The 57,671-nt window shown below is 39.8% G+C and carries 59 protein-coding genes and 3 pseudogenes (2 of these 62 running past the window's edge); 49 read left to right on the top strand and 13 right to left on the bottom strand.

What is annotated here, in order from left to right; genetic code table 11:
• A protein-coding gene (gene gcvPB / locus MKX73_RS18535; RefSeq protein ID WP_340718725.1) for an aminomethyl-transferring glycine dehydrogenase subunit GcvPB crosses the window boundary here: on the top strand, nt 1-1,270 show its 3' portion. Its footprint begins 212 nt before the window's first position; only the last 1,270 of its 1,482 coding nucleotides appear in the window; the start codon falls outside the window, past its left edge; the stop codon is at nt 1,268-1,270.
• A 170-nt stretch (nt 1,271-1,440) separates the two neighbouring features.
• On the opposite strand, the gene MKX73_RS18530 is transcribed toward gcvPB, so the two are convergent.
• Complete coding sequence (locus MKX73_RS18530; RefSeq protein ID WP_079527702.1) at nt 1,441-1,824, bottom strand: rhodanese-like domain-containing protein; 384 nt, start codon at nt 1,822-1,824, stop codon at nt 1,441-1,443.
• 153 nt (nt 1,825-1,977) lie between these two features.
• Here MKX73_RS18530 and MKX73_RS18525 point away from each other — a divergent pair, with 153 nt between their 5' ends.
• The 9 genes and pseudogenes from MKX73_RS18525 (at nt 1,978) to MKX73_RS18485 (ending at nt 10,005) form a co-directional block, all read left to right on the top strand.
• Complete coding sequence (locus tag MKX73_RS18525) at nt 1,978-2,757, top strand: lipoate--protein ligase family protein (protein ID WP_340718942.1); 780 nt, start codon at nt 1,978-1,980, stop codon at nt 2,755-2,757.
• A 261-nt stretch (nt 2,758-3,018) separates the two neighbouring features.
• Nucleotides 3,019-3,801: pseudogene (locus MKX73_RS18520) on the top strand (ribonucleotide reductase N-terminal alpha domain-containing protein); the annotation flags it as partial.
• 218 nt (nt 3,802-4,019) lie between these two features.
• Complete coding sequence (locus MKX73_RS18515; RefSeq protein WP_340718724.1) at nt 4,020-4,196, top strand: hypothetical protein; 177 nt, start codon at nt 4,020-4,022, stop codon at nt 4,194-4,196.
• 174 nt (nt 4,197-4,370) lie between these two features.
• Nucleotides 4,371-5,021 (top strand): annotated as a pseudogene (locus MKX73_RS18510) (vitamin B12-dependent ribonucleotide reductase); the annotation flags it as partial.
• A gap of 248 nt (nt 5,022-5,269) precedes the next feature.
• Nucleotides 5,270-6,406, top strand: a pseudogene (locus tag MKX73_RS18505) (hypothetical protein); the annotation flags it as partial.
• Between the two features lie 222 nt (nt 6,407-6,628).
• The gene (locus tag MKX73_RS18500; protein WP_340718723.1) at nt 6,629-7,321 is read left to right on the top strand and encodes a response regulator transcription factor; all 693 of its coding nucleotides are present in this window, start codon (nt 6,629-6,631) and stop codon (nt 7,319-7,321) included.
• Between the two features lie 80 nt (nt 7,322-7,401).
• Complete coding sequence (locus tag MKX73_RS18495) at nt 7,402-8,325, top strand: ABC transporter ATP-binding protein (RefSeq protein WP_340718722.1); 924 nt, start codon at nt 7,402-7,404, stop codon at nt 8,323-8,325.
• Nucleotides 8,318-9,067, top strand: a complete 750-nt coding sequence (locus tag MKX73_RS18490) for an ABC transporter permease (protein WP_340718721.1) — start codon at nt 8,318-8,320, stop codon at nt 9,065-9,067. Before MKX73_RS18495 ends, MKX73_RS18490 begins: the two co-directional genes overlap by 8 nt.
• 20 nt (nt 9,068-9,087) lie before the next feature.
• Nucleotides 9,088-10,005 (top strand): sensor histidine kinase, encoded by a 918-nt coding sequence (locus MKX73_RS18485; protein WP_340718720.1) that lies wholly within the window; start codon nt 9,088-9,090, stop codon nt 10,003-10,005.
• Nucleotides 10,006-10,081: 76 nt separating this feature from the next.
• Here MKX73_RS18485 and MKX73_RS18480 read toward each other — a convergent pair whose 3' ends face one another.
• The 3 genes from MKX73_RS18480 to MKX73_RS18470 all read right to left on the bottom strand — a co-directional run bounded on the left by MKX73_RS18480 (nt 10,082) and on the right by MKX73_RS18470 (nt 12,095).
• Complete coding sequence (locus tag MKX73_RS18480; RefSeq protein WP_445783318.1) at nt 10,082-10,855, bottom strand: YqjF family protein; 774 nt, start codon at nt 10,853-10,855, stop codon at nt 10,082-10,084.
• A 33-nt stretch (nt 10,856-10,888) separates the two neighbouring features.
• Nucleotides 10,889-11,548 (bottom strand): 2OG-Fe(II) oxygenase, encoded by a 660-nt coding sequence (locus MKX73_RS18475; RefSeq protein WP_340718719.1) that lies wholly within the window; start codon nt 11,546-11,548, stop codon nt 10,889-10,891.
• 397 nt (nt 11,549-11,945) lie between these two features.
• Nucleotides 11,946-12,095, bottom strand: a complete 150-nt coding sequence (locus MKX73_RS18470) for a hypothetical protein (RefSeq protein WP_340718718.1) — start codon at nt 12,093-12,095, stop codon at nt 11,946-11,948.
• A gap of 185 nt (nt 12,096-12,280) precedes the next feature.
• Here MKX73_RS18470 and trhO point away from each other — a divergent pair, with 185 nt between their 5' ends.
• The 15 genes from trhO to MKX73_RS18395 all read left to right on the top strand — a co-directional run bounded on the left by trhO (nt 12,281) and on the right by MKX73_RS18395 (nt 26,450).
• Nucleotides 12,281-13,237 carry an oxygen-dependent tRNA uridine(34) hydroxylase TrhO gene (gene trhO / locus MKX73_RS18465; RefSeq protein ID WP_340718717.1) on the top strand — a complete coding sequence of 319 codons (957 nt, stop codon included), beginning with the start codon at nt 12,281-12,283 and terminating at the stop codon, nt 13,235-13,237.
• 418 nt (nt 13,238-13,655) lie between these two features.
• Complete coding sequence (locus MKX73_RS18460; protein ID WP_340718716.1) at nt 13,656-14,486, top strand: phosphate ABC transporter substrate-binding protein; 831 nt, start codon at nt 13,656-13,658, stop codon at nt 14,484-14,486.
• Nucleotides 14,487-14,507: 21 nt separating this feature from the next.
• Nucleotides 14,508-15,422 carry a phosphate ABC transporter permease subunit PstC gene (gene pstC / locus MKX73_RS18455; RefSeq protein WP_340718715.1) on the top strand — a complete coding sequence of 305 codons (915 nt, stop codon included), beginning with the start codon at nt 14,508-14,510 and terminating at the stop codon, nt 15,420-15,422.
• A gap of 1 nt (nt 15,423) precedes the next feature.
• Nucleotides 15,424-16,248 (top strand): phosphate ABC transporter permease PstA, encoded by an 825-nt coding sequence (gene pstA, locus MKX73_RS18450; protein WP_340718714.1) that lies wholly within the window; start codon nt 15,424-15,426, stop codon nt 16,246-16,248.
• 16 nt (nt 16,249-16,264) lie between these two features.
• Nucleotides 16,265-17,077 carry a phosphate ABC transporter ATP-binding protein PstB gene (gene pstB / locus MKX73_RS18445; protein WP_340718713.1) on the top strand — a complete coding sequence of 271 codons (813 nt, stop codon included), beginning with the start codon at nt 16,265-16,267 and terminating at the stop codon, nt 17,075-17,077.
• Between the two features lie 15 nt (nt 17,078-17,092).
• On the top strand, nt 17,093-17,746 hold the full coding sequence (gene phoU / locus MKX73_RS18440; RefSeq protein WP_340718712.1) for a phosphate signaling complex protein PhoU: 654 nt from the start codon (nt 17,093-17,095) through the stop codon (nt 17,744-17,746).
• Nucleotides 17,747-17,959: 213 nt separating this feature from the next.
• The gene (locus MKX73_RS18435) at nt 17,960-18,670 is read left to right on the top strand and encodes a response regulator transcription factor (RefSeq protein ID WP_340718711.1); all 711 of its coding nucleotides are present in this window, start codon (nt 17,960-17,962) and stop codon (nt 18,668-18,670) included.
• A 130-nt stretch (nt 18,671-18,800) separates the two neighbouring features.
• Entirely contained in the window at nt 18,801-18,983 is a 183-nt protein-coding gene (locus MKX73_RS18430; protein WP_340718710.1) for a hypothetical protein, read from the top strand.
• Between the two features lie 105 nt (nt 18,984-19,088).
• Nucleotides 19,089-19,565 (top strand): RNA polymerase sigma factor, encoded by a 477-nt coding sequence (locus MKX73_RS18425; protein ID WP_340718709.1) that lies wholly within the window; start codon nt 19,089-19,091, stop codon nt 19,563-19,565.
• Nucleotides 19,558-20,439: a signal recognition particle gene (locus MKX73_RS18420; RefSeq protein WP_340718708.1), complete on the top strand. Its 882-nt coding sequence runs from the start codon at nt 19,558-19,560 to the stop codon at nt 20,437-20,439. Before MKX73_RS18425 ends, MKX73_RS18420 begins: the two co-directional genes overlap by 8 nt.
• A 110-nt stretch (nt 20,440-20,549) precedes the next feature.
• Nucleotides 20,550-21,809 (top strand): kynureninase, encoded by a 1,260-nt coding sequence (gene kynU, locus MKX73_RS18415; protein ID WP_340718707.1) that lies wholly within the window; start codon nt 20,550-20,552, stop codon nt 21,807-21,809.
• 11 nt (nt 21,810-21,820) lie between these two features.
• Complete coding sequence (gene kynA / locus MKX73_RS18410; protein WP_340718706.1) at nt 21,821-22,681, top strand: tryptophan 2,3-dioxygenase; 861 nt, start codon at nt 21,821-21,823, stop codon at nt 22,679-22,681.
• Between the two features lie 150 nt (nt 22,682-22,831).
• A complete protein-coding gene (locus MKX73_RS18405; RefSeq protein WP_340718705.1) occupies nt 22,832-24,178 on the top strand; it encodes a sodium-dependent transporter in 1,347 nt (448 codons plus the stop codon).
• 10 nt (nt 24,179-24,188) lie between these two features.
• A complete protein-coding gene (kynB, locus tag MKX73_RS18400; protein WP_340718704.1) occupies nt 24,189-24,809 on the top strand; it encodes an arylformamidase in 621 nt (206 codons plus the stop codon).
• Between the two features lie 159 nt (nt 24,810-24,968).
• Nucleotides 24,969-26,450 (top strand): methyl-accepting chemotaxis protein, encoded by a 1,482-nt coding sequence (locus MKX73_RS18395; RefSeq protein ID WP_340718703.1) that lies wholly within the window; start codon nt 24,969-24,971, stop codon nt 26,448-26,450.
• 58 nt (nt 26,451-26,508) lie between these two features.
• Here the strand turns inward: MKX73_RS18395 and MKX73_RS18390 are convergent, their stop codons facing one another.
• Nucleotides 26,509-26,958, bottom strand: a complete 450-nt coding sequence (locus tag MKX73_RS18390; protein ID WP_340718702.1) for a cAMP-binding protein — start codon at nt 26,956-26,958, stop codon at nt 26,509-26,511.
• Between the two features lie 878 nt (nt 26,959-27,836).
• Between MKX73_RS18390 and MKX73_RS18385 the strand changes: the two genes are divergently transcribed.
• Entirely contained in the window at nt 27,837-28,577 is a 741-nt protein-coding gene (locus MKX73_RS18385; protein WP_340718701.1) for a class I SAM-dependent DNA methyltransferase, read from the top strand.
• Nucleotides 28,578-28,632: 55 nt separating this feature from the next.
• Here MKX73_RS18385 and MKX73_RS18380 read toward each other — a convergent pair whose 3' ends face one another.
• The 4 genes from MKX73_RS18380 to MKX73_RS18365 form a co-directional block, all read right to left on the bottom strand.
• Nucleotides 28,633-29,208 (bottom strand): PepSY domain-containing protein, encoded by a 576-nt coding sequence (locus MKX73_RS18380; RefSeq protein WP_340718700.1) that lies wholly within the window; start codon nt 29,206-29,208, stop codon nt 28,633-28,635.
• 90 nt (nt 29,209-29,298) lie between these two features.
• On the bottom strand, nt 29,299-29,847 hold the full coding sequence (locus tag MKX73_RS18375) for a PepSY domain-containing protein (protein WP_340718699.1): 549 nt from the start codon (nt 29,845-29,847) through the stop codon (nt 29,299-29,301).
• Nucleotides 29,837-31,189, bottom strand: a complete 1,353-nt coding sequence (locus tag MKX73_RS18370; RefSeq protein WP_340718698.1) for a sensor histidine kinase — start codon at nt 31,187-31,189, stop codon at nt 29,837-29,839. Before MKX73_RS18370 ends, MKX73_RS18375 begins: the two co-directional genes overlap by 11 nt.
• Nucleotides 31,179-31,883: a response regulator transcription factor gene (locus MKX73_RS18365; RefSeq protein ID WP_340718697.1), complete on the bottom strand. Its 705-nt coding sequence runs from the start codon at nt 31,881-31,883 to the stop codon at nt 31,179-31,181. The genes MKX73_RS18370 and MKX73_RS18365 overlap by 11 nt, the downstream gene beginning before the upstream one ends.
• 162 nt (nt 31,884-32,045) lie before the next feature.
• Between MKX73_RS18365 and MKX73_RS18360 the strand changes: the two genes are divergently transcribed.
• A complete protein-coding gene (locus tag MKX73_RS18360) occupies nt 32,046-32,918 on the top strand; it encodes a CPBP family intramembrane glutamic endopeptidase (protein WP_340718696.1) in 873 nt (290 codons plus the stop codon).
• An 82-nt stretch (nt 32,919-33,000) separates the two neighbouring features.
• Here MKX73_RS18360 and MKX73_RS18355 read toward each other — a convergent pair whose 3' ends face one another.
• From MKX73_RS18355 to MKX73_RS18345, 3 genes are all read right to left on the bottom strand, one after another.
• Nucleotides 33,001-34,797 (bottom strand): ABC transporter ATP-binding protein, encoded by a 1,797-nt coding sequence (locus MKX73_RS18355; protein ID WP_340718695.1) that lies wholly within the window; start codon nt 34,795-34,797, stop codon nt 33,001-33,003.
• Entirely contained in the window at nt 34,797-36,512 is a 1,716-nt protein-coding gene (locus tag MKX73_RS18350; RefSeq protein ID WP_340718694.1) for an ABC transporter ATP-binding protein, read from the bottom strand. The genes MKX73_RS18355 and MKX73_RS18350 overlap by 1 nt, the downstream gene beginning before the upstream one ends.
• A gap of 165 nt (nt 36,513-36,677) precedes the next feature.
• Entirely contained in the window at nt 36,678-37,565 is an 888-nt protein-coding gene (locus tag MKX73_RS18345) for a DUF1385 domain-containing protein (RefSeq protein WP_445783331.1), read from the bottom strand.
• Between the two features lie 229 nt (nt 37,566-37,794).
• Here MKX73_RS18345 and MKX73_RS18340 point away from each other — a divergent pair, with 229 nt between their 5' ends.
• From MKX73_RS18340 to MKX73_RS18260, 17 genes are all read left to right on the top strand, one after another.
• Nucleotides 37,795-38,202 carry a DNA helicase gene (locus tag MKX73_RS18340; RefSeq protein ID WP_340718692.1) on the top strand — a complete coding sequence of 136 codons (408 nt, stop codon included), beginning with the start codon at nt 37,795-37,797 and terminating at the stop codon, nt 38,200-38,202.
• A 253-nt stretch (nt 38,203-38,455) separates the two neighbouring features.
• Nucleotides 38,456-39,514: a M24 family metallopeptidase gene (locus MKX73_RS18335; protein ID WP_340718691.1), complete on the top strand. Its 1,059-nt coding sequence runs from the start codon at nt 38,456-38,458 to the stop codon at nt 39,512-39,514.
• Between the two features lie 17 nt (nt 39,515-39,531).
• Nucleotides 39,532-40,089, top strand: coding sequence for an elongation factor P (gene efp / locus MKX73_RS18330; protein ID WP_339171774.1), 558 nt, complete (start codon nt 39,532-39,534; stop codon nt 40,087-40,089).
• Between the two features lie 151 nt (nt 40,090-40,240).
• Nucleotides 40,241-41,245, top strand: coding sequence for an NAD(P)H-dependent flavin oxidoreductase (locus MKX73_RS18325; protein ID WP_340718690.1), 1,005 nt, complete (start codon nt 40,241-40,243; stop codon nt 41,243-41,245).
• A 105-nt stretch (nt 41,246-41,350) separates the two neighbouring features.
• Complete coding sequence (locus tag MKX73_RS18320; protein WP_008404269.1) at nt 41,351-41,557, top strand: hypothetical protein; 207 nt, start codon at nt 41,351-41,353, stop codon at nt 41,555-41,557.
• Between the two features lie 4 nt (nt 41,558-41,561).
• Nucleotides 41,562-41,939 carry a hypothetical protein gene (locus MKX73_RS18315; RefSeq protein WP_008404267.1) on the top strand — a complete coding sequence of 126 codons (378 nt, stop codon included), beginning with the start codon at nt 41,562-41,564 and terminating at the stop codon, nt 41,937-41,939.
• Nucleotides 41,939-42,850, top strand: a complete 912-nt coding sequence (locus tag MKX73_RS18310) for a stage III sporulation protein AE (RefSeq protein WP_340718689.1) — start codon at nt 41,939-41,941, stop codon at nt 42,848-42,850. Before MKX73_RS18315 ends, MKX73_RS18310 begins: the two co-directional genes overlap by 1 nt.
• Nucleotides 42,847-42,981, top strand: coding sequence for a hypothetical protein (locus MKX73_RS18305; protein ID WP_303047327.1), 135 nt, complete (start codon nt 42,847-42,849; stop codon nt 42,979-42,981). The genes MKX73_RS18310 and MKX73_RS18305 overlap by 4 nt, the downstream gene beginning before the upstream one ends.
• A gap of 66 nt (nt 42,982-43,047) precedes the next feature.
• Complete coding sequence (locus MKX73_RS18300) at nt 43,048-43,425, top strand: hypothetical protein (protein WP_340718688.1); 378 nt, start codon at nt 43,048-43,050, stop codon at nt 43,423-43,425.
• Nucleotides 43,422-43,955, top strand: a complete 534-nt coding sequence (locus MKX73_RS18295; protein ID WP_339171764.1) for a SpoIIIAH-like family protein — start codon at nt 43,422-43,424, stop codon at nt 43,953-43,955. The genes MKX73_RS18300 and MKX73_RS18295 overlap by 4 nt, the downstream gene beginning before the upstream one ends.
• Nucleotides 43,956-44,148: 193 nt before the next feature.
• Nucleotides 44,149-44,652: an acetyl-CoA carboxylase biotin carboxyl carrier protein gene (gene accB / locus MKX73_RS18290; RefSeq protein ID WP_340718687.1), complete on the top strand. Its 504-nt coding sequence runs from the start codon at nt 44,149-44,151 to the stop codon at nt 44,650-44,652.
• 15 nt (nt 44,653-44,667) lie between these two features.
• Complete coding sequence (gene accC / locus MKX73_RS18285; protein ID WP_251687032.1) at nt 44,668-46,032, top strand: acetyl-CoA carboxylase biotin carboxylase subunit; 1,365 nt, start codon at nt 44,668-44,670, stop codon at nt 46,030-46,032.
• Between the two features lie 261 nt (nt 46,033-46,293).
• On the top strand, nt 46,294-47,802 hold the full coding sequence (locus MKX73_RS18280) for an SH3 domain-containing protein (protein WP_340718686.1): 1,509 nt from the start codon (nt 46,294-46,296) through the stop codon (nt 47,800-47,802).
• Between the two features lie 251 nt (nt 47,803-48,053).
• On the top strand, nt 48,054-49,355 hold the full coding sequence (locus MKX73_RS18275; protein WP_340718685.1) for an NCS2 family permease: 1,302 nt from the start codon (nt 48,054-48,056) through the stop codon (nt 49,353-49,355).
• A 152-nt stretch (nt 49,356-49,507) separates the two neighbouring features.
• Nucleotides 49,508-50,275 (top strand): polysaccharide deacetylase family protein, encoded by a 768-nt coding sequence (locus MKX73_RS18270; protein WP_340718683.1) that lies wholly within the window; start codon nt 49,508-49,510, stop codon nt 50,273-50,275.
• Complete coding sequence (locus tag MKX73_RS18265; RefSeq protein WP_340718940.1) at nt 50,275-51,270, top strand: M23 family metallopeptidase; 996 nt, start codon at nt 50,275-50,277, stop codon at nt 51,268-51,270. The genes MKX73_RS18270 and MKX73_RS18265 overlap by 1 nt, the downstream gene beginning before the upstream one ends.
• Nucleotides 51,271-51,416: 146 nt before the next feature.
• Nucleotides 51,417-52,412 carry a VanW family protein gene (locus MKX73_RS18260; RefSeq protein ID WP_340718682.1) on the top strand — a complete coding sequence of 332 codons (996 nt, stop codon included), beginning with the start codon at nt 51,417-51,419 and terminating at the stop codon, nt 52,410-52,412.
• Nucleotides 52,413-52,444: 32 nt separating this feature from the next.
• Here the strand turns inward: MKX73_RS18260 and MKX73_RS18255 are convergent, their stop codons facing one another.
• Nucleotides 52,445-52,789: a nuclear transport factor 2 family protein gene (locus tag MKX73_RS18255; RefSeq protein ID WP_340718681.1), complete on the bottom strand. Its 345-nt coding sequence runs from the start codon at nt 52,787-52,789 to the stop codon at nt 52,445-52,447.
• Nucleotides 52,790-53,009: 220 nt separating this feature from the next.
• On the opposite strand from MKX73_RS18255, the gene tnpA reads away from it, so the two are divergent.
• The 5 genes from tnpA to MKX73_RS18230 form a co-directional block, all read left to right on the top strand.
• Nucleotides 53,010-53,408, top strand: a complete 399-nt coding sequence (gene tnpA, locus MKX73_RS18250; protein ID WP_340718680.1) for an IS200/IS605 family transposase — start codon at nt 53,010-53,012, stop codon at nt 53,406-53,408.
• 4 nt (nt 53,409-53,412) lie between these two features.
• Entirely contained in the window at nt 53,413-54,510 is a 1,098-nt protein-coding gene (locus tag MKX73_RS18245) for a transposase (protein ID WP_340718679.1), read from the top strand.
• Nucleotides 54,511-54,696: 186 nt separating this feature from the next.
• Nucleotides 54,697-55,770, top strand: a complete 1,074-nt coding sequence (locus tag MKX73_RS18240) for a mechanosensitive ion channel family protein (RefSeq protein ID WP_340718678.1) — start codon at nt 54,697-54,699, stop codon at nt 55,768-55,770.
• 132 nt (nt 55,771-55,902) lie between these two features.
• Entirely contained in the window at nt 55,903-56,307 is a 405-nt protein-coding gene (locus MKX73_RS18235; protein WP_008404246.1) for an Asp23/Gls24 family envelope stress response protein, read from the top strand.
• 171 nt (nt 56,308-56,478) lie between these two features.
• Nucleotides 56,479-57,671 carry the 5' portion of a glycerol-3-phosphate dehydrogenase/oxidase gene (locus MKX73_RS18230; protein WP_340718677.1) on the top strand. The gene runs 448 nt beyond the window's last position, so only the first 1,193 of its 1,641 coding nucleotides appear in the window; the start codon lies at nt 56,479-56,481; its stop codon lies beyond the right edge, outside the window.

The following is a 57,671-nucleotide window of genomic DNA, read 5'->3' as shown; positions in this document are numbered from 1 at the left end:
TTCAGGCTTCTACCCACTGGGTTCATGTACGATGAAATACAATCCGAAAATCAATGAAACGGTTGCACGCTATGCTGGTTTTGCCAATGTTCACCCATTACAGGATGAATCGACAGTACAAGGTGCAATGGAATTATTATATGACCTGCAGACGTCCCTTCAGGAAATTACCGGTATGGATGAAGTGACATTACAGCCGGCAGCAGGCGCACATGGTGAATGGACAGCATTAATGATGATCCGCGCATTCCATGAGGCAAATGGGGAAGGCCACCGTAACAAAGTAATCGTACCGGACTCGGCTCACGGTACAAACCCGGCTTCTGCAACAGTTGCAGGTTTTGAAACAATCACAATCAAATCAGGTGAAGACGGCTTAGTTGATCTTGAAGATTTACGCCGTGTTGTCGGTCCTGATACAGCAGCGCTTATGCTGACAAACCCGAACACGTTAGGCTTATTCGAAGAAAACATTTTAGAAATGGCTGAAATCGTACACGGTGTCGGCGGTAAAGTTTACTATGACGGCGCGAACTTAAACGCTGTTATGAGTAAAGCACGTCCTGGTGACATGGGCTTTGACTGTGTTCACCTAAACTTACACAAAACATTTACAGGTCCACATGGTGGCGGTGGTCCGGGTTCAGGTCCAGTAGGGGTAAAAGCGGATTTAATCCCATTCCTGCCTAAACCAGTATTAGTGAAAAAAGAAGATGGTACATTCCACTTCGATTACAACCGTCCGCAATCAATCGGCCGTGTGAAACCTTACTACGGAAACTTCGGCATTAATGTCCGTGCATATACGTATATCCGTTCAATGGGTCCGGATGGCTTAAAGGCTGTAACAGAATATGCTGTATTGAACGCAAACTACATGATGCGCCGTTTGGAAGAGCACTTTGATTTACCGTATGACCGTCATTGTAAGCATGAATTTGTGCTATCAGGCCGTCGTCAGAAAAAATTAGGTGTTCGTACATTGGATATCGCAAAACGTCTTCTTGACTTTGGCTACCATCCACCGACAGTATACTTCCCGTTGAACGTGGAAGAAGGTATTATGATCGAGCCAACAGAAACAGAATCAAAAGAAACATTGGATGCATTCTGTGATGCGATGATTCAAATTGCTCAAGAAACAATCGATAACCCATCGATCGTGCAGGAAGCACCACATACAACGGTAATCAGCCGTTTAGATGAAACACGTGCTGCACGTACACCTGTATTACGCTATACAAAAAAAGAAGAAGTAACTATTTCTTAATTTGTGACAAAAAGGTCAGAGCTGTTTTCTGACCTTTTTTCATTGAATAAGGTTAGACTTCTTACTTGTCACTATATAATAGTAGAAACTACTGGTAATCGGCAATTTTATATCTCAGTGGCGGTGCATGAAAAATTAAAAAGCCCTCTACATTGTAGAGAGCTTTAGAATTAGTTTTTTGATTTAACTTTACCTGTCCAAGTTTTGAAACCGCCTTGTAATTGGAACAGTTGGCTATAGCCCTTTTTCTTTAATGTCAGTGCAGCTCGGGCACTACGACCAGAGTTTTGGCAGTAAAGGTATACAGGCAGGTCCGGACGGATTTCTTTATGACGTGTATTAAGTTGCGTCATCGGAATGTTTCTTGCACCTAAAATGTGTCCCGCTTCAAATTCTTTAGGTTCGCGTAAATCGATTAATTGTGCTTTACGATAACCTTCAATAAATTGCTCCTGTGTTAAATTTGTTACGGATTTTTTTAAGCGCATTGAGTTGATTACTACGTAAGCAACGATTACTACTAAAATAACTAGAATCGTATATAAAATTGTCACTGCGATATTACCCCTTTCTTTCTGTACTATCTATTATAAGAGATGAACTAGAGTTAGTCGAGCGAGTTTGTTAAAATGAATTGGTGGAGGCGAGAAATTGTGAAAAAACAATGGTATTTTATAAATTCGGGTCCGTGCAGCCCGGCCTATAACATGGCACTGGATGAAGCATTGCTTGATTGGCATAGTCAAGGGGAAATTCCGCCGGTTATCCGTTTTTACGAGTGGAATCCTGCAACATTATCAATCGGATATTTCCAGCAAGTACATAAGGATATTAATTTAGAAGCGGTAAAAAAACAAAACTTAGGTTTCATCCGTCGACCTACAGGCGGACGTGCCGTTTTACATGACCAGGAGCTCACTTATTCAGTGATTGTGACAGAAAGCTACCCGAATATGCCGGAAACCGTTACAGAGGCATACCGTGTCATCAGCGAAGGGATTTTACAAGGGTTCCGTCTTTTAGGACTGGATGCTTATTTCAGTGTGCCGGAGACGAAAGAACAGCTGGATGATCTGAAGAAACCGAAAAGTGCGGTATGTTTTGATGCGCCGAGCTGGTATGAGCTAGTTGTGGAAGGTAAAAAAGTTGCCGGGAGTGCCCAGACACGTCAAAAAGGTGTGATTTTGCAGCATGGCGCTATTTTACTGGACCTGAACGAAGAACTGCTGCTATCGGTATTTAATTTCGCTACGGAAGAGGCAAAAGAAAGAATGCGTAAAAAGTTACCAGAAAAAGCGGTTGCGATGAATCAGTTTGTCGATACACCATTTACTATCGATCAATGTGTGAATGCATTCTCTAAAGGATTTGAAGTAGCTTTGGACATAGAACTAATTCCTTATGAATTAACAGAGCAGCAAACCCAATATGTAGAACAATTGATGCAAAATAAATATTTAACAGATGACTGGAATTTCAGAAAATAGATTACGAACGTGTGTTTTTATTTTTTGTAAAAAAATTTTTATACCCGAAACGTTGATATAGATGGATTTAACAAAAAGAAAAAAAAATCAACCCCTTGTTTGAAAAAAAGATTTATTGTAATCTTTTTAAATGAAATCATTTAACCCTACATATAGAATAAAAATATCCAATAAAACACAATATATTGTATATAAAAGTGTTTATTGGAGAAAAATGTAGGGAATGGAATTTACAAAATCGTTCAAAGGGGGGCTTACGCGGTGGCAAGTGTTTTAGAACAATCCATCCAAGTCAATCAATTAAATCAAGATATTGAGCAATTTCCTCAAGTGCACCCGATCACACCGGATATGCATATTACGCATAAAGGTGTATCTCGTCTTGTAATGATTGACCGTTATTCTTTTAAAGATACGGAAAAGAAAACATTAAAAACAGGGGATTTTGTCGTTTTGACAGTAAAACAAGATCCGAAATTCCCGGCGCGTGGACTTGGCATTATTCATTCGATTAATCAGGAAAAGAAAACCGCCCTTATTAAAATTGATGAAGATTACCGTCACGTATTAGAAGGCGAAGAACAAGAGACTGGCATTATCGAACGGTCATTGGATATTATTGAAAAGCCGCTCGAAATTTTTTATGAGCAGATTGCGAAACGGAATGCGACAGGCTTGGCTTCAGTTGAAAAAACAGAAGAAAAGCGTCAGGAATGGTTCGGGAAGTTTTACGAAGAGCTTGTGTCGATGAACTTTATCCCCGCAGGACGTGTAATTTACGGGGCAGGTTCGGAAACAGAAGTAACATTCTTCAACTGTTATGTAATGCCGTTTGTAGCCGATTCCCGCGAAGGCATCAGCGATCACCGCAAGCAAGTGATGGAAATTATGAGCCGTGGTGGCGGTGTCGGTACGAACGGTTCGACCCTTCGCCCACGCAATACATTGGCGCGCGGTGTAAACGGTAAATCAAGCGGATCGGTAAGCTGGCTTGATGATATTGCCAAGCTGACACATCTTGTTGAGCAAGGTGGGTCACGTCGTTAACTACTCGGCGACGTAATCTCGCGAATTGCTGGAACACCCTTAGAGCTTTCTTCACTACAACATGACTGGAAACGGTGAGTGTGAATGTTCAAAAAGAAGAAAGATTGGGCAATCAGCAGCCAAGCATCTTTGGAAACAAAGGTGAAGGTTCAACGACTATTGAAATTTCCTAAAGTTTTTATTAATGATCTTTTGCAAGTTAGGAGGATTTAATATTGAAAACAATGGAGAAAGTAAATTGTATCAAACGGCAACGTAGATACAAGGCGCGAGACAAAGAAGAATTAATATTTTCGATTATTCAACTTCATAACCAAGGATATAGTCAAGTCAATATTGCTAAAAAAAGAATGTATATGCAATTTCTGACAAACAAGGTTGTGCAGATTTAATGATTTCTAGAAAATCTGATGTTAAAGCAATTTATGAAAAGTTATATTCCTATGGTGATATTAAATTAAATCGAAAATATGAAATACTATCTTCTTTGATGATATAGTCTGATCTCATGTGAAAGCATGAGAGTACGGCAGAAATGACCGTACCTCTTATTAAAAGAGTAACAAAAAATGGGAGCACAAATGATTATGCTGGCAGATTGGCATCCGGATATTGTGGAATTTATCATTTCAAAAATGCAAAATCCGCGTATTCTGCGTTATCTGATCGAGAATACAGAAGATGAATCAATTATTCGCCTGGCAAAAGAAAAATTAAAATTCAAGCCTTTAACACAGCAGGAAGATGCGATGTATCAAGGCATTGTGAACTATAAAAATATTGAAGGTTTTGGCGGCTTTAACGAAGCGATTATCCGTGACGCTGAAACAAAGCTACGAGATGGCGGTACGTATTCAGTCCATAATCCGGATTTCCTGACAGGCGCCAACATTTCCGTTACATTAACGAAAGAGTTTATGGATGCTGTAGAAAATGACCAGGACTTCGAATTACGCTTCCCGGACGTAGAAAACTACACTCCGGCTCAAATGCTGGATTACAATGAAAAATGGCATGAAGTTGGCGACGTTCGCGAATGGGAGAAACTTGGTTATCCGGTTCGTACGTATCGCACAATCAAAGCAAAAGAACTGTGGAATCTAATCAATGTCTGCGCAACATATGCAGCAGAACCTGGTATTTTCTTCATTGATAACGCAAATGACATGACAAACGCAAAAGCGTACGGTCAGAAAGTTGTTGCGACGAATCCGTGTGGTGAAGTTCGCCTCACGTTAAACATCGCGGGATGAAGCGGGAAGGCTGAAATGCTAATCCGAACCGAAGACGAATTGTAAAATTTTTGTCAGGGGCAACGCATAGATAGTGAACCTCATCATTTGAGAATATAATCTATCCACGAGACCGCGACACTGCAACTTGCAGTGAAAATGTATGCTGAACTTGCACGAATAACAAGTGTAAGAACCTTAGGATAAAAAGCCTGAGGGTTAACAAAAATTTGGAACAACCATTAGCACCATATTCCGTTTGTAACTTGGCTGCTGTTAACTTGGCGAAGTTTGCAAACAAAGAAACGAAAACAGTTAATTTTGACGCGTTACGCAAAACGGTAAAAGTTGGCGTACGTATGCAGGATAATGTTATCGATGCAACACCATACTTCCTGGAAGATAACAAAAAGCAGGCACTAGGTGAGCGCCGAGTTGGTCTTGGTGTAATGGGTCTTGCCGACTTGTTGATCTACTGTGAAAAAGAATACGGCTCTGAAGAAGGCAATGCACTTGTTGATGAAATCTTCAAAACAATTGCAGTTGCAGCGTATGAAGAGTCAGTTGAACTGGCAACAGAACGTGGCAGCTTCCCATTCCTTGAAGGACAAACAGAAGCTGAAACAGCACGTTTACGTGAAGCATTCATTAACACAGGCTTCATGAAAAAAATGCCGCAGCATATTCGCGAAAATATTGTGGCAAACGGTATTCGTAACTCGCATTTATTGACGGTTGCACCTACGGGATCTACTGGTACAATGGTCGGGGTTGCAACAGGGCTTGAACCATACTTCAGCTTCACATACTACCGTTCAGGTCGTCTAGGGAAGTTTATTGAAGTGAAAGCTGAAATTGTAAAAGAGTATTTAGATGCGAACCCGGGTGTGGATGAAAATAATTTACCGGACTGGTTCAAATCATCAATGGAGCTTTCTGCTGAAGCACATGCAGATGTTCAGTGCATCATTCAAAACTGGATTGATTCATCGATTTCAAAAACAGTAAACGCACCAAAAGGCTATGGCGTAGAGCAAGTACAAAAAGTGTACGAGCGTCTATACCGAGGCGGTGCTAAAGGTGGTACAGTGTATGTCGATGGATCTCGTGATACACAAGTACTGACTTTAAAAGCTGAAGAAGCAAATTCAGATGAACAATTAGAGTTTGAAGAATTAAAACAATCGGAAGACCAGGTGAAACGTCAAGTGGTGTTGGTGGATACAATCAAGCCATTAACAGATACAGACGTGACAATCGGTTCGGAAGTTGGCAATACATGCCCGGTTTGCCGTCAAGGTACGGTAGAGGAAATGGGCGGCTGCAACACATGTACAAACTGTGGTGCACAGCTGAAATGCGGTTTATAAAAAATAATATAGTTTGATAAAAAATAACCTCTTCGGTAAGATGACCGTAAGAGGTTATTTTTTTCGATTATTAAGCAGGGATTGCTACAGGCAATACCCGAATAAAGTTGTCCATAAATTATATTCTTATTCGTTCGACTAATGGGCGCTATCCGATTTATAGGAGTAGCGCTTATTTTCTTTTTACGGTTATTATATTCTAAATGAAGGGAGAGGCAACTTATGGAGGAACAAGTAAGGATTCTAGTAGTAGAGGATGACGATGCGATAAACCAGTTACTTTGTGATATTGTCAGAAAAAATGGTTACATCGCACAGCCGGCCTTTTCCGGGACGGAAGCGCTACTCTATCTGGAAAATAAGGACTGGGATATGGTATTGCTTGATCTGATGCTTCCGGGGATGTCTGGAGATGAAATACTTTCAAAAATAGCTGATCAAAGTAATATTCCGGTAATCATCATTTCTGCAAAATTGGATCAGCAAACAAAAGTAGGCATGCTGAGAACAGGAGCAGACGACTATATTACAAAGCCTTTCGACAACGAAGAAGTTTCTGCCCGAATAGAATCTCATCTAAGAAGATACCAGCGTATTAATAAGTTCTCAAACAAGACGAAACTGCATTATAAAAATATTGAAATTGATTCGGAAGCAAGAACGGTATATGTACAAGGGGAGGAACTAAGTTTTACAGCCCGTGAATATGAGATATTGGTTCTTTTATTATCATCTCCGAAAAAAGTCTTCACAAAGAAAAATTTATTTGAAAGTGTTTGGAAAGAGGTATTCTATGGGGATGACAATACAATCAATGTCCATATAAGCAATATACGAAACAAGTTGGCATCCATCAACCCAGATGAGCAATATATCGAGACGGTCTGGGGAATTGGCTATCGGCTCAAAACTTAAGACTTTCTTTAGATTTTTCTTAAGAGACTGTTAATGTTTCCTTTCTATACTGAGTGTATCAAGTTGAGGAGGGAAGTTTTATGAGCGATTACGTACTAAAAACAAGTAATTTAACAAAACAATTCAAAAATCAGATTGCGATAAATAAAGTGAACCTATCCATTAAAAAAGGCTCCATTTATGGTTTTATCGGAGCAAATGGAGCGGGGAAATCTACACTTATACGAATGGTTACGGGTCTGGCCAGTCCAACTAGCGGGTCCATTGAATTGTTGGGGCACAGCAACAGTCAGGAACTGGTTAAGGCGAGGAAAAGAATCGGCACAATTATAGAAGGACCGGCATTATATCCGCATATGACCGCTGCTGAAAATTTAGAAGCACACCGGCTATTGAAAGGCATTCCGGGGAAAGATTGTGTAGAAAGAACGCTTGCGATAGTGGGCCTTCAGCAGACCGGGAAAAAGAAAGCGAAGAACTTTTCATTAGGTATGAAACAACGGCTTGGAATCGGCATTGCGTTACTTGGAGATCCTGAATTTTTAATTCTTGATGAACCGATCAATGGCCTGGATCCGATGGGCGTTGTTGAAATACGTGAGTTATTGAAAAAATTAAATCAGGAATATGGGATGACGATTTTAATTTCCAGCCATATATTGAGTGAATTACATTTACTTGCGACCCATTATGGAATCATTCATCAAGGTGATTTACTGGAACAAATAACGGTCGATGAGCTAAATGAAAAATGTCAGCAATATTTGCATATTAAAGTGAATAATCCTGAAATGGCTGCCACTGTTATTGAAACGATGCTTTCGACAAATAACTTTGAAGTCATGCCGGATGGCTGTATTAAACTCTACCACTATGTAGATACCCCCGGAAAGGTTTCCACGGCTCTTGTTAATGAGGGATTGGTCATTGAACAATTCATGCCAATAGGACAAGATCTGGAATCTTATTTTATGAACCGTATTGGGGGTATGCAAAATGGATAATTTAATGAAAGCTGAATGGTTTAAATTGAAGAAAGACCGTTCGCTATGGACTTTGATCATCATTCTGACTGCTGTTAGTCTTTTTTATCCGTTGTTAATTGTATTTGATGACGGAGCCGATTCAATTAAAGTGATGGATTTTTATCAAAATACAATCCTGCAGGGAAACAATTATGTTATAAGACTTGTTCCATGTATATTAGCCGGCTTCTTTATATCCAGCGAATATTCAATCGGTACGATGAAAACGATTGCTGCTTCAGGAAATAGCAGGTTCCACCTTTATTTTGCAAAGTTGATCATCTACTCCATTGGTACGGTTTTAATCTCATTGATATTTCCTGTTATTTTTACGGGAGCTGCCTCGGTTGCCTTGAATTTCAATGGGATGCCGGAGTTCGGGTACTTTATAGGAACAATCGGATTGACGATTCTTTATGCAATCGCATTTGCATCAATGATGGCTTTGTTTGCCACAATCTTTACGGATAGCGGTAAGGCAATCGGCTTCATGCTGATCTTCTTCATTATTTTTGATAGTGCTTTATATTTATTGAGCAGTGTATCCCCAATATTTGAAGTCATTTTCAACTATTCTGTATTTAAGTTATTCTTGGATATTGTCAATTACGATACTATTCACAGTGCTGAAATGGTGAAACTGATTGCAGTTCCTGTTATTACTTTTACAGCTTTCGGAATTTTAGGGAGCATCTTATTTTATAAAAAAGAAATAAAATAAATGAAGGGCGGGTGAGGAAAATGATTTATGTGGCGATAATTTCTGTATTAATCACAGTAATGATCCTCATCCGTTTTCTATTTCTGAAAAAAGAAATACGTCGTGTTACTGAACAATTACAGGAGAGAAGCACTCTCGGTATAGATAGGAAAATCAGTCTTGCTTTTTTCGATAACGATTTAGAGAAACTGGCCGAGGAAATTAATGTTCAGATTGACGAGACAAAGAAAGCCGATGCACAAAAAAGACGTACAGAAAATGAATTAAAGCAGGCAATTTCAAATATCTCACATGATATTCGTACACCGATGACTTCAATATTGGGGTATATTCAATTTTTGGAGGATGATAATACCCCATCTGAAAAAAGAAGAGAGTATATTTTGATTGTGAAAAATGGAGCGTTGCGACTAAAAGTGTTACTGGAAGAGTTTTTTGAGCTGACCGTAATTGAGTCGGCAGATTATCCGTTAAAGGTGGAATCCGTTCAATTAAATGATTTGGTTTTGGAAGTCTTGGTTGGATTTTATGAAGAATTCAATCGAAGGAATATCGAGCCGACCATTCATATTCCTGAGCAGGAAATTATTGTAAAGGCCGATTCTTCTGCAGTAAAGAGGGTAATAGAAAATTTAATTACAAACGCTTTAAAACATTCCACTGGCAATGTAACAATTACGCTTAGAAGTACCTTGTCATCTGTCGAGCTTATAATCAGCAATCCCGCTTCTCAATTAAAAACAGAAGATCTTTTTTTCCTGTTTGACCGTTTTTATAAAGTGGATCAATCTAGAAAGGGAAAAGGTACAGGACTTGGTTTATCTATTGCAAAAAGCTTAATGGAAAAAATGAACGGAAGCCTTACTGCAGAACTGAAGGAAAACCAGTTATTGATGATATGCAGATGGGACCCTCACGAAACCAAATATATGAACTAGGAAAAATAATCGAGCAATAATTAAAAGAACCCATTTAATATTTAAACGGGTTCTTTTTGTGGTGACTTTTATCACTTTAAAAACGTAATCGGCCGGTAGCAGGATTTACTAATGGCCATGCGCGGACATCGATCTTTTTGGAGAAGTGCAGGATCGGCTGGTCATTTTCCACAATAATCCCTTGCTTGGACAACATTGTATTAAGAATGATTTCACCTTCTGCTTGTTGTAAAATCCATGGATGGTGCAAAATATCACAGCGCACCGGGACATCTGAAGCATTTAATGTGTAGAAGCAGTAACGCTCGGCCATCCATTCTTCAAAGCTCCCTTTTACCGCAAGAAATGGTTCTGAGACCGGTTTATAACGGGCTGCGAAAACAATGTCTGTTTGATCACGTCTTTTGCTTTCAAACAATACGGTATCCCCAAAGTTTTTAATATCCATCTTAGCGTAATGGTAAGGTAAATGGAAAAATGTGCGGGCCCCTTTTACTGCCGGCCAATTATCCGCATCCAAACTGAAAAAGTATACGCCCGGTTTTCCATCAATCGTTACATAGGTACGCACATTAAGTTCCGGAAATACGTCGGTACCGGGAACTGGCGGCAATCCCCGAAGTCTCACACCGGACATGCGAAACGGAACAACCCCAACCCAGCACACACCGTCGAACGTATCCAATTCCATTGCATTTGGAACTAACTTCCGCAAAACCTCGTATTTAACCGGGTAATGGGCGAATAACAGATCGCTCCACGTTTGTTTCATCCCCCAAGGCAAATTTGGCAGCGGCCAAGGACGATGACTGTCATCCCATTTATTTTCTTGTGTGTTTAGGAGTTCCATTATAGTTCGTCACTTCCTTCACATCTATCGTATTTAATATAAATTCTTTTGAAAAGGATTAAAAACGTCGCGGATTTGTTTTTTCCGCATCCATTGGGTAGCAACCCATTTTTCGCCTCGTATTACGGGCTCACCACTATGAAGGGTTAATTCATTTATTTTTTGATCATTATAGAAATATTCAAAGTAAACTGCTGAACCTCTTTCCGGTACAGTTACGATACCCAAATTAGGAAACGTTGTAACGCCTCCTTCTTCTACATCATTTAAGTAGACTACTAACGTACTGATGCGATTATTACTGCTTGAAGGGTGATTTGGACCGAAGAAATCAAAGTGAGCTTTAAATTCCTGACCGGGTTCGTAATGTAAAACTTGCAGACCCTCGGCATGTTCGATAGGAAGGTGCATCAGGCTGCTAATCCGTTTTTCGATTACTGAAATAAGCGGATTTTCATTTTCCTCAAAAAACATACCACTGCTCGTACGAATCGGACTTACTTCTTTTTTTGCCAGTTTGGATCTTTTCAAACGGGAAGAAGCACAATCGATTAAATTCTGACATTCCTCATCACTTAAAACATTCGAAAACTTTACAATGAGCGGTTCCTCATGAAGAACCTCTGCTGTTATCATTCGATCGTCAATTAAAAAACCGGATTGAATAGGTAAAATCGAAACTTCTGTTGTCATATGTTATGTCCTTCCGCAAATGCTTCTAAGTTAGTACAAAAACATTACTCTCACTCTTTTATGTAGGTTAAGAATGTATTTCTACTCCAATACATATAATACCATTTAATTGAATTTAATGGTATTTAAGTAATAGGATAATAATGAAAAAATTTTACAACTAATCCCTAAGTGCTAGTATTTGTAAAATTTAACTAGCATTTAAGAAGGATAAGAAAAAGTTATAGATTTACATAAATAACCTGTCATTTTGTTTATGTCTTATAAAGAGTAAAATTATGGGAGGATAGAAAACTATGGAAAATGATATTGAGATTTTGAACTCCGTACCTATCCCTGATTATGAACGGTTTGAGCTTAAAGACCCTTTCGGAAATAGAGTAGAGATGATTCAATACTACTGCACTCTATTATTCTGATCGTCATCAGCTTTTGATAATAGTTCAATGATTTCCTTGTTCTGTGATTGTATATCTTTTAGGATTCTTTCAATTGCCAATGCAGTAAAGGTAATGATTATTAGTACTGCAAAAATTAATAAGCCCACAAAAATTCCTCCATTCTAATTAACATTTCATCTATTATACTAATGTTAATTAGAATAGGTAATAATTTCTAAAAACCTCCTTCTAATTTAATGATGGCAATTTTACCGGAAATCACGTATCATTGTAAGGTAGTTTTAAACTATCAGGTATATCCTGCAAATATATTGAATGATAGGTGAAAAAAATGAATTATCAAGTATTATTGTATTATCATTACACAACGATTGAAGATCCAGCTGCTTTTTCAGAAGAGCATTTAGCTGCATGTAAGGAAATGGGTTTAAAAGGTCGTATTTTAGTTGCCCGTGAAGGAATTAATGGTACGGTTTCAGGTACGATTGAGCAAACACAAAGCTATATAGATATGATGGAAGCACATCCATTGTTCAAAGGGATTGTTTTCAAAATTGATCCAGCAGAAGGTCATGCGTTCAAAAAAATGCATGTACGTCCACGTCCAGAGCTTGTACACTTAGGCTTGGAAGAAGATGTGAACCCGCATGAATTGACAGGCCGCTATTTATCTCCTGAGCAATTCCTGGAAGAAATGCAAGATGAAAACACAGTCGTACTAGATGTACGAAACACATATGAATATGATGTCGGTCACTTCCGTGGCGCAATTCGTCCAGAAGTAAAGAATTTCCGCGATACACCGCAATGGGTACGCGAAAACCGTGAATTATTCGAAGGTAAAAATGTATTAACTTATTGTACAGGCGGAATCCGCTGTGAAAAATTCTCAGGTTGGATGAAGCGTGAAGGTTTCGGTGATGTTGGTCAATTACATGGCGGCGTTGCGACATACGGTAAAGACCCGGTTGCTAAAGGTCAGCTTTGGGATGGTCAAATGTACGTATTTGATGAGCGTCTGACAGTGCCGATCAACCAGGTGGAACACGTGATTGTTGGTCGTGACCACTTTGATGGAACACCATGTGAACGCTATATTAATTGTGCAAACCCTGAATGTAATGAGCAAATCATTGCATCAGAGGAGAACGAAGCGAAGCATTTAGGTGGCTGTACGATTGAATGTACAAAACATGAACGCAATCGTTATATCGTCCGTCATAACTTAACGGAAGAGCAAGTACAACAAGTGATTGAATTATTGGAAGCTGAAGCTGCAGTAAAATAGAATTTTAAATGCATCTCTTTATAGGGATGCATTTTTCTTTTTTGTAAACAAAACAGCCTTTTGTAAATGAAATGTAAATAGATTTTTCTAAATTTTCATTGCAAATTGTCTATTTTCTGCATTTCTTACATTGTTCAATAAAGATTTAAACATAATATCGACATATTTCCTTTTTATATATGAATAAATAATTAAATTCCTCGTTAAAAATCCCTCCTATATGTTAAATAATCTCATAAATATTTACAATTCAATCCTTTTATTTCAAATTTTCAGATTTAACTGAATAATTTTACATAATAAATAGACCATTTCTTCATAATTTACATAAGGTTTACAAGTTTAATACATGACATTAATTATATGAATGTATTGTTAAAGCAGATAGAAAACATTCATGTTGATGGAGGAGTGAAGTATGTTGAAAAAAACATGTTACTTCATTGGGTTAACAATTCTAATGGTAGTATTAGCAGCTTGCAGTAATGAAGATTCTGCGGAGTCCTCATCTGGCGGCGGAGACTTAGTAACGATTTCAGGTTCTACATCAGTTGGGCCTTTAGCAGAGAAATTAGCAGCAAAATATGAAGACACAGAAGACGTAAAAATTGAAATAAATCAAATCGGTTCATCAGCAGGAATTACAAATGCGATCAACGATGTCTCACAAATCGGGATGTCATCACGTGATTTGAAGCAGGAAGAAATCGACTCCGGTATTCAGGAGTTGGTCATTGCTTATGACGGGATTGTAGTTGTGGCACATCCATCAAACCCGGTTAAAGATTTAACGATGGAACAAGTGAAACAAATCTTCACAGGCGAAATCACCAACTGGAAAGAAGTTGGCGGAAAAGATATGGAAATCGTCGTTGTTTCACGTGAAGACGGATCCGGTTCACGCGATGCATTCCAGGAAATCGTCGGCTATGAATCAGGACAACTGATTCGTAATGCAATCGTAGCAAGCGGAAACGGAAATATTAAAACAACGGTTGCAATGAACAAACATGCGGTAGGGTTCATCTCATTCGAATATATCGATGAAACGGTTTCAGCGATGGACATTAATGGCGTAAAGGCAGAAGCGGGCAATGTATTGGAAGGTAAATATAAATTATCTCGTCCATTCCTATTCGTTTATAAAGAAAGCGTACCGGAAGCAGCAACAAAGTTTATGGAATACATTTTAACTGCTGACGGACAAAAAATTGTGGAAGAAGCAGGAGCGATTCCATTAACGAAATAATTAGTGCTGGAGGATAAATTTGTGAACACACAAAACAGAAACGAAGTAGAACAGCAAATAAGCAAAGGCAATAAACGAAAATACTTTTTAGAAAGCTTATCATCGAAAATCTTTTTAGCATGTGCGCTTCTATCGGTAGTGAGCTTACTGCTGATCGTAGGATTCGTATTTTATAAAGGTGCAAACCCATTCGTAACTGGCGGCTATAGCTTTTTCGACTTCCTTTTTGGCAGTGATTGGGTACCATCGGAAGATAAATTCGGTATTTTCCCGATGATTGTTGCATCAATCTACGCAACGATCGGAGCACTTGTGATCGGCGTACCAATCGGGTTATTAACAGCCATTTTCCTGGCGGAGATTGCACCAAAATCAGTAGCGAAAATCGTATCACCGGCAATTCAGCTATTGGCTGGTATTCCATCTGTATTATACGGTGTATTCGGTTTAGCGATCATCGTTCCATTTTTACAGGATAATCTGGGATTAGCACGTGGACAAAGTTTAATCGCCGTCATTTTAGTACTGGCGATCATGATGTTACCGACAATTGTCACAGTTGCCGAGACAGCGATCCGCGCAGTGCCGAAAACATATCGTGAAGGTTCGCTTGCTTTAGGTGTTTCGCAAATCGGGACAATCTTTAAAGTAGTTGTACCGGCTGCAAAATCAGGTATTATGGCAGCAATCGTTCTTGGATTAGGTCGTGCATTAGGCGAAACGATGGCCGTCATTTTAGTTGCAGGTAACTCACTGATCATCCCGACAAGCCTGACAGACAGTGTGCGTCCATTGACGACAAACATTGCACTTGAAATGGGCTATGCGGCAGGAACACATCAGGAAATGCTGTTTGCAACAGGGATTGTTTTATTCTCATTCATCTTAATTTTAAACTTTGTATTAGCACGTATTACAGCGAAGGGAGCTCAGTAACATGCGACAATTTAAAGATAATATGTTTCGCGGCTTACTTTGGGGTTCCGCATTCGTATCGGTAGCCGTATTGGTTGTAATCGTCGGCTATATTTTCTATAAAGGTTTTTCATATATCAGTTTTGATTTCATATTCGGTGATTATTCTCCGACAGGTGGCGGCGGGATATTCCCGATGATCGTCACAACGATTTTAACGATTGTCATTTCACTATTAATCGCAACACCAATCGGAATTCTGGCAGCAGTTTATTTACACGAGTATGCAAAGCAAGGACGTCTTGTACGCATCATTCGTTATGCAACGGAAAGTTTAACAGGAATTCCATCAATTATTTACGGTTTATTCGGTGCCGTATTCTTTGTAGCAATTTTAAAGCTGGGGATGTCGATTATTGCAGCATCATTAACATTAACGATTATCGTATTACCGGTCATCATTCGTACAACGGAAGAAGCATTGAAAACAGTGCCGGCAACATACCGTGAAGGGTCGCTGGCATTAGGGACAACGAAATTGCAAACATTAATCAAAGTGATTTTGCCAAGTGCAATGCCGGGAATCTTATCCGGGATCATCTTATCGATCGGCCGTATTGTCGGTGAATCGGCGGCGATTTTCCTGACTGCAGGGACAGTGGCGGCAATGCCGTCAAGTATCTTCTCATCTGCCCGCACACTGACGGTTCACTCGTATTTAGTAACACAGGAAGCCGGCGATATCGGACTTGCAGCAGCAATCGGAATTGTGTTAATCGTCATTATTTTAGTACTGAATTTAACGGCAACATATATCTCGAAAAAATTAAACAAAGCGGACTATTAAAAGGAGCGAAACCTATATGACTATGACTATTTCTGAAGCATCAATTTTTAAATCAACGACGACTTCTACTGGCGCTTTACCAACAAAAATTAAAGTAAATGATTTAAATTTGTATTATGGTGAAAAACAAGCGTTGTTCAATGTAAATCTGGACATTAAAGAAAAAGAAGTAACGGCATTAATCGGTCCTTCAGGCTGCGGTAAATCAACGTTTTTACGTACACTAAACCGTATGAACGATCTGATCGACGGTGTACGTGTTATCGGGAACATTCATATTGACGGTGAAAATGTATATGAATCAAGCGATGTTATCAGACTTCGTACAAGAGTCGGGATGGTATTCCAAAAGTCGAATCTGTTCCCGATGAGCATCTATGACAATGTTGCCTATGGTCCACGTATGCAGGGAATCAAAAACAAAAAAATCCTCAATGAAATTGTAGAAGAGTCTTTACGCGGTGCGGCGATCTGGGATGAAGTAAAAGATCGTCTGAAGTCATCAGCATTAGGTCTTTCAGGTGGTCAGCAGCAACGTATTTGTATCGCACGAGCAATCGCAATGAAGCCGGATGTTATTTTAATGGATGAGCCGACTTCGGCACTTGATCCGATTTCTACATTGAAGGTAGAAGAACTGATTACACAAATGAAAAAAGACTATACAATTGTTATTGTAACGCACAACATGCAACAAGCAGCACGTATTAGCGATAAGACGGCATTCTTCTTAAATGGGGAAGTCATCGAATATGATGATACAAATGTTATTTTTTCAACGCCGAAAGATGAGCGTACAGAAGATTATGTAACAGGACGATTCGGATAAAAGGGGGATTTTGGAATGATTCGCGAAAATTTCGAAAAGAACATGCTTGAACTGCAGGACAAGATGGGTGAAATGGTCGACATGACGGTTGTTGCGATGGAGAAGGCATTTAAAGCCCTTCAGGAGCAGGATATGGTGTTGGCACTGGATGTTATTGAAGAGGACAATTACATTGATGATCTGGAAAATGAAATCAATCAAATGGCGATTTGGCTGATGGCGAAAGAGCAGCCGGTAGCCCGTGACATGCGCCGAATTATCAGTGTTATTAAAATGTCTTCGGATATCGAGCGAATTGCAGACTTTGCGGTAAATACGGCAAAAGCAACGATTCGCATCAGCAAAGCCGATACGATTTTAGACAGAACATCATTAGTTGCAATGAAAAATGTTGCGATGGATATGCTGAAAAAATCAATGAAGGCATTTATCGATGCGGATATCGCATTGGCAAAAGAAGTTGGCGAGCTTGATGATATCGTAGATCGCAATAATCATGAAAATTATGCACTTTTAACGGAGTATTTAAAAGAAAGCCCTCAAGAGATCGAGCAAACATTGCAATTATTATTCATCAACCGCTTTGTTGAACGTGCGGCCGACCATATTACCAATATGGCGGAATCGACAGCCTACTTTATTAAAGGACAGCTATTTGATTTAAATTAACTTACTAGTGAAGCAGTAGGAATAGAGTCCAACAATAAGATAGAAGTTATTAATTTTGGTCAGTTTTCATCGGGTGTTCAAATGCCTGCTGAAAGAAGTTAATGCCTCCGGCGGATGTCACAGATTCGGTAAGGAATTCTTTGCGCGAGCGCAAACCGATTCTGGAATCAATTACGCCGAGGCGTAATTGATTAGAGAAGCGGGGAATCATTAATGACGAAAAAAGTATTAGTCGTTGAAGATGACGAAAATTTAGTAAATTTACTGCATATTTATTTAGTAAAGGATGGCTACGAAGTCCTTAGTGTACAATCTGGTAAAGAAGCATTGGCTGCAATCGAGGCCTTCGAACCGGATGCGATGCTGCTTGATTGGATGCTTCCGGATATGGAAGGAATCGAGATTTGCCGTCAAGTCCGCTTCAAGCATGATTTTCCGATTATCATGATCAGTGCGCGAACGGATGAATTGGATATTGTACTGGCGCTTGAAATGGGGGCAACAGAATATATCCGAAAACCGTTTGGATTCCGTGAAATGCTGACACGCTTAAGGATTCATTTAAAACGCTACGAAAAAGAATTACAGCAGCAAGGGCGTGTCTCACAAATGCTGATCGGTCCGTTTCGTGTAGATTTAATCATGTTCAAAGTGTATAAAGACGAAGTGGAAATTCCTTTGACCAAGCGAGAGTTTAAATTGCTGCTGCATTTGCTGGAGCAGCCTGGCAATATTAAATCTCGTGAAGAAATTATTGATATACTGGACTTCACAAAAGGGGATCGCCGTACAGTCGATGTACATATTCGCAGGCTTCGTGAAAAAATTGAAGAAGAACCGAGCTCACCGAAGTGGATTAAAACCAAAAGCGGGTTAGGTTATTATTTCAACCTTTCATCCCAGGAAGTGACGTACAGTTCATAAATGAAAAAACATTTTGGAGCGATTGCAAGTTTCAAGATGTTTTTTTATGGTGTAATTTACATCATTTCTTTTACAAATATGGCGGCAACGGATTATACTTAGAAAAGTAGATGGATGAGGAGGACTGAATATGTCTGAACAAAATGAAAAAAAGAAATTAAGCCTGCAGGAATTAGTGAAGCAACAGCTGGAAGCAAAGAAAAACAATGCAGCCGGTAACAAAAGTAATTTAAAAGGTGACACATCAACGAAAAAGATGAAGAGCCAACAATCAAAGCAAACGAGCAATACCCGTCGTAAAATGGGTGTGTAATGATAAAAACCCGGGCAAACGAAAATTTGCCCGGGTTTTTATTATGTCAAAGTGATTCCAAATGATTGCTCGATCGTCTTTAAGGAGGAAGGGGGGCTGTTAAGGGTGAGACGGGAAGTTTTTGAAGCGCATTACGACGCTGTTTATAAATACATACGCTATTTAACGAATGATACAGACTTAACACATGATCTGCTGCAGGAAACCTTTTACCGCTTTTATCAAAAAAATTATACTGAACACGAACGGACTTATTTATTAAAAATTGCCAGAAACCTTGTATATGACCATTTTCGAAGGAAAAAAATTATTGGCTTTTTTCAGTTGAAAACAGAGCCGGTAGCAGTTGGAGATTTGCCGGAAGCAGTCGTCGAGCGAAATGCGGAAAATGAAAAACTGTATGACGCCCTCCAGCAAATTAAATGGAATTATCGTGAAGTAATCGTGCTGCGCTATATAGAAGAGTATTCAGTAAAAGAGACGGCAATGATCTTAAGCTGCAGTGAAGTGAAAGTGAAAAATAATACGGCACGCGGCTTGAAGGCACTACGGGAACTGTTAGGAGGGGAAGACGATGTTTGAAGAAGAAAAGTTAAGTCAGCTTAAAAAGATTCAAGTCGATCCGGAAAAAAGGGAAGAGGACTTCAATAAAATTCAGCAGCGCCTCAACACTAAACCATCTAACTGGAAAATCCCGGCAGTAATTATAGCGATTGCATGCATCACGCTGTTTTTAGTCGGTACTTTTCCGCAAAAGCAGCAGACCACTTCTGACGATCCGGACATCAGTGCATTGCAAGCGGTTTATTATATGGACTGGGAAGGGGATCCCAAATCCACACTGCAGGCAGGTGTAAAAAAAGTAAAAAATGAAGAAACCTTAAAAGCCGTGGAAACTTTATTGGAACAGCTGCAGAAAACAGACATTTTCATTGAAGAACCTTATATTGATAAAAGCTACCGGTTGCAGTTTGAAGATAATACGGTCATGCGCCTCCAAGAATTCCATGGAAGCGAAGCAACGTATTACCGGGATATAGGAACAGGGCAGAGATATCTATTAAAGGATCAAACTTTGCGGGGAATTATCGAATTACATGAACCGGCTGACAGTAATATTCCTTCCATCATCAGTATAGTAGTTTTTATTCTATTGATTTTTGCAATGAATCGGGTGAGCAAAAAGCTGAGGGACCCTGAGGATCCAAAACGTCATCTCCCGGCACATTCTACTTATTGGCAAAGTGTAGTGGAGATCTTTACTTTTTTGATTCTTGTGTTGTTTGTTTCGGTTCCTCAAATCCATCTGTTTCAGTTGATTGCGTTTTTATTATTGTCAGCACTGATAAATATTCTTTTAGAAGTAAAATACGGTAAGAAAAAGTGGCGAATGGTGCAATTTATAATAGGTAAATTATATTTCTTACTAATAATGTACGGTATATTATGGTTATGATTTCACTAGCTTACCTTATACGAAAGGTAGGCTTTTTTATATACAGAATACTTTGACAACCATTCCTATCCCCCGTACGATATTAATAAGTTACTAGAAGGGGTGGAAAGATGACGACGATTGAAAAAGCAAGACAGCTCGATGAAATGGACGGATTGCAGAAATATGCAGATGAATTTTATAAAAAAGAAGAACAGATATACTTGGACGGCAATTCGCTCGGATTGCTGTCAAAGCGGGCAGAACAGTCGGTGCATACACTGCTTAACTCGTGGAAAGATTATGGCATTGACGGCTGGACAAATGGCGAGCACCCGTGGTTTTATTTCTCGGAAAAGTTGTCAGCGATGTGCGCTCCTCTAATTGGTGCCAAAAGTGAGGAAGTAATTCTGACTGGCTCCACAACAACAAACTTGCACCAGCTGTTGGCCACATTTTTCAAACCGACCGCGGCACGCTATAAAATTTTGGCTGACGAACTGAACTTCCCGTCGGACCTGTATGCAATTGCCAGTCAAATTGCTTTGCATAATTTGCCACAAAGCAGTATGCAGCTCGTGAAAAGTGAAGACGGGCAAACAATTACGACAGAAGCGATTATCGATGCGATGACCAAGGATGTGGCGGTTGCGGTTCTGCCGGCGGTCTTATACCGCAGTGGCCAAGTGTTGGATTTGCAGGCGATTACAGAAGCAGCACATGAACGGGGCATATTGGTCGGATTTGATCTATGCCATTCGATCGGATCCGTTCCACATCAACTACATGAAATCGGTGCAGACTTTGCTTTTTGGTGCAATTATAAGCATTTGAACGGGGGTCCGGGCTCAGTTGCAGGATTGTTCGTTCATGAAAAGCACTTCGGAACAGCACCGGGACTGGCCGGATGGTTTGGCTCGGCGAAGGAAAAGCAGTTTGATCTGGATGTAACAATAACCGCTGCACCGCATGCAGGGGCTTACCAGATCGGTACGCCGCATATATTAAGTCTGGCACCGATTGAAGGCGCACTGTCCCTATTTGAAGAGGCGGGCATCGAAGCGGTTCGTGAAAAATCCCTCGCGTTGACACAATTTATGATGGATTGTATTGAGCAGGAGTTGCCGAATACGTTTACATTCGGCAATCCGATTGATGACACACGGGGCGGCCATCTGTTTTTAGTGCATGACGAGGCGGCAAGGATTTGTAAAACATTAAAAGAATATGGCGTTGTGCCTGACTTCCGCGCACCAAATGGCATCCGCCTGGCACCGGTTGCGCTTTACAATTCCTTTGAGGAAGTTTGGCGGTCAGTGCAGATTTTAAAAGACATTGTCACAAACAAAACTTATGAGAAGTACGAAAATAAACGAGACATCATTGCATAAGGAGTGGTTCAGTGGATAAGCGATCAATTTCAGATTTGCAGCACAAGCTAAAGGATGAAAAGGGGATTCATACGGATTTCCGTGAAGATATGACGTACAGCGATTATTTGAGCCTGGATCCCCTATTAAACAGTCAAAACCGTCTTTCCGACCATCACGATGAGATGCTGTTTATTATTATTCACCAGGTGAGTGAACTTTGGATGAAGCTCATTATACATGAGATGCGCGGTGCGATACAGGCGATTGAAAAAGGGGAGATGCAGCCGGCATTTAAAATGCTCGCACGTGTATCGAAAATTCAGGTGCAGATTATTCAGGCATGGGATGTGTTGGCAACGATGACACCGGCAGAATATTTGCAGTTTCGGGATGACCTGGGGAAAGCATCGGGTTTCCAAAGCTATCAGTATCGCCTGATCGAGTTTGCACTTGGCTATAAAACACCGTATATACTCAAAATCTATGAGAAAGAGCCGCACATTCTCGAAGTACTTAAAGAGGCATATAATGCGCCAAGTATTTATGATGTGGCGATTCAGGCATTGGCTAAAGCAGGATTGCCAATAACTGAAGCTTTGCTAAACCGTGATTTTTCGGTAGTATATAGTGGTGACGATTCTGTTGCCGCCGCTTGGAAAACCGTCTATGAAAATATCGATACGTACTGGGATTTATACCAGCTTGGCGAAAAGCTTGTCGATATTGAAGATTCCTTGCAGCAGTGGCGTTTCCGTCATATGAAAACGGTCGAGCGCATCATTGGCTTCAAAGTGGGCACAGGCGGCTCATCAGGGGTCAATTATTTGCGAAAAGTGCTCGATCACCGCTTTTTCCCGGAGCTCTGGGATTTACGGACAGTACTATCTTGATTCAGCATTCCAGCTGAATAAAGATAATACCTCTGGCAGATGTCACAGATTTTTTAAGGAAACTTTTTGAGTAAACTCAAAAAAATCTGGACACAATTCCGCAGGGCGGAATTGATAGCTTAGGTTAGACAGATGAGTGGAGTGAGACAGATGGAGAAGAGTAAAGGACAGTGGTCAAGTAAGTTAGGGTTTGTATTAGCGTCAGCGGGCGCAGCGATTGGGCTCGGGGCAATTTGGAAAATGCCTTATGTAGCCGGTCAAAGTGGAGGCGGCGCATTCTTCCTGATTTTTGTGCTGCTGACATTAATTATCGGGCTGCCAATGCTTTTATCGGAATATATTATTGGGCGTGCCACACAAAAAGAGGCGGTTACTGCCTATAAAGTATTGGCGCCGAATACGAAGGCTTGGGCTTGGATCGGTAAGCTCGGGATTATTGGCTGTTTCTTATTATTATCGTTTTACAGTGTAGTCGGCGGCTGGATTTTTGTTTACAGCGGGGTTTCGGTTGTTGGAGAAGTAATCGCGCCGACTGTAGATCCGGGAGCATTTTTCGGACAGGTAACAGGTACACCTTGGATTGCTTTACTCGGTTTGGGATTGTTTACACTGGCGAATGTAGTAATCATTGCGCTTGGTGTTCAAAACGGGATTGAAAAGGCAAATAAATTCATGATGCCGTTACTGTTTATTATGTTCTTTGTTTTAGTTATAAGAGCCGTAACATTGGACGGGGCAATGGAAGGGATCAAGTTTTTCCTGTATCCGGACTTTTCGAACATTACCGGTGAATCAATTTTATATGCGTTGGGGCAATCATTCTTTGCGCTGGCTGTTGGATTCTCGTGTTTAGTTACATATAGTTCTTATTTAAAGAAAGATGTGAGCTTACCGAATTCAGCAGGTTCTGTTGTAGGATTAAGTATTTTCGTATCATTCCTGGCGGGACTGGCGATTTTCCCGGTAGTTTTCGCCTTCGATATGGAAGTGGCGAGCGGACCGCCATTATTGTTCATGGTATTGCCTGCAGCGTTTTCGCAAATGCCGTTTGGTGAACTGTTTTTAGCGCTGTTTTTAATTCTGTTTTTATTTGCGACGTTAACGTCAGCGTTCAGTATGTATGAAATTATCGTTGCTGCTATCATTGAAAAATGGAAAATCAGCCGCGCTAAAATTACAGTCATCATTGGTATCTTAGTATTTATCGCTTCGATTCCTTCAACATTAACGTACAGTTCATTAGGGGATGTTTCGATTTTTGGACGCAATATTTTTGATTTCACCGACTTTGTAGTGTCGAATATCATCTTACCGGTCGGCAACTTGCTTATCGCGATCTTCATCATGCATATTATGGATAAAAACCTCGTGAAAAGCGAACTGTTGCAAGGAAGTAAAATGGGTGAAGGCTTTTACAGAACATATCGCTTTTTAATGACCTTCGTTGTACCGACAGTCATTGTTGTAGTCTTAGCATATTTAGTCATTCAATATTAGGAGTGAAGCCATGTGGATTGATATTACACAGACGATGAAAAACGGGATGCCGAACTGGCCGGGAGATACACCGTTTTCTTTTGAAGTAGGGGTTACGAAACAACAGACGGGTTCGGTCAATATTGGGCGGATCACGACCTCGCTGCACACGGGTACACATGCAGATGCACCTTTTCATTTTAACAGTGAAGCTGAGACTATCGAACAGTTGGATGTCAATGTGTATATCGGTGACTGTGTGATCGTGGATTGTATCGGACACGAAGTAATTTCGGCTAAAATGCTTGAGGAGATTGATTTTCTTGATGCAAAGCGAGTACTGCTTAAAACGGTGGATCAGCTTGGCGAAGCATTTCCGGAAACCATTCCGGTCATTCATCCGGATGTCGCGCCATTTTTAAAGGAGCGCGGTGTAATATTGCTTGGCATTGACAATCCTTCCGTTGACCCGTTGGACAGCAAGGAAGTATTGGCACATCACAAGTTGTATGAACATGGCATTCATATACTGGAAGGGCTCGATTTGCGGCATGTTCAGCAAGGTCTTTATGAACTGATCGCACTGCCGCTTAAAATAGCAGGTGCTGACGGTGCGCCTGTTCGTGCGGTCGTTCGTAAAAAAGTTGATTAAACACAATATAATGAGAAGCTCACGATTAAATATTCGTGAGCTTCTTTTTTAATTTTTTATTAGCACTACAAAAGTCCATTGTATTGTATAATTAAGGGTTGTAATATATACCTATAAACTATTACAAGAATAATCTAAAATTCCTAGGAGGAAAACAGCTTGAAGAAACACAACGGAAAACTTAATTGGATTCACCAACTAAATCTGATTATTACAATAGTATTGGCAGTTTTAATTGTTTCACCGCTTGTTATTGCAAATGGTTTTAGTAATTCAATCCCTTATGTAATTGCAGGTGGCGGTGTCATCTTATTATCGACGGCCAATTATTTCCTGAAAATATCAAACTACGCAAAAGGATTGATTTTTGTATTGATTCCGGCATTTGTCGTATTTTTATTATTTTACCTTGATGGATATTCCATCAATAAACATTACATGCTGCTCGTAACATTTATTATGTGTGCCATGTATTTTAATGAACGGCTGATCAAAACATTTTTACTCTTTACCAGCATTTTTTATATCGTATTATACATAACGGTGCCGGAAAATTTACTGGGGGTAAATGCTAATCTTCCGGTATTTATTACGATTTTTGTAAGTATGACCGGCTGTAACTATATGCTGTACCGTTTAACACAGTGGGGCAAAAAATTAATAAACGATGCCCAGGAAAAAGAACGGGAAGCGAAAGAACTGCTTGAAAATCTATCATCGATTTTAAATAAAATTGAGGAAGGGTCAAGCCAGCTTGCGCATAGTATTACACATGTAAATGAAAATGTGGGTACATTGAATAGTGCGAGCGAGACGATTTTACAGTCCTCGAATCAAATGGCAGCAGCTATTCATAATGAAGCGGAGATGATTCAGCATATTAATGAACAGATGATTTTATCACATGATAATATGGTGAAAACGAAGGAGTCCTCTGAATCGACTGTAAAGGATTCCGATGAAGTACAGGCAGCAATTGAACAGAGCTGGAAGCAGGTACATGATGTGACAGCTGATATGGCTACATTAAGTGACTCGATCGATTTAACGACAACGACGATTGACAATATGCAGGAGAGCCTTGCCAATGTAAATAACCTGTTAAATGGGATTAAAGCCATTGCGGATCAGACGAATCTGCTGTCATTAAATGCTTCCATTGAAGCAGCAAGAGCAGGGGAGCATGGAAAAGGGTTTGCCGTTGTTGCAGAAGAAGTAAAAAAACTGGCGGAAGAGAGTGCGAATATTGCAGCGAATATTACCGGTGTTACACAGCAGCTGCTTGAACGTGCAACAACTGCCCAGTCAAAAGCATATGAAGGAAAAGAAGCAGTCCATTCAAGTGTTGGCACATTGAATGAAATTACCGGTTCATTTGATGGAATCAAGCAATCGTTCCATGGCATTCAAGGGAAGCTTCACCAAAACATGTCGACCATTACAGAAACGAATAAACTTGTTGAAGAAGTAATGAATCAAATTGAAAATCTGTCCGCAAGTTCTGAAGAAAATGCGGCTATGACCGAAGAAATTGCGAGCTCGATACATGAAGAGCATGTCATGATGAAATCGATTGCCGATGCGAGTAATGAACTTCAGCAATTACAAAGCGAACTGTCGGAAATAACGAAACGTCAATAACGGGAAACCATAAATAAAAAAGGAAGTGTCCAAATTTAACGGACACTTCTTTTTTTCGCTATTCTACTTCTATCGCAATACTGTCTGTCACATCACCGTTGCTGAAGCGCGCCATACTGGAAATGATATACTTCCCTTTTTCCGTTGGGGCAGTAAAGCGAGCCGATGTGGCAATTTCTTTATAATCATAATCTTCAACCCATTGTTGAATGGAGACACTCGTTACATTTTGACTGTACTGGAATTCCATTACTTCGCCTGGCTGTACTTTTACATAAGTAGTATTTTGCGCATTTATAATTTCATGCGGGGCAGCTGTATCGACACATTCTGCTTCACCTGCCGAATGCCAGCAATAGCTTCCGCGAACCGTTTCGATCGTCTGTTCATTCGTAACAGCTGTTACGTCGGGAATAACCGTTACTTCATTTTGTGCCATAAAATAGCGGCCAATAATAACGAGTATAATGAGAGCGATAATAAGAAATAACCGGTTTACATTTTTCATCTGGATGTTTCACCTCCATGAATTTTTAAATGCAGGTTGTTGTTTCTGTTGTTTTCGGATAACGAAATAAATCGCAATGACTACCGAAAAATAAAGTAAAAGTCCAAATACGGCCACATAATTGTGATCCACCAACGTTCCGATAACTAGGAAAAAGAAAGTGACAATGAAAAATCCTAAATAGATTCTTTTTGTAATTGTAAATCGGAATCTGCTTGCGCTGATAAATAGAAAACTATGTAACACAAAAAGGTATACCCATTCCCATTGTATGAAAAATTCTATATTAATCAGTAAGTTCATAATACAAAAACCTATCGCGGCCAGTATGGCATCTTTGGACTTCCTAAAGCAATAAACAAGAAATACCAGGATTCCAATTGTAAAGCCAATCATATAAAAATCAGGAAGAGTCAAATAGAAGATCGAATTAATATTGATTAAAGTAAAGATCGTAGCCAGCGTAATGACTATTGGTCTTAAGTTGAGCTTTAAAACAAGCACAATAAATAAAATAAATAGAGCAAATGTGACGAGCGCTAATGGTAGCTCCAGATGTTCTATGCGTTGAGAGGCGACATAGGCTAAATTAGTGATAGTAGCGAACAGTAAAAAGAGTAGGATGCTTTTCGAATCATTGTTTTTCATAAATTTTCCCCGGTTCCAAAAAAAGTGTTAGGAAGGCATAAAAACAAAAACTATGCAAATCGCTAAGGAATTTGCATAGTTTTTATAAAATAATTGAATTTGTAAAACTAGACATGCCTCTATCTACATGTTACTAAATTTTGAAATATAAGTCTATTTAAAAATTTCCCTCCATGTGATAATGAAGTTGCGCAAAAAAGTCATAACGTTATGGTGAAACGAGGAGAAAAATGAAGCAGAATATTTATGATAATGCCTTATTTTTTAAAGGATATGAAGAAATTCGCAACCGGAAGTTCAATTATAACAATTTACTCGAGAGACCCAATTTCTTAGCATTAATGCCGGATGTTAAAGGGAAAGTATTATTAGATTTAGGCTGCGGAAAAGGGGAGTTTGCAAATGACTGTGTTTTAAAAGGGGCACAGCATGTCGATGCCATCGATATTTCAGTCAATATGATTACTGCAGCAAAAGAGCGCTATAAAAGTGACCGACTCCATTTTCAACAAATTTCAATTGAAGACATTCTCTTAAAGAGTTCGCATTATCAACTCATAACGAGTGCATTGGCACTGCATTATGTGGCGGATTTTGAAGGGGTCATCGAAAAAGTAAGTCATGCATTATGTCCGGGAGGGGTATTTCTATTCTCTATTGAGCATCCAATATCAACCGCAAATAAAGGTGAGGAGCAATGGATTTTGGACGAGAAGCACACAATCGCTCATTTTGCGGTTGCCCATTACCGGAGTGAAGGGCAACGAACTCAAAATTGGCTCGTGGATAATGTGGTGATGTACCATCGCACAATGGAAACAATTCTAAATACCTTAATCATGAACGGCCTGCAAATCGAAAAAATAGTGGAGCCAATGCCGACAGAAGAAGCAATGGAATTACTCCCAAGCCTGCAAAAAGAACAGCATCGCCCTTCCTTTTTAATTGTGAAAGCGAGAAGAACCATATAAAAAAGGAGCGCAGAAAATAAATCTGCGCTCCTTTTAGTTATTATATGTCATTCAATTAGTCATCAAAACGGTCATCGTCCAGATCTTCTTCGTACTTAATAATGTCGCCTGTTTTAGCATCGATTTCAAAATCGTATTCCATTTTACCGTTGCGGATTTCGATTTCATAGATCAGACGGTTATCATCTTCATCCAATTCAAGGTCCGTTAATGTTCCCTTTGCTTTTGCCTGAGCAATTTCAATTGCCTGTTTTTCAGTAATGATTGAAGAATTGTTCGCTGAATCTGTTGCTTTTACTGTATCCTCAGTTTTTACTGTATTTTCCGTTTTAACGTTATGAATGCTTTCACGTTCTGTTACAACCGCTTTACCTGTACCTGCATTCACTTCAACTTCGATTTTTTCATTGTCTTTCACGATATCGATTTCATAATGTGGTGTGCGGTCATCTCCATCATATTCAAAACCGATAATTTCACCGTCCAATTGTTTTAACGCGATTTTCTTTGCTTCACCAGCTGAAATGCTTGGATTGTTTTCGGCTTGCGCAAACAGATCCGATTGTGCGAAAACTGCACCTCCACCAATTGCTACTAGTAATGCCGGGATTGCCAAAAATTTTTTATTCATATTCACTCGCTCCTTTTCTTGTTTGTAATGTCAGTATAACGAGCGAATATGAAAACGGTCTGAGAGAATTATTAGAAATTGATGAGAAAATTAATCATCATATTTAATCACGATAATCTCGCCGGTAATGGCATGTACTTGAACAGTTACATCATCTTCTTGTTCAATCTCCACAAAATAGATGCCGCCTTCTGCATTTTTTATAAACTCTACAGAATCGACTTCACCGGGCACTTCCTTTAACGCAATGTCTACTGCTTGCTCTTTTGAAAGCAATGGCTTTGAAGTATTTTCAGCCGGCTTATTTGCTGTGGTTTGATTTTCTTTTGTTGTTTCCGGATTCGTTTGCTCCTCGGATTGTTTATTTTCATTTTTATGAATAAGTTTCAAATCGGAAAATTGACCTGTTACAGCATTTACATTCACTTCGAAAATCGAACCGTCTTTATTGAAAGAAGCGACAAAATAGTCTTTTTCTTTGACCAATGTTTGGACATCCGCATTATATATATCTTTAATATTCAATTCCAGTTCATTCGTGTTCAGTTCATGCGGTGTTGATAATTGCTTGACTGTCAGTGTAATGAAAAATCCGATGAGGATGACGGCGATGCATAGTATAATCCATTTAGCTTTCATGCTGTGCACCTCCTGAAAGTGGAACAATGAGTAAAATCGTCGTTCCTTTCCCTAGTTCGCTGTCGATGGAAACTTCGGCATTTAAACGGTCGGCGAGTTCCTTTGCAATCGATAGGCCGATGCCGGTTCCGCCGGTTTTCCTGTTCCGGTCTTTATCAACCCGGTAAAAACGGTGGAACAAATTCGGGAGATCTTCTTCAGGTATGCCGACACCAAAATCCTGGATGGAAATATGCAGATCATTTTTCACAGAGGCGTGGATTTTAATAACATCGTCACTGTATTTTCGTGCATTATCGATAAAGATAAAAAGCAGTTGTTTTAATTTTGCTTCATCCGTTGTAATTTCCACATCGGGAATATTAACGAGAATATCACGATGATACGCGGCTTTTATGCTTTGTACAATCTGCTCGATAAAAGGCTGTAATGCAAATGTCGTCATATTGATTTTCGTCATTTCATTTGTTTTTGCCAATGCTAGCATTTGTTCAATCATGGCCTTCATATTGGTAGTTTCCTTTAAAATCGCTTCCAACGCTTCTTCCGTAATTTTTGCGTCTTGTGTGCCACGGCGTTTTAACAGTTTTGTATAACTTTCAATGACCGTTAACGGTGTTTTCAGTTCATGTGAAGCATTGCCGACAAATTGCTGCTGTTTGTCATGGGCATCTTCCAGCTGTGCCATCAGATGATTGTATGTTGTGGCCATTTGTGCAATTTCATCGTTTGACTGCTTGCGGACCGGAATTTGCTCATAGCTTGACTGCTGAATATTTTTTTCCATCGTTGTTGTCAGCTGCTGAACTGGTTTTACGATCAGCTGAACAAACAGCTGGCTCGCCAAATAAATCGGAATGAGTGCAACAAGTGTCATCAAAACTAATATTATCAGCAGCCGGTTCATATTTTCGGTAATTGTCGGCAATGGCTGGATCAGCTTTGCAGAAGCAATCTCATCATCCGGCAAAATAAGTGGTGTCGCAAGCGCAATATGGGGGATATCACGAATAGTTTTTTCCGTATAATGCTGTGACGGATCAAGTTCATAATCAATTTGCCCGGATGTTTTTTGAAGCCTTTTTATTTGATTGCCTGCGCTGTCATAAACGATGATCGCACCGTCAGTCGGAAGATAAGCTCCGTAAATCGAATCGATGCCATCTGTTGTATCCAGTGCGCTGATGGCAGTCGTCAGCTCATTTGCCCGTGCCTGCAATTGTTCAGCCTCCGTTGAAAAGGCAAACTCTTTATATAAATAATAAATACCTGTAAAACTGCCGATTAATATAACCGAAGTCAATAACATCGAAAACAGATTTACTTTCGTATTAAGTTTCATTTGTCGCTTCCTTTAAGACATAGCCGACACCGCGAACTGTATGCAGCAGTGATGGTAAATTCAGATTTACCTCCAGTTTTTGACGCAAATAACGAACATATACGTCAACGACATTTGTATCCCCATAATAGTCAAATCCCCAAACCGCATTCAGCAGCTGCTCACGTGACTGTACAAGTTTCGCATGCTTCATAAAATGCAGCAGCAAGTCAAACTCACGGGGAGTCAAATCGATTTGCTGTGCTTGTCTTGTAACTTCACGTGTCTGCTCATTTAACGATAAATCCTGAAATGTATGGACTGTCGAAGATGTTGGCTCTGGGATAGCTTTGTGTGAAAATCGCAATGCCACACGAATGCGTGCAAGCAGTTCATCGAATTCGAACGGTTTTGTTATATAGTCATTTGCCCCATAATCAAGCCCTGTCACTTTATCTTCTATATTGCTTTTAGCGGTCAGTAAAAGGACCGGAACAGATTCGTTATGTTTGCGAATTCGTTTCAGTACTTCCAAACCGTTCAGCTCCGGCAGCATGACATCAAGCAACACTAAATCATATTCTTCTTCATGAAATTTCAGCAATCCATCCGTGCCGGTATGGGCAATAGCTGTTTCATAGCCTTCAAATCCCAGCTCCAGCTGTAGTACACGTGCAATCTGCTGTTCATCTTCCACGATTAAAATTTTGGACATGCAAAACACCTACTTCTATCTGTTTTGTATCCATCGTATTGTAAAAGAGGCGCTATTGGCAATGGGGAAATGTTATTCGTAGAAAAATGATCGGAAAGGGTTAGCGATGCTTGGGATAAAACTTCCATTTCATGTTACTCTATTTACAGGGGGTGTAAAATAATGGATTATATTGAATTGAAAAATTTCAAGCTGCGCTATTTTATATTGTTTGCAGTTAGTATTTTCATAGCAAGTTTTATCTTGTTATTCATAACCGATATTCCGGCCAGTGAAGAGTGGATTACATTTTTAATTTCGGTCAGTTGTTTAATGTACTTGATGCATCAAACAAAAAAATGGAATTTCATCTATAATGAACACCCGATTCACGCGACAATGACAAAAGGGCGCTGGGCAAAATATTTATCGATTACAGCATGCTTCCAACTGATCACCGTTGTGTTTACAGCGATTTTATTAACGATTGTCTATCTTGTTTTTGAAGAGCATATACGGGAACTGTTTTCGTTCTTTCCGACGATGGATCTGGAAGAAGTGCGCCCATCACCACTCGTATACATCCTGTTTTTTATAAATATTTGCATTCTTGCACCGATTTATGAGGAATTATTATTCAGAGGGATCTTGCTTCGTCGTTTCACATTAAGATGGAGCCCGCAAAAGAGTATTATTATTTCTTCTATTATATTTGGCATTATCCACCTCAACCCGATCAATGTTGTCTTTGCTTTTGCATTGGGCTGTGTGCTTGGTTATGCCTACCTTAAAACTAAAAATATTGTGATACCAATGCTACTGCATAGTTTTAATAATTTCCTGGCATATCTCCAATTTGTTTATACAAATCAAACGACAGAAATTGATTTGCCGACAACAGAAGCAGCCCGACAAGGGTTGATGATAAATGTGGCGTTCTTTTTCATATTGACGGCTATTATTGTCTTTTTACTCGTGAAATACTATAAAAACTTCCGCAGTTTAACAAATCCGGCACCGAAGTTGGAGGAGCAAACAGATATCGAAACGGTTTAGCTGGTAATAGACAAAATAAAATCGCTCATTTTGCTGAATAAGGCAAAATGGGCGATTTTTTATTTTCTCATTTTATTTAATATTACACGTTAAGCATTTGTCCGAAAACGCCCTGGTTTTCAATTAATTGTTGGCGTTTTCCTTGTTCGATGATTTTCCCTTGGTTCAGGACGATGACATAGTCGACTTTGCGGATTGTATTCAGGCGATGGGCGATGATGAAGCTCGTACGGTCCTCCATCAGCTTCTCGAGTGCTTCCTGAATATGCAGCTCTGTCACAGTGTCGATACTGCTTGTCGCTTCATCCAACAACAGAATTTTCGGATCTGCCACAAAGGCACGGGCGATTGATAACAGCTGTTTTTGACCTTGAGAAATCTGGCTGCCGTCCGCACTTAAAATCGTATCGTATTTTTCCGGCAGCTTATCGATAAATGTATGGGCATTCGCTTTTTTCGCGGCCTCATAAATTTCCTCATCTGTTGCATCGAGTTTTCCGTACCGGATGTTTTCTTTAATCGACATTTCAAACAGGAAGGGATCCTGAAGGACGAATGCCATTTGACTGCGCAAACTCGCTTTTGAAATTTCTTCTATTTCCATATCGTCAAATACAATTTTTCCGTCGGTTTTTTCATAAAGTCCTGTCAACAGCTGCATGATTGTTGTTTTCCCGGCACCGGTTTGACCGATCAATGCAACCGACTGTCCGGATTTCACCTCAAAGGATACATTTGACAGGGTAGGGGAGGAAGCTTGCGCATCATACTGGAACGAAACATTTTGGAATCGAACATTGCCGAGCAGTTCCACATTTTCCCCGTCAATTTCATCTTCTTTTTCATCCATGATCAGGAAAACACGTTCCGCTCCGGCCAAAGCAGATAGGACGGTGTTGAACTGGTTGGCCAAATCATTTAACGGACGGGTAAACTGTCGTGCATACTCTGTGAAAATAATAATTGTCCCGATGGAAATATGACCGTAATAGGCAAATAAACCACCGGCCAATGCGACAATCGCAAAGCTTAAACTGTTCAAAGTATTCATCACTTTCGGAATGAAACCGGAATACGTTAACGCCCAGAAACCGACTGTGCGGATGCGAGAATTTTTCTCGTCGAACTGACGCAGCATTTCCGTTTCCTGTGAAAAGGCTTTGACGACATGCTGACCGGTAATGGATTCTTCGATTAATCCGTTCATTTCCCCGATCGCTGACTGCTGCTGTTTAAACAGCAGACTTGTGCGCTTGGTAATCCAGCGCATCCCGTAGAACATGAGCGGTACGATCAGCATTGTAATCAGCGTCAGTAATGGGCTGAGCCAAAGCATGACGGCAACCGTACCGGTTAATGTCAAAATACTTGATACCACCTGGATAAAGGCACTGTTTAATGTCGAGCTGATTGTTTCAATATCGTTCGTCGCACGGCTCATTAATTCCCCGTGTTTTCGTTTATCGAAAAAGCGAAGAGGGAGCTTGAAAAAGTGACCATATAGCTGTGTACGAATTCGAAAGACGGTTTGCTGGGCGATGCTGACCATCCAGTAGTTCTGGAAATAGCTCGCCAAACTGTAAAGTAAATATACGACCGCAAGCCCATACAGCCAATATGAAAGCTGGCTAAGTGAACTGCCGTCAATAAACTGGTCGATCAGTCGTCCGATGATGAACGGGCCGATCAATGCGAACGCTGAACTTAATATGACAAGCAGCAGAACGATAAACAGGAGCATTTTCTGTTCGGCTACAAAATCGAAAATACGCTTCAATGTATATGTCCAGTTTTGGGCACGTTCACCTTTTTTCTTCCTACCGCTTGCGTTTTTGATTTGTTCTTTTGTGATGATCGGTTCATAGTCGAAAAACTTCATTAGGCAAGCACCTCCTGCTGAGAAGCAACAATTTTTGCATACAGATCGTTCGTTGCCATTAATTGGTCATGAGTGCCAAACCCATGCAGTCGGCCTTCATCAATAAGCAGTATACGATCGGCCGTTTGCGCTGTCTGGATTTTTTGGGTTACGACAAGCATTGTGATGGCCTCCTGATCAAGTGCCTCCCATAATTTCTGCTCTGTCGAGACATCCAGCGCTGACGTACTGTCATCTAAAATCAGTAATGACGCCGGTTTTAACAGGGCACGGGCAATTGCCAGACGCTGTTTCTGCCCACCGGACAAGTTAATCCCACGCTGTCCGATCATCGTCTCATACTGTTCATCAAAGCTTTCGATCGAGTGATGAATTTGCGCTTTTTTCGTTGCATCAAAAATTTGCTCAATTGTTGCATCATTTTGCCCCCATCGTAAATTATCCACAATCGTACCCGAAAACAGCAGGGATTGCTGCGGAACATAGGAAATCGACTGGCGTAACTGCTGCAATGGGATATCCTTAATATTTTGATCATTAATAAAGATGTTACCACTGCTCGGTTCGTAAAAATGCTCAACCAATTGTAAAATAGTCGATTTTCCTGAACCGGTTGCCCCCATAATGGCAATTTTTTCTCCGCTTTCAATTGAAAATGACAAATTTTGAAGCGTATATTGTTCTGTTGTCGGATAATGGAATGAGACATTGTCAAAACGAATCGAGAATTTTTCAAGGACAGGAGCTTCATTTTTTTGGACTTCCTCTATACCTTCCTCGACATTTAAAATCTCTTCAATACGCTCAGCAGACGCTTTGGCGCGGGCATAAGCAATAATGATAAATGAAAAAATAGAAAATGATGCCGTCATACGGAATGCATAGTTGATAATAGCGGCCAAGTCACCGGCAAGAATATCATTCTCGCGGATCGCCTCTGCACCAACCCAAATGACAATCAGCAGACTGATATTCATAACAAACTGAAGAACAGGCAATGCAACTTCCATAACACGTGTCGCTTTGATCGTATCGAATTTCAGATTCTCTGCAATGGATAAAAAGCGGCTTTCTTCATATTGTCCACGCATGTACGCTTTAATCAAACGGACAGCCTGCAAACCTTCCTGAAGCTGGCGGTTCACAAAATCAAGTCGCTGCTGTACTTGCGCGAACAGCTTGATTCCGACTGATACCATCCATATAAGAAAGATAAGCAGAAACGGAAAGCTGACACATAAAATGAGGGCAAGTTTCGCATTGATGACAAATGCCATGATAAGCGATCCAACCGTCATTAACGGAGCTTTCATCGCAATCCGCAGCATCATAAAGACGATATTCATCGTTTGGGTAACATCGCTAGTCAGACGTGTAATGAGTCCGGAAGTAGGGAATGTCAGGTAAGTCGCCATCGTCAGTGATTGTATTTTACTGTACAATGCTTTGCGCAGATCAAAGCCGAAACTATGGGCGACATGCGCAGAGAAGAAGGAGTTGAGTACTCCGCTTAGGAAAGAGAACAGGGCTAAAGCAAATAAACAGCCACCCCAGAACGCGACATTATGTAAGTTTTCTTCAAGCAGTCCTTCATTGATCATCCTTGCCATGAAGAGCGGCTGGATCAGATCGCTCGCCAGTTCCATCAGCATCAGGAAAAAAGCGAGTGCTGCAGGCCATTTATAGCGCCTCATAAATTGAAAAATCGTTTTCATTTGTTAACTCCTTATAATGAATTCACTGAATTTTAACTCTATTATGCCATTTCATCTATCGGAACTCAACGAAAATATTTCGAGACTCTAAATATATTACGGGTATCAAAAAGGGGAGTTACTGTAAAAGTGAATTTCCTTTTACATAACTCCCCGAATCTTCAATTAATCATGAACTAATGTTTGTGCTACAGCCGGATTTTTCTCGACTTCATGCAGCTTGTTGAAAGATGCGATCGCTACTTCCACCATCTCGTCTTTCGGCTCTTTTGTCGTTAACAGCTGCAGCCATAATCCGGGATAGCCCAGGAAACGTAAAACCGGAATTTCACGAACGGCATTTGTCGCCTGTAATACTTCAAAAGAAATACCGATGACAACCGGGATTAATAAAATACGGCTCACAAGACGAACCCAAAGCGGATCGACCGGTACGAAGAAATATGTAAACATACCTACAATTACGGTAAATAAAATAAAACTTGAACCGCAGCGATAATGAAGTCGTGATTGTTTTTGTACATTTTCGACCGTTAAGTCAAGGCCTGCTTCATAGCAGTTAATGACTTTATGCTCGGCACCATGGTACTGGAATACACGTTTAATCAATGGCGTCATCGAAATAATTTGCAAATAGCCAAGAAGCAAAACTAATTTAAAGCCAGTTTCGATTAAAATCTGAACCGTTTTCCCCGGGAACCAAGGTTTTAAAAATTCTGCCAAAAACATCGGCACTAATGTAAAGACAAACTTACCGAATAAAAATGAGAGCACACCAATAACGGCTACTCCTAAAATCATCATTAACTTCGAAGGCTCTTCACCATTGTTATCTTCTTCTTCACCTGGTGTAACATCATAGCGGTCAGAAGCAAACTGCAAATGGCGTGACCCAAAGCCTGCCGATTCGATCAATGCGACAACACCGCGTACGAACGGAATTTTCTTCAGCTTTTGAAAAATAGGCTTTTTCTCTTTTTTTACATGGAAATAATCGATGGAATCGTCATTTCGACGGATTGCCGTTACCATATGGTCCTGACCTGTGAACATAACACCTTCCAAAAGCGCTTGCCCACCATATACTGGCGCATTATTACTCACTTGCTCGACACCACTCTCTTATAAAATTTCAATCTATTTTTAGTCGGGAGAATGGAATCTATCCATCTCTTTTCTTTGTTATACCCTCATATTGTACTAAATTTTGGAGAAAAGCACTATCCATTCGAATAGTTTTTTTACAATCGGTCATACTGAGTCAAAAAAAGGAGTTTTTGTCATGCATCTGTTTGTCACGGCATTATTTACATCATTTATTGTGACTGTCAGCTTAAAAGGCCTGCACTTATTTGATTTTATTAAATGGCATCCGGTTTCATTTCTGAAAAAATTGGAATGGTTCGAGTGGACGGCTTTCGAGAGATGGGTCATTTTATTTTTAATTATCGCCATTGCTGTTTTTATATTGTTGGTTGTAACTCAGCTGCTCGTTATGGTACCGCCGTTTTTGCTGTCAGTTATTTTGGGTGTTGTCATTGCAGCAATACTGGAATGGCAAATTTTAAATCTACCTATTGAATGGTCATCATTCAAAAAATTCTCCATCCCGTTTTTCGTTGTAGTGGTGACGTCGATGCGCCTAATCGTAGAAACGGCCAGATACCGTACAATTACATTATTTCGTTAGTCGAAAGTATTGATGTCTGAAAAGTCTGTGATAAAATAGGGACAGTATAAAAAGAAGCGTTCACAATGAAGCTGCTTGTATTCAAGGTCCCTTTTACCACCTTGAAAAGCGTATTTTCAGGGACTTCTAAATAAGAGTATTGCATCGCGTGACGCCAAAGTTTCTTGAATGAAAGCAGGGGGAAATTTGCAGAAACGGCAATTTAACGGCCGGCTGCAAGTTTTCAATACAAACAAAAGGGGAATGAAAACAAATGAAACTTACTAAATTACGTCAAGCACTAATTGAGAACAATGTCGAAGCAATACTCATAACAAATGAATACAACCGCCGTTATATGACTGGCTTCACAGGCACATCGGGTGTTGCGGTTGTTTCCCAGCAGGATGCTGTATTTATCACAGATTTCCGCTATACAGAACAAGCATCAGAGCAAGTAAAGGAATTCCGTGTTGTTCAGCATAGCGGTCCGATCCATGAAGAAGTGGCAAAACAAGTGGCGGCAATGGGTGTAAAATCATTGGCATTTGAAAAGGATGCCATGCAGTATGGTACATATGAAGTATATAATTCGGCAGTGAATGTTGATTTCGTGCCAGTTTCAGGTTTAATTGAAAAAATTCGCTTGATTAAGACTGAAGAAGAGATTAATATTATTAAGGTTGCATGTGAAATCGCAGATAATGCATTTTCACATATTTTAAATTTCATCAAGCCTGGTATTACAGAGCTTGACGTATCGAATGAATTAGAATTTTTCATGCGTAAACAAGGTGCTACAAGTTCTTCGTTCGATATTATTGTTGCGAGCGGATTACGTTCTGCATTGCCGCACGGTGTTGCGACAAACAAAATTATCGAAACGGGCGATTTTGTAACACTTGATTTTGGTGCTTACTATAATGGTTACATTTCGGACATTACACGTACAATCGCTGTAGGCCAACCATCAGAGAAGTTGGTAGAAATGTACAATGCTGTGCTCGAGTCTCAGCTTCTTGCGCTTGAAAAAGTTGGTCCGGGTATGACAGGGATCGAAGCGGACGCTGTAGCACGAGATTATTTGAAATCAAAAGGCTTAGGCGAAGCGTTCGGTCACTCGACTGGTCACGGTATCGGCCTTGAAGTGCATGAAGGACCTGGGTTATCATTCCGTTCCAATACGGTACTTGAGCCAAATATGGTTGTAACAATTGAACCGGGAGTATACATTCCTGGAGTTGGTGGCGTTCGAATTGAGGACGATATTTTAATCACAAAAACGGGTAATGAAGTACTAACACATTCGACTAAAGAATTAATCATTTTATAATTTGGAGGAAATAATTCATGATCTCAGTAAACGATTTCCGTACAGGTTTAACAATTATCGTTGACGGTAACTTATTCCGCGTACTAGAATTCCAACACGTAAAACCAGGTAAAGGTGCTGCATTCGTACGTTCTAAATTACGTAACCTGCGTAACGGCAACGTAACAGAAAAAACTTTCCGTGCTGGTGAAAAAGTAGAAAAAGCAATGATCGAAAACCGCAAAATGCAATATTTATATGCACAAGGTGATGAGCATGTATTCATGGACTTAGAGTCATATGACCAAACAACATTAGCTGCTGCTCAAATCGAAGACGAACTTTACTACTTATTAGAGAACATGGAAGTTCATATCCAAACATATGCAGGTGAAATGTTAGGTCTTGAATTACCAAACACAGTAACTTTAGAAGTTGCTGAAACAGAGCCGGGTATTAAAGGCGATACAGCTTCAGGCGGTTCAAAGCCAGCTAAAATGGAAACAGGATTAATGGTAAACGTACCATTCTTCGTTAACCAAGGCGACAAATTAATCATCAACACAACTGAAGGCACTTACGTTTCTCGCGCATAATCGCACTGAAATAGAAGTGATGAAGGCAGGGATATTGTAGCAATACAATATTTCTGTCTTTTTTGTTATGTAGCTTAGGAAAAAGAAAAATATCCCAAATTATAGCTTGGTAATAAAAGGGTAGGTATAATCGAAGAAAGGAGAGGATTGTATGGTGGCAAATTTACCGATTGATAAACCGATTGTACAGGCGCCAATGGCAGGTATTACAACCCCTGAATTTGTAGCGGCTTGCTGTGAGACAGGTGTATTAGGTTCGATTGGTGCCGGTTATTTAAACGGCGAAGATACAAAGCAATTTATACAAGAAGTGAAAGCATTAACCGCAAAACCTTTTAGCGTAAATCTGTTTGTACCGGAACAGCCGAAAGCAGATGCCCAGTTTCTGCAATACGCACGAGAGGCATTACAACCTATCTGTGATGAGCTGAATATCAGTCTTCCGGCAGCTATTCCTACATCCGACGTGTTTCAAGACCAAGTACAGGCGATTCTTGAAGAAGATGTAAAGATCGTTTCCTTCACATTTGGTTTACCTGATGTCGCAACATTATCAGTACTTAAACAAAAGGGCATATACTTGATCGGTACGGCAACTTCAGTGGAAGAAGCGATTGCAGTCGAACAGGCCGGGCTGGATGCAGTCGTTGTACAAGGAAAAGAAGCTGGCGGTCACCGGGGGTCATTTATACAACCAATGTCACTTCATTCAACCGCTGACCTGCTGAAAGCTGCAAAAGAAAATGTTTCAATCCCTGTTATTGCAGCTGGCGGAATTATGACAAAGCCACAAGTCACTGAGCTGCTTGCAATAGGGGCATCGTATGTACAAATCGGAACAGCATTATTGACGGCAACCGAATGTGCGGCTCCACAACTACATAAAGAGGCGATTTTAACTTCCGGTCAACATGCAACGACATTGACGAAAGCATTTACCGGCAAATATGCGCGCGGATTGAAAAATAAATTTACCGAGCAATTAAAAGAAGCGACTACCGCTCCATATCCGGTCCAGCATTATTTAACACAACCGGTCCGGAAAGAAAGTGCCCTCCAAAACAACCGTGAATATATGTCTCTTTGGATGGGGGAAAATAGCTATTTGGCTAAAGAAGCATCCGTTAAAGAGATTATCGAAACTCTCTTACCGTAAAATTTTTTACACTGACGACAAAGGATAAAAACTTTCTCGTCGGTGTTTTTTTGTGCTTATTTGTTTGGATATTGCATATAGTTTCGTTAAGGAAGGAGGGCTTTATTGGAATTACAAGATGTGCTTCGTGTTGCAGGGATTGGGTTGATTATCGCACTTCTTCATTTATTCTTCGAGCATCTAGGAAAAAAAGAGTTTTCATTTTTCTTGTTTTTCATTGCGTACCTATACATGACGATTGAATTAATTCGATTTTTGCGCTTGTTTTTTCAAGAAATTGTCGTATTTTTTCAATGGTTGACGGCCGTCTAACTAAATGATTGCGCTATTTGCAAGTGTCATTTATTTAGTTCTGTTTTTATTTTTAAAACAGACGATGGACAAGCTGCATTCAATCATTGTCGTCATCGCTTTCTTTATTTTTTTCCAATTTGTTGTCCGAGAGCAACTCATCCCGCTTTGGCAGCGACTCGCAGTTATTTTCAATAATGTTCCGTACAGTAAGGGACTGCTTTTCACGGCATTACTCTTTTTGCTGAATGAATTAATCTGTCAGCTATTAGATCAATTTGAATATGAAGCTTTTGCAACATTAGTTACGTTGTCCATTCGCATGACCGCAGTGTTATATTGGATCAATCTGCTACAACCGAAATTTCAGCTATTAATCCAATTATTAGAAAGGCTACAGTAATGCAGACAATTTATTCGATTTTTACAGAACCGATTCAATCTTTATTGTTTTCCTTGCTGCTTGTAGCGATTTATATTTTGATGTATTTACTGCTACTTGCTTTAGTTCCGAATGAAACCGTTTTGATTGAACAGTTATTTATCATTTTGTTTATCGTAGTATTTGCGCAAAATGTCGTCGATGCTTTTGTTGTGTTGTATGAGCTCATTGCCATACTTCAAAATTTCTTTATGGCGATTTTGCCGATCATGTCATTTATGCTGCTGACGATTCAAACCGTTTTTACGGCGATTGCATGGAACCCGATTATCATCCTATTTGTCCAAGTTATTCTATTTGTCAGTACAAACGTAACAATACCTGCTCTTGTCCTCGCATTAATATTTGATGTATGCACAAAAATATATCCTGCCATTTCCTTTTCAAAAGCTGCAGATCTTATACGCTCTTCCATATTAAGCGTCATGATTGCGTCGGTTGTTGCATTGACTTCGATTTTGACGCTTTCCGGTATCGCCTTCATCCAGCTGAATGATGCACTGAAATCTCCTATCAAAAAATTAATCGAGCAAAATATTCCGCTAATCGGCAGTTTGATTGTGGAGGGTCTGTCTTTTTTCCAAAAAACCCAGTCAACGGTTTCGACCTTTGTCGGACTGTCCTTTTTAACAATTATTTGGGGGGCGGCTTTTTATCCGGCGACGGTGCTGTTGCTGCACGCACTGCTGTTTAAAATTATTGGTGCCATTATAGAACCGTTTACCAATATGCGTATGAGCGGTCTGTTTGATGATGTTGGAAAGACGATGTTTGTATTATGTGCAGTCGCATTTTTGCTTGGCTTCGCGATTATGTTCATCGTTCTGTTATTTATTTTCTTTATGCAGATGTCCATGGGGGGAAAAACGTGATCCAATTATTTCTTTTTATTTTACTGGGCAGCAGTCTTCTCATCTTTGCCGATGAGCGGCAATGGCAAGTATACGTAAAGCTCGCACTGTATTTATTCGTGACAAGCACAATTCTTTCATTCTTTGCATAACCGGTTTGTTTCGTTCATACATTATGTTGAAATCTAGTAGAGAAGGGGGCGTATACGCTTAATAATGTGGAAAAGAAACAAGCGAATCGTCCTATCTTATTAATTGTCATTGCCGCGGTATTTATTATTTTTTTATTCATGTTTCAATCACAATCGGAGAAAGGGGAAAGTTATAACTCAGATGAGGAACAGCTTGCCAAATTATTAAGTGAGATTCAATCAGTCGGACAAGTACAAGTTTATTTTCACTATGATCAACAAAGTGAACAGCAATTTTTGTCTGTCTCACAACAGCAAAAGCTATCCGGTGTCATCATTGTGGCACAGGGGGCGAATAATACCGACGTGAAAACCATGCTAAAGGAAACAGTTGGGCATGTTCTGCAAATTCCGTCGCATCGTATTCAAGTAGTGCCAATGCAAATTAAGGGGGAAAACAAGTGAAAGTGAAAAAGCGAACAGTATGGTTCTTAACAGTAGTAAGTTTGGCTGCGGTAATTTCTGTATTTTACATTTTTGAAGACAATACACCGAATATTTTAACGATCTTCTCTGATGAAACAATTGATGAAACAGATATTTTAGGGGTTAATCAAAACCTGACACAACCAGTGAACTCAGAAAGCGACTTATTCCAGGAAGTACGTTTAGAGCTTGCGAACAAACGCAGCCAGCAAAAAGAGCAGTTGACACAAAAGATTGCTGCTGATGAATTTACAGCAGAGGAAAAGAATGAGGCATTCAATGAAATGGATGAACTGATCAAATTGGAATCATCGGAAGCGATGCTGGAAATGCTGATCAAATCAATTGGCTATTCAGATGCCCTTGTCCGTATTGATGGAGATAAAGTAGCTGTACGAGTTATGTCAGATGAAGTATCGGAGAAATTGGCAGACGAAATTTTATATGTTGTACGCTCCGAATTTAAAGATTATGTAAATGTTAGTGTAGAATTCGAACCTTTTAATTAAAATGACGTCATATTATAGTAAAGCAGTAAATGTGTTATATAGCAGTTGCAAATATTTTTCTTTGTCTTAATATATGATTGTTCTGCTTTATGCCTATTTTTGAGCTATTTAAAATTATTTGTTTCAAAATAGTCCGAAAAATTATAAAATAGGGTTTGTATTGTTATTACTTTTTTTTAAGGGAGAGTTAAGAATGTTCAAAGTTCAAGAAATCCGAGAAATTATTAAATTAGTAGATGCTTCATCTATCGACGAGTTTGTATATGAAGCGGACGGCGCAAAGGTTAAACTAAAGAAAAACAACGGTGTTACAGAAGTAGCAGCTCCTAAAAAAGTACAAGAAGCAGCACCGGTTGCAGCAGCAGTTGCAGCACCTGCTCCAGTACAAGTGGAAGCGGCACCAGCACCAGCTCCTAAAGCAGAAGCACCAGCAACACCAGTAGAAAACACGGCTGATTTACATAAAATCACGTCTCCAATGGTTGGAACATTCTATCAGTCTCCAAACCCGGAATCACCAGCATATGTAAAAGTAGGCGATAAAGTAGGCGAAGAGTCAATCGTTTGTATCGTAGAAGCGATGAAATTATTCAACGAAATCGAAGCTGAAGTAAAAGGTGAAATCGTAGAAATCTTAGTTCAAGATGGCCAATTAGTAGAATACGGTCAACCATTATTTTTAGTAAAAGCTGAATAAGGAGCGTATATACAAATGAAAAAAGTATTAATCGCAAACCGAGGCGAAATTGCAGTACGTATTATTCGTGCGTGTAAAGAGCTAGGTATTCAAACGGTCGCAGTATATTCTGAAGCAGATGCGGATGCATTGCATGTAAAACTTGCGGATGAAGCATATTGTATCGGACCAAAGTTATCGAAAGATTCGTATTTAAGTTTCCCGGCAGTTTTAGGGGTAGCACAAAAAACAGGTGCTGACGGAATCCACCCAGGATATGGTTTCTTGGCGGAAAACGCAGCATTTGCTGAAGCTTGTGAAAACGCGGGTATTAAATTTATCGGTCCTTCTTCGGATGCGATTAAAATCATGGGTATTAAAGACGTTGCACGTGACACTATGGAAGCGGCAAACGTTCCGTTAGTTCCTGGTACAGGCATTGTGCCGAGTATCGAAACAGGTAAAGAATGGGCTGCGAAAATCGGTTACCCGGTCATCATTAAAGCAACTGCTGGTGGTGGCGGTAAAGGGATCCGTGTAGCACGCACAGAAGAAGATCTTGTAAAAGGTATCGAAATTACTCAAAAAGAAGCAGCAGCAGCATTCGGCAACCCTGGTGTTTACTTGGAGAAATTCATCGAGTATTTCCGTCACTGCGAGATCCAAGTATTAGCGGACAGCCATGGTAATGTTGTACACCTTGGCGAACGTGACTGTACGGTACAACGCCGTATGCAAAAGCTTGTAGAAGAAGCGCCGTCTCCGGCACTATCTGAAGAGCGACGCGCAGAAATGGGCGAAGCCGCTGTTAAAGCAGCATTAGCTTGTAACTATGAAGGTGCTGGTACTATCGAGTTCATCTACGATTACCAGGAAGATCGTTTCTACTTCATGGAAATGAACACACGTATTCAAGTTGAGCACCCTGTAACAGAAATGATCACAGGTGTTGACTTAGTACAACAACAATTAAAAATCGCTTCTGGTCAAGAACTGCCATTCAAGCAAGAAGACATCAAAATTAACGGCTGGGCAATTGAATGCCGTATTAACGCCGAAAATGCATACAAAAACTTCATGCCTTCAGCAGGTACTGTAGATACGTATGTAGTACCGGGCGGTTATGGTGTCCGTATCGATTCTGCAGTTTATGCAGGTTATACGATCCCGCCATATTACGATTCAATGGTCGCTAAACTGATCGTTCATGCTGACACTCGTGAAGAAGCAATCGCGAAAATGAACCGCGCGTTATCGGAATTTGAAGTAGCCGGACCTGGAATTAACACAACAATTCCATTCCACCAAGCTTTAATGAACAACGACGTATTCAAATCAGCGAAATTCAACACGAAGTTCCTTGAAGAGAATGATATTTTAGATGTGAAAGCAAAGGCTTAACCGGCTTTTACTCACGATTTAACCCTCTAATTTTAAATTAGAGGGTTTTTTCATTTTTTTGAAACTATTTTACAGTTTTACCGTCTGTACGTTGAATAGCTAATAAAAGACTAAGGGTGGAGGGGAAAAATTTGAATCTGGCTATTCAGGGAAATGCAACCAGGATTGTTTAATATCCCTATCTGAAAAATTGTATATATGTTACCATATATCTGAATCTTTTAATTTCAGAAAATATAAAAGGAAGTGTAATAACTACATATGAAAAAAATATTTAAACCATTGTTAGGTGCAATTGCCATTGGTGTGATAACTCTATCTATCAATAATGATCACAACGTATTCGCGAATGACATAGCAGATGCATGTGGCTATGATGTTACATCAAAGGTGAATCCGGCTAACCCAACTATGAACTGTTTATTAACTAAAACAGCCTTGGAATTTGATGTTCCTCCTGAAATTGTAAAGGCGGTAGCGGAAGGTGAAAGCGGGAATTGGCGCCATTTCGATAACAACGGCGAAGCGATCGTAACAACTGATAACGGAATCGGCCTTATGCAAATCACAAATCAGGCAGGTTACCTTGAAGAGAGATTGAAAAACGATCTTGTCTATAATATTGAAGCAGGTGTAAAAATTCTTGATGGTATGTATGATCGCCCGGATTTACCTAAAATCAATGGCGGTCACAGAGATGAGCTGGAATCCTGGTATTTCGCGGTGATGGCATATAACGGCACGAAACCGGTAAATAGCCCGATTAAACAGGCAACTGGTGAAAGAAATACAAAAGCTTACCAGGAAAAAGTCTTCGGGTTAGTTGAGGACTATGAATTGATCGATTTACAAGAGCTCCGTTTTACTAATGAAGATTTTCAATATGACTCTAACAGCGGAGAAAACATTAAATTTTTAGAGATGAACTATAACTTTGATAAACCTTTAACAAAATCAAAGTATTCGTTTGAAAAAGGTCAAAAAGTAAGGACTACAACTACTCCAAAAATTAGAACAAGTCCTACAACGAGTGTTAATAATGTTAAGTACACTTTAAATAAAGGCGAAGAGATTACTATTACCGGTCCGTTTGTATACGACGAAATGGCAACAGTAAACCACTTTGTCTGGTATCCTGTGAAAAGAAGTGATGGAACAGAAGGGTATGTTGCGTCCAGTTATCTAGATTACGTAGATTCGACATTGACACCAGCACCTGTAACACCGGTAGATCCTAAACCGGACTACTCGCAGTATTATAAAAAATATGCCGATTTCAGCAGTGCAGCTGAAGATATGATCTGGGCAATTGATAAGGGTCTGATTCAAGGTTACAGTAATGAATGGTATGCAAAAACAAATAAAAAAGAAACACTTCTAAAACCAAACAGTCCTTTAACAGAATATCACTTCCTGAAAATCTTTTTCCGCTATGCTGAAAAAGATGCATTGGCAAGTTATGAAGAAATGTCGCTTTGGAAAGATGGCGTATATCATATAGCGGAAAAATATAATCTGCCAGTATTGGGCAGTGAAAAATCAAAAGCTAAAGCGGATGAAGGCATCAAACGCGGTAAACTGGCACAATTGATGGCTTCTTACTACTATGGGAAAACAGTAAGTGAAGAAACAGCGATTCAATTTTTCATTAAGAATAGCCTTACTGTAAAGCCGAATGTTAAAGAATTCGGACGTGGCGATACGTTAACTCGCAAGCAGATTTCATCGTTTATACAGCGATATGACGCATTCGTATCAAATCAAAAATAATGAATAGTGGAAAACGGTTGCTTCCTCAGCAATCGTTTTTCTTTTTTAGCTGTAAATTATCATAATTCGGGTAAAGTATGAAAGAAGAAATATCTCATGAAGAGGATCGTAAGAACAATGAAGTAGTTTTCTGAAAATAATCAATTTTCCCTATTTAAAAAATTGGCCAGAATGGATTGCAATTTGTTATATAAACGAATATTATATATAAGTTCTTAAAAATTGTTCGTGTTTTGAAAAGAGGTATGCAAATGTTTCAGTTAAAAGAAAATGGGACAACAGTTAAGCGTGAATTATTTGCGGGATTAACGACATTTTTAACGATGGCATATGTCATCATTGTTAACCCGATTATTTTATCAGGCGCTGGAGTTCCGGTTGATCAAGTATTTATGGCTACAATTATTGCAGCAGTTATCGGAACTGGCTGGATGGCGCTTTGTGCGAACTATCCGATTGCCGTTGCTCCGGGTATGGGATTAAACGCATACTTTACTTATACTGTTGTATTAGCTTCAAATGGAGAGATTACGTATACTACTGCCTTTTCAGCAGTATTTGTTGCAGGTATTTTATTTATTATTATTAGTTTAACACCTTTCCGTGAAAAGCTTATTACAGCCATTCCAGAAAACTTGAAATTGGCGATTACAGCGGGTATCGGACTATTTATCGCGTTCATCGGGCTGCGTATGTCAGGCATTGTCGTAGCGGATGAATCCAATTTAGTGAAGTTCGGTGATATTTCAGAGCCGGCACCGTTACTGACTTTTATCGGGCTGTTTATTACAGTTGCGTTAATGGCACGCAAAGTGAACGGAGCAATTTTTATCGGTATGATTGTGACTGCGATCATTGCGATGTTCACAGGGCAGCTTTCAATCGATAAAGTTGTGGCGCTTCCGCATTTACCGGAAGGGTTGATCGTATTCAATCCAATCACTGCGATTTCAGAAGTAATTGAATACGGTCTGTACGGTGTTATTTTTTCATTCATTTTAGTTACATTATTTGATACGACAGGGACGTTAATCGGTGTATCAAAGCAGGCAGGATTATTGAAGGACGGAAAACTGCCGCGTGCACGTAAAGCGCTTGTTTCCGATTCACTTGCAACAACTGCGGGTGCGATGTTCGGGACAAGCCCATCAACAGCGTATCTTGAATCAGGATCTGGAGTTGCGGTTGGTGGTCGTACAGGTTTAACAGCATTAACTGTTGCCGTACTGTTCATCATTGCTTCATTTTTCGGACCGCTTGTAGGGTCTTTATCAGGAGTGGCTGCTATTACTTCTCCTGCATTAATTATCGTTGGTAGTCTAATGATCGGCGTCGTTAAAAATATGAAGTGGGATGAAATCGAAGAATCTTTCCCGGCATTTTTAGTGATTTTATCAATGCCGCTTACATCAAGTATTTCTACAGGGATCGCACTTGGTTTTATCAGCTATCCATTAATTATGCTTGTAAAAGGACGCGGGCGCGAAGTACATCCGCTCGTTTATATTTTTGCCGTTCTGTTTATTTTACAGTTAATCTATTTACCTCATTAAAAAAGGTGCTGCTTCTCATAGAAGTAGCGCTTTTTTTATTTGAAATTTTATTCCAAATAAACAAATGGTTTATTTTCACTTTAAATTAGATACATCTTTTTAGCGTTTCTCTAAATACTAATGCAGAGGAAATTTATTAAGGAAGTGATTAAATGAAACGAAAAAAATGGAAAAGAATTGCGTTTATTTTATTTTTAGTCCTTTTATTTTTATTTGCAGCTATGTATGTTTTCAATAGTCTCGGTGAAGCGAAAGGACGGGACTATTATGAAGAAACAGGTCAAATTATTTGGGATATTCAAACGGACGAAAAGGTAGTGGCCCTGACATTTGATGATGGGCCGCATCCGAAATATACCGGGCAAATACTTGATTTACTTGAACAGTATGAGGCGAAGGGAACGTTTTTTATCGTGGGGCAACTGGCTGAAAAAAGCCCCGAACTCGTTTTGCGGATGCATGAAAGTGGACATGAGATCGCCAATCATACGTACACACATCCTTTTACAAAATCAGTTTCTCCCATTATGGAAGAGGTTAATCAAACATCCGATACAATTTACAGCATTACAGGCGTGAAGCCGAATTTATTCCGCCCGGTAGAAGGTTATTATACAGATGAACTCGTGAAAGAATCCGTCAAAAACGGCTATAAAATTGTTATGTGGTCATGGCATCAGGATACAGAAGACTGGAAAGATCCAGGTGTAAATAAAATAGTCAATACGGTATTGGACGGTCTTGGAAATGGAAATGTTGTGTTGTTCCATGATGGTGGAGGCAATCGGGAGCAGACAGTTCAAGCGTTGGAAAAAATATTGCCCGAGCTGAAAAAACAAGGCTACCGATTTATCACAATTTCACAGATGATCCGATTACAGAATGATACGAAACAACATATTGTAGAGGAGGAGAAATGATGAAATACCGTATTGCAATGATCATGACGTCCATTTTAATTTTAGGATTTATGCCAATTGCCGATGCCGAAGAGGACACCACCTTGACAAAAGAACAGCTCCTGCAAAAAAGGATGGACTATTATATACAGCATGAAAATATATTATTGCCCTGGTATTATCTGGCTGCCGTTGACCAGTTTGAACGGAATATTCAGGAAGTGCGAAAGGATATACCGAAACGGGAAAGTGTCATTGCCATTCAATTTTCGGATGAATTTTGGTCGGGAATTTTAAATCCGGCGGGTGATGATACATCACCGGTTTCGATTGCATATTTTAATGGAAGCGGTATGGACGGAAACGGAGATGGGGTAGCGGACCGTTCCGATGATAGAGATGTAATATTTACATTAGCGAACTATTTAAGACAGTACGGATATGGTGAGGATAATTTTAAGTTGGCATTATGGGACTATTATAAAAATGAACTATCAGTGAATCAAATACTTGTTATTGCAAAATTATATGAGAAATTCGGAACAATCAACTTGGATGATCATACATTTCCGTTATCCACTCATGCTGATTACAGCTATAGAGGAACATGGGGTGCTAATCGAGGCTGGGGCGGACGAAGAATTCATGAAGGAACAGATATTTTTGCTCCTTATAACACACCGGTCTATTCAACATCCTATGGTGTAATTGAAGTGATGGGGTGGAATCAGTTCGGGGGCTGGCGTGTCGGTATTCGTGATAACCATAACTCGTATCATTATTATGCACACCTCGCTTATTTCCAAAAAGGACTTAAAGAAGGCGATATTGTCGAGGCAGGACAAATTATCGGCTATGTCGGAAGTACAGGGTACGGAAAAGAAGGAACAGCCGGAAAATTCCCGCCGCATCTCCACTACGGCATCTATAAATTTAACGGCCGTACAGAATGGGCATTTGATCCGTATCCGGCCTTGGCAAGATGGGAAAAAGAAGCGAAGCAAAGAAAAAAATAATGATGGAATCCATTCTCGCTGTCTATAAAAGTGACGGTATCCCATATTCACTATACGTGGGCGTATAGAGGCATTACTTCTGTCAACAGAAGTTAAATTTCTGAATAAGCTATGAGATCTTTGCTTTTATAGATAGGGGAAATAAAATGAAAAAATACTTCATTTATTTAGTACTGATCGGTCTTTGTATACTTACGGGCTGTGAAAAGGCTCCGTATTCTGGTGTTTTTGACACGGGTGAAAAAGAACAGCAAATTGAAGCTTCAACTACAGCACCATTGCCGGAAAGTGAAGCGATTGTCGGAGAATATCCGCTTATCTATCCAGCTGTCATTACATTGATCGATCCGAGAACAATGGAAATCGTGAAATCGTTCACACCACAATTATTAGGATACGGCACGGATAGCCAACTGTACGAGACAAATGTAAAAAAAATAGCGAGGGAACTGGCAAGGGGGACTAAAAAAAGGACCGGCTATGATCAGGCAATGGTGCTCCACAAAATCGGGGAGAACGGGGATATTATTGAAGGCATTCCCGGTATCGTATTAAAGGAAAGTGAATTGGTCGAAAGAATTTTAGCAGCTTCGCCAAAAGGAAATCATATTTTTTTGCCGCTGTATATATTGGAGACCAATCTGGATATCGACATACCTTCACTGGATGATGTGACCGTTGCTTCGTTTACGACTTATTTTAATGGAACACAAACTGGAAGAAGTGAAAATATCGAGCTTTCCTCAAAGGCAATCCATAATATTTTAGTTGGGGATGGAGATTATTTTTCTTTTAATACAATGGTTGGAGAGCGAACGGTGGAAAAAGGTTATCAACCGGCACCTGAAATTATCAATAAGGAGCTGGTGATGGGGATTGGCGGTGGAATTTGCCAAACATCCTCGACATTATTTAATGCCGTCGACCAGTTAGGAATTCGCATTACGGAAAGGCATCACCATTCACTGAACATCGGCTATGTCCCGACAGGCAGGGATGCCACGGTTTCTTACGGATCGCTCGATTTCAAATTCCAAAATACGAGCGGGGCTCCGTTTTTAATTAAGTCGTATTACAGTAAAGGTGCCCTGACAATCGCCATCACGACATCACATCAATATAAAGATCTATTAAAAAAGTAATGAAATGCTGCTCTTTACATAAGGGCGGTTTTTTATTTTGTAGGTGTACCTTGATGAAAGAACATCCGCCATGTCCCGTTTTCATTGCGCCAAAGGGAGCTGCGGTTTTGGCTGTTGCCATTCGTGCGATTTGTAGTAACAAATCGTGTTTGTACAATCTGATCTGCAATTGAAATTGCCTGGAAATCCGTAACTGTAAATAACCATTCTTCAATACCTTGATCTGTTACTTCATTTAGTAAGAAAGGTTTATCCATAATGCCTCCGGATGACCCGTATTCTAGAAAATCCTCACTCAAGAGGTTGATAAAGTCTTCCTTTTTGTAATACATGAGTTGTTGTTCTAAAAGCAGAAATTGATTGTTAAGTGCAGTCATAAATAACCCTCCATTCGAATTGACTATCAGTGGAGCGATTTTCGATGTAAATCGTTTCTTTACAGATTTTCCGAACGAGAAAGCCCATCGTCTTTAGACATGGGAGGATAGTGAGGTCGGTCAAGAGATAGCTGTTGCTATCTCAATTGACCGAAATTTTCACTATCTATATTTATACACGTGCGTTGCAGTCTGTAATTCAAACTGATACAATTTGGTTATGGAAGAATACAGAAGAACAAACACAACCGTATCATTGATTAATTATCACTTTGTCTTTTGCCCTCGATACAGAAGGAAACTATTTCTTGATGACAATGTAGAACAGAGATTCAAAGAAATGGTGTACGAAATATGTGAGTCTATGAAAATAAAAGTGGTTGCCTTAGAATGTTACGAAGATCATGCACACCTATTTCTAAATGCACTACCTACATTAAGTCCTGCAAACATCATGGCAAAAATAAAAGGAGTGACATCTAAACGATTGCGTGAAGAATTTCCTCAACTACAACACTTGCCGAGTTTATGGACACGTTCATATTTTGTTTCTACCGCTAGAAATGTATCGAGTGAAACAATTAAACGTTATGTTGAGCAACAGAAGACAAGGGGGTGAAAACATGTCACAAACAATCACTGTCAACGTCAAATTGTTACCTACGAAAGAGCAGGCTTTGATTCTAACTGAAATGAGTAAAGAATACATTTCTACAATCAATGGTCTTGTAGTTGAAATGGTAAAAGAAAAGAAAAGCACCAGGAAAACAAGTAAAAACATGGATGTACTTTTGCCAAGTGCGGTAAAGAACCAAGCGATTAAAGATGCGAAAAGTGTTTTCAATAAGGCAAAGAAAACAAAATTTGAAACAGTTCCAGTGTTGAAGAAACCGATGTGTATCTGGAACAATCAAAACTATTCTTTTGATGTCACTCACATCTCCTTGCCTATCATGGTTGACAGAAAAACTAAGAAAACACCTATTCGCGCTTTATTGGTTGATAAAGATAATCGGAATTTCGATTTGCTTAAACATAAGTTAGGTGCACTGCGTGTTACAAAAAAGTCGAATAAATGGATTGCACAAATTTCCGTCACTATTCCTACTACTCAAAAAACAGGATTGAAAGTCATGGGAGTAGATTTAGGACTAAAAGTACCTGCTGTTGCTGTGACTGATAACGAAAAAGTGCGTTTCTTTGGTAATGGCAGACAAAATAAATTCAAGAAAAGGAAATTCCGTTCAGTTCGTAAAGAATTAGGGGAAAAGAAAAAGTTAAATGCTATCCGAAAATTGAACGACAAGGAACAGCGATGGATGAAAGACCAAGACCATAAAGTGAGTTGTGAAATAATTAATTTTGCGAAAGAAAATAAAATTTCTGTCATTCGTTTAGAACGATTAGCGAATATTAGACAGACGACAAGAACAAGTCGTAAAAACGAAAAGAATTTGCATACATGGTCATTCTATCGACTCGCTCAATTTATTGAATATAAAGCAAATTTAGCAGGGATGAAAGTTGACTATGTAAATCCTGCATATACAAGTCAAACATGCCCTAAATGTTCAAAAAAGAATAAGGCACAAGATAGGAAGTATCAATGTCCATGCGGATTCGAAACACATAGAGACATAATGGGTGCGATGAATATTCGATATGCACCTGTGGTTGATGGTAACAATCAACCAGCCTTATCTGCTAGATGCACTGGATAGGGAGGGGTAATGAGATACCCTAATCTTGAGGACTGTTCAAAACAGAAATGGACTGCGAACGCTTAGTCACTCAAGAATCCCACCCGTTAAACCGTAAGGGTTAGGGCTTGCGTCTTTAGACGTGGGAGTCTCAAATGGTATGATTTTGTCTTGTAGTTGTAAAGAAGGTTTAAGAAGGTGATTGTTATGTGGGAATCGGTAAAATGGTTAATTCCGTCTGTTACCGCACCGACTGTAGCAGATGGTCTGGCGGCTGCTGCAATAATTGTCGTTGGTTTACTCGTCATTCGATTCATAATACGGCCGCTGCTGTTCAAAATCGCGGATCTATTCAATAAAAAAAATCATCCGGTTTTTGGTGACATTACTAAAAGTGTGTATCCATCAATACGTAATGCCATTATTTTCAGCCTGATTGTGATGGCGGCATCTCTATTAGTGGAAGTATGGCTATTTGATAATGCGAAACTCGGTATTTATATCGATTCGGTTTATGTATTTTTTGCGTTTAAAGCGCTGTATGATGTACTCGGTTTTTATCTAAAAAATCCGCACCGGTTTGAAACAGGCAAAGATCAGGATATTTTAACACCGTTTTTCTTAAGGATGAGTAAAGTTGCGGTTATGGTAATTGCCATGTTTACAATTGCGTCACTGTGGAACTTTAATTTAAACGGGTTTTTAACTGCGATTGGACTGACAGGGGTTGCGCTTGCATTTGGTATTCGTGACACGCTCGCACATATATTCGGCGGGATGAGTGTTGCCTTGGATAAACCATTCCAGATCGGGGATTGGGTCATGTCGAGTGATGAAAAAATCGACGGGACGATCCAGGATATTAATTTGCGCAGTACAGTCATTCAAACATCCGACAAAGGCACTGTTTATGTACCGAACTCGTATTTGGTCAATCGGCCGATTTACAATTTGTCGAATCGGACAGAAAGAAAAGTGGAGCATTTCCTTCATGTTTCCATTGAAAACAGCGAGGAAAGTATTGTGAAGTTTTTGGAATCGGTACGTGAGCAAATATCATTGCATCCGAAAATCTCGAAAAAAATCATTCATGTGGCGATGGATGAGCTGATGCCGACAAGCTGTCGTATTCTTATCCGATACTTTGTCGAGACGAATGATACGGTTATTATGCTGCAAGTACGTCAGGAAATATTATTTGTAGCAAAACATTACTGTGAAGTGTATGATATTAAACTAGTTGATCCGAATGACGGTCAGTATGCATGGAATAATGGATAACCAGTGCCAAATTTAGAAAATGTGGCGTAACGGTTCTACATCCAGTCTATAATTGTAGTATACTGAACATAAGGATTTAAAGTAACAAGCGTTAGAAATCCATTAGTTTACATAAGAGAGGATGTATCGCAAATGGCTGAGAAACAACAAGTAGCATTCGTACAACCAACACCGGTTGGTAAAGAAGAATTAGGGAAGATTGAAGTCGCGCCTGAAGTAATTGAAGTTATCGCAGGTATCGCTGCAACAGAAGTGGAAGGAATCGCAGCAACACGCGGAAATTTCGCATCAGGTGTTGCTGAGCGTTTCGGTAAAAAAGTCCATTCGAAAGGCATCAAGTCAGCAATGTCTGAAGAAGGCAATATTGTCATTGATGTATTCTGCACTGTAAAATATGGTTATGCCATTCCAAAAGTGGCGAAAGAAGTGCAAACAACGATTCGTCAAGCCATTTTAAATATGACAGCCATCGAAACAAGCGAAGTGAACATCCACATTACAGGGATCCAGTTCGAAACTTCAAAAGACGCGGAATAATCGTATAGACATGAACCGAGCTCAATTAATTGAGGCTCGGTTTTTTTCGTTTCCTTAAGAGCGGATGCTTTAATTTAAAATGTTTTTTCATATTTTTGTGAATTTTAGGATATGAACAAGGCGAAAATAGGGTATAGATTTAAAGCTTCATTTGGTAAGGAGGAAAACGGTATGGGAAACTTTTCTGCAAATGCAAGAGAGCGACTGAAAAAAACATTTATAGAAGACACTTTTGATCTGTTTGTTATTGGAGGTGGAATTACAGGTGCGGGGATTGCACTGGATGCCGCCACACGAGGGTTAAAAGTAGGGTTGGCAGAAATGCAGGACTTTGCGGAAGGCACAAGTAGCCGATCGACAAAACTTGTGCACGGCGGCCTGCGCTACTTAAAACAATTCGAAATAAAAGAGGTTGCCGAGCTTGGTCGAGAACGGGCCATCGTTTATGAAAACGGACCACATGTCACAACACCTGTATGGATGTTGCTTCCCTTCCATAAAGGGGGGACATTTGGTTCGTTTTCGACGGCGCTTGGATTGAAAGTATACGACATTTTAGCGAATGTCAAAAAGGATGAACGACGCTTTATGCTTTCAGCAGATGAAACGATTGCCCGTGAACCGCTTATTAAAAAGGACGGTCTGCTCGGTGGCGGCGTTTATGTAGAATATCGTACAGACGATGCGCGCCTGACAATCGAAGTAATGAAGGCGGCTGTTGCCAACGGGGCAATCGCAATGAATCACCTGAAAGTTGTCGGTATTGAAGCGAATAACGTGGCCTTTTCTAAAGTGACGGTGGAAGACCAGCTCACTGGTGAACAATATGAAATTCGAGCAAAAAAAGTCGTCAACGCGGCAGGTCCATGGGTTGATGATGTGCGCAAATTAGATGGGGAACTTAATAACAAACATCTTATTTTATCGAAAGGTGTGCATCTCGTTTTCGATGAGGACGATTTCCCGCTGCAGCAGGCAATCTATTTTGATACGGAAAAAGATGGACGGATGATTTTTGCGATTCCGAGGGACGGCAAAGCATATGTCGGAACAACAGATACTTTTTACGAAGGCGATCCTGCAGACATAAAGGTAACAAAAGAGGATCGGCAATATATTATGGATGCGATTCATTATATGTTCCCACAACTGCAGCTGACAGAAGAAAAAATCGAATCGGCATGGGCAGGGGTGAGACCGCTTATCCATGAAGAAGGAAAGGGACCATCGGAAATTTCACGTAAAGATGAAATTTGGCAATCGGAAAGCGGACTTATTACGATTGCAGGCGGAAAACTGACAGGCTACCGTAAAATGGCGGAAAAAATCGTCGACCTAGTCGTAAAGCAATTAAATGATGAATA

Source organism: Solibacillus sp. FSL W7-1436 (genome assembly GCF_038007305.1).
In the GTDB taxonomy this organism is placed as follows: Bacteria; Bacillota; Bacilli; order Bacillales_A; family Planococcaceae; genus Solibacillus.
The sequence above is the reverse complement of the archived record's forward strand: the minus strand, read 5'-3'. Positions and strand labels throughout refer to the sequence as shown.

What these genes read in the sequence shown, in the direction of transcription:
- MKX73_RS18525 (WP_340718942.1), top strand. Translation starts at nt 1,978, where the DNA reads ATGGCACTGGATGAAGCATTGCTTGATTGGCATAGTCAAGGGGAAATT.
- MKX73_RS18500 (WP_340718723.1), top strand. Translation starts at nt 6,629, where the DNA reads ATGGAGGAACAAGTAAGGATTCTAGTAGTAGAGGATGACGATGCGATA.
- MKX73_RS18495 (WP_340718722.1), top strand. Translation starts at nt 7,402, where the DNA reads ATGAGCGATTACGTACTAAAAACAAGTAATTTAACAAAACAATTCAAA.
- MKX73_RS18490 (WP_340718721.1), top strand. Translation starts at nt 8,318, where the DNA reads ATGGATAATTTAATGAAAGCTGAATGGTTTAAATTGAAGAAAGACCGT.
- MKX73_RS18485 (WP_340718720.1), top strand. Translation starts at nt 9,088, where the DNA reads ATGATTTATGTGGCGATAATTTCTGTATTAATCACAGTAATGATCCTC.
- MKX73_RS18480 (WP_445783318.1), bottom strand. Translation starts at nt 10,855, where the DNA reads ATGGAACTCCTAAACACACAAGAAAATAAATGGGATGACAGTCATCGT.
- MKX73_RS18475 (WP_340718719.1), bottom strand. Translation starts at nt 11,548, where the DNA reads ATGACAACAGAAGTTTCGATTTTACCTATTCAATCCGGTTTTTTAATT.
- trhO (WP_340718717.1), top strand. Translation starts at nt 12,281, where the DNA reads ATGAATTATCAAGTATTATTGTATTATCATTACACAACGATTGAAGAT.
- MKX73_RS18460 (WP_340718716.1), top strand. Translation starts at nt 13,656, where the DNA reads ATGTTGAAAAAAACATGTTACTTCATTGGGTTAACAATTCTAATGGTA.
- pstA (WP_340718714.1), top strand. Translation starts at nt 15,424, where the DNA reads ATGCGACAATTTAAAGATAATATGTTTCGCGGCTTACTTTGGGGTTCC.
- pstB (WP_340718713.1), top strand. Translation starts at nt 16,265, where the DNA reads ATGACTATGACTATTTCTGAAGCATCAATTTTTAAATCAACGACGACT.
- phoU (WP_340718712.1), top strand. Translation starts at nt 17,093, where the DNA reads ATGATTCGCGAAAATTTCGAAAAGAACATGCTTGAACTGCAGGACAAG.
- MKX73_RS18435 (WP_340718711.1), top strand. Translation starts at nt 17,960, where the DNA reads ATGACGAAAAAAGTATTAGTCGTTGAAGATGACGAAAATTTAGTAAAT.
- MKX73_RS18430 (WP_340718710.1), top strand. Translation starts at nt 18,801, where the DNA reads ATGTCTGAACAAAATGAAAAAAAGAAATTAAGCCTGCAGGAATTAGTG.
- MKX73_RS18420 (WP_340718708.1), top strand. Translation starts at nt 19,558, where the DNA reads ATGTTTGAAGAAGAAAAGTTAAGTCAGCTTAAAAAGATTCAAGTCGAT.
- kynU (WP_340718707.1), top strand. Translation starts at nt 20,550, where the DNA reads ATGACGACGATTGAAAAAGCAAGACAGCTCGATGAAATGGACGGATTG.
- MKX73_RS18405 (WP_340718705.1), top strand. Translation starts at nt 22,832, where the DNA reads ATGGAGAAGAGTAAAGGACAGTGGTCAAGTAAGTTAGGGTTTGTATTA.
- kynB (WP_340718704.1), top strand. Translation starts at nt 24,189, where the DNA reads ATGTGGATTGATATTACACAGACGATGAAAAACGGGATGCCGAACTGG.
- MKX73_RS18390 (WP_340718702.1), bottom strand. Translation starts at nt 26,958, where the DNA reads ATGAAAAATGTAAACCGGTTATTTCTTATTATCGCTCTCATTATACTC.
- MKX73_RS18385 (WP_340718701.1), top strand. Translation starts at nt 27,837, where the DNA reads ATGAAGCAGAATATTTATGATAATGCCTTATTTTTTAAAGGATATGAA.
- MKX73_RS18380 (WP_340718700.1), bottom strand. Translation starts at nt 29,208, where the DNA reads ATGAATAAAAAATTTTTGGCAATCCCGGCATTACTAGTAGCAATTGGT.
- MKX73_RS18375 (WP_340718699.1), bottom strand. Translation starts at nt 29,847, where the DNA reads ATGAAAGCTAAATGGATTATACTATGCATCGCCGTCATCCTCATCGGA.
- MKX73_RS18370 (WP_340718698.1), bottom strand. Translation starts at nt 31,189, where the DNA reads ATGAAACTTAATACGAAAGTAAATCTGTTTTCGATGTTATTGACTTCG.
- MKX73_RS18365 (WP_340718697.1), bottom strand. Translation starts at nt 31,883, where the DNA reads ATGTCCAAAATTTTAATCGTGGAAGATGAACAGCAGATTGCACGTGTA.
- MKX73_RS18360 (WP_340718696.1), top strand. Translation starts at nt 32,046, where the DNA reads ATGGATTATATTGAATTGAAAAATTTCAAGCTGCGCTATTTTATATTG.
- MKX73_RS18355 (WP_340718695.1), bottom strand. Translation starts at nt 34,797, where the DNA reads ATGAAGTTTTTCGACTATGAACCGATCATCACAAAAGAACAAATCAAA.
- MKX73_RS18350 (WP_340718694.1), bottom strand. Translation starts at nt 36,512, where the DNA reads ATGAAAACGATTTTTCAATTTATGAGGCGCTATAAATGGCCTGCAGCA.
- MKX73_RS18345 (WP_445783331.1), bottom strand. Translation starts at nt 37,565, where the DNA reads ATGTTCACAGGTCAGGACCATATGGTAACGGCAATCCGTCGAAATGAC.
- MKX73_RS18340 (WP_340718692.1), top strand. Translation starts at nt 37,795, where the DNA reads ATGCATCTGTTTGTCACGGCATTATTTACATCATTTATTGTGACTGTC.
- MKX73_RS18335 (WP_340718691.1), top strand. Translation starts at nt 38,456, where the DNA reads ATGAAACTTACTAAATTACGTCAAGCACTAATTGAGAACAATGTCGAA.
- efp (WP_339171774.1), top strand. Translation starts at nt 39,532, where the DNA reads ATGATCTCAGTAAACGATTTCCGTACAGGTTTAACAATTATCGTTGAC.
- MKX73_RS18325 (WP_340718690.1), top strand. Translation starts at nt 40,241, where the DNA reads ATGGTGGCAAATTTACCGATTGATAAACCGATTGTACAGGCGCCAATG.
- MKX73_RS18315 (WP_008404267.1), top strand. Translation starts at nt 41,562, where the DNA reads ATGATTGCGCTATTTGCAAGTGTCATTTATTTAGTTCTGTTTTTATTT.
- MKX73_RS18310 (WP_340718689.1), top strand. Translation starts at nt 41,939, where the DNA reads ATGCAGACAATTTATTCGATTTTTACAGAACCGATTCAATCTTTATTG.
- accB (WP_340718687.1), top strand. Translation starts at nt 44,149, where the DNA reads ATGTTCAAAGTTCAAGAAATCCGAGAAATTATTAAATTAGTAGATGCT.
- accC (WP_251687032.1), top strand. Translation starts at nt 44,668, where the DNA reads ATGAAAAAAGTATTAATCGCAAACCGAGGCGAAATTGCAGTACGTATT.
- MKX73_RS18280 (WP_340718686.1), top strand. Translation starts at nt 46,294, where the DNA reads ATGAAAAAAATATTTAAACCATTGTTAGGTGCAATTGCCATTGGTGTG.
- MKX73_RS18275 (WP_340718685.1), top strand. Translation starts at nt 48,054, where the DNA reads ATGTTTCAGTTAAAAGAAAATGGGACAACAGTTAAGCGTGAATTATTT.
- MKX73_RS18270 (WP_340718683.1), top strand. Translation starts at nt 49,508, where the DNA reads ATGAAACGAAAAAAATGGAAAAGAATTGCGTTTATTTTATTTTTAGTC.
- MKX73_RS18265 (WP_340718940.1), top strand. Translation starts at nt 50,275, where the DNA reads ATGAAATACCGTATTGCAATGATCATGACGTCCATTTTAATTTTAGGA.
- MKX73_RS18260 (WP_340718682.1), top strand. Translation starts at nt 51,417, where the DNA reads ATGAAAAAATACTTCATTTATTTAGTACTGATCGGTCTTTGTATACTT.
- MKX73_RS18255 (WP_340718681.1), bottom strand. Translation starts at nt 52,789, where the DNA reads ATGACTGCACTTAACAATCAATTTCTGCTTTTAGAACAACAACTCATG.
- tnpA (WP_340718680.1), top strand. Translation starts at nt 53,010, where the DNA reads ATGGAAGAATACAGAAGAACAAACACAACCGTATCATTGATTAATTAT.
- MKX73_RS18245 (WP_340718679.1), top strand. Translation starts at nt 53,413, where the DNA reads ATGTCACAAACAATCACTGTCAACGTCAAATTGTTACCTACGAAAGAG.
- MKX73_RS18240 (WP_340718678.1), top strand. Translation starts at nt 54,697, where the DNA reads ATGTGGGAATCGGTAAAATGGTTAATTCCGTCTGTTACCGCACCGACT.
- MKX73_RS18235 (WP_008404246.1), top strand. Translation starts at nt 55,903, where the DNA reads ATGGCTGAGAAACAACAAGTAGCATTCGTACAACCAACACCGGTTGGT.